Here is a 56,268-nt window from a genome sequence, read left to right as displayed (position 1 = left end):
GAACCTCCCTTACACACGACCGAGGGCGAAGCCCTTGGCCACATGGTTACGAACGAACCAGATCACCAGCATCCCCGGCAGGATGGTCAGCACCCCGGCGGCAGCCAGCACGCCCCAGTCGATCCCCGAGGCGGATACGGTGCGGGTCATCACCGCCGCGATGGGCTTGGCGTCCACCGAGGTCAGGGTGCGCGCCAGCAGCAGTTCGACCCAGGAGAACATGAAGCAGAAGAAGGCGGTGACGCCGATGCCGGAGCGGATAAGCGGGATGAAGATCTTCACGAAGAACTTGGGGAAGCTGTAGCCATCGATGTAGGCCGTCTCGTCGATTTCCTTGGGCACGCTGGACATGAAGCCTTCGAGAATCCACACCGCCAGCGGCACGTTGAACAGACAGTGCGCCAGCGCCACGGCGATGTGGGTGTCGAACAGGCCGATGGACGAGTACAACTGGAAGAACGGCAGCAGGAACACCGCCGGTGGTGCCATGCGGTTGGTCAACAGCCAGAAGAACAGATGCTTGTCGCCGAGAAAGCGGTAGCGCGAGAAGGCATAGGCTGCCGGCAGCGCCACGCTGAGCGAGATCAGCGTGTTGAGGCTGACGTAATACAGCGAGTTGAGGTAACCCTCGTACCAGCTGCGGTCGGTGAAAATCACCCGGTAGTTGTCCAGGGTGAAACTCTGCGGCCACAGGCTGAGGCCACCGAGGATCTCGGTATTGCTCTTGAACGACATGTTCAGCAACCAGTAGATCGGCACCAGCAGAAACAGGAAATAGATCAGCAGTACCAGGCGTTTGCGTAGCGTCATGGTCGGCCTCAGCGGGTTTTGTCGTCGTGGGTCATGGCGGTGTAGAACAGCCAGGACACCAACAGGATGATCAGGAAGTACACCAGCGAGAACGCCGCCGCCGGGCCCAGGTCGAACTGGCCGATGGCCATTTGCGTGAGGGTCTGGCTGAGGAAGGTGGTGGCGTTGCCCGGCCCGCCGCCGGTGAGTACGAAGGGCTCGGTGTAGATCATGAAGCTGTCCATGAAGCGCAGCATCACCGCGATCAGCAGCACGCTTTTCAGCTTGGGCAACTGGATATGGCGGAACACCGCCCAATTCGATGCACGGTCGATGCGCGCGGCCTGGTAATAGACATCGGGAATGGCGCGCAGCCCCGAGTAGCACAGCAGTGCCACCAGCGAGGTCCAGTGCCACACATCCATGATCAGCACCGTCACCCAGGCGTCCATGGTGTTGGCGGCATAGTTGTAGCTGATGCCCAGCTTGTTCAGCGTCCAGCCCATCAGGCCGATGTCGGCGCGGCCGAAGATCTGCCAGATGGTGCCAACCACGTTCCATGGAATCAGCAGCGGAATGGCCATCAGGATCAGGCACAACGATGCCCAGCGCCCGCGTGTCGGCATGCACAGGGCAATGGCGATGCCCAGCGGGATCTGGATCAGCAGCACGCAGGCGGAAAAGATGAACTGGCGCAACAGCGAGTCGTGCAGGCGCGGGTCCTGCAAAACCTGGCGATACCAGTCGACGCCGACGAAGTAGCGCGTGGACGGATCGAAGATGTCCTGCACCGAGTAATTGACCACCGTCATCATCGGCACGATGGCGCTGAACGCCACCAGCAGGAACACCGGCAGCACCAGCCACCAGGCCTTGTTGTTCTGCACCTTCATGGCGCCACCTCCACCAGGTAATCGTCGGCATAAAGCATCAGCCACTGCGCCGGGAAGCTCAGGTAGACCTGCTCACGCGGCACCGGCTGATCCTCCTGCAGGCGCACCTTGAGCACCTGGCCGTCGAGATCGAAGGTGAGAATCTTGTAGGTGCCGAGATCCTCGACGTGCAGCACCCGGCCACACAGCGCATCTTCGTAAGCACCATCCCAGACATGCACGAATTCGGGGCGGATGCCCACCTGCAGACGCCTGCCGTCCAGCTCGGCCAGGCGCCGATTGAGCGCGTCGGAGAGCGGCAGCACGGTCCCCGCGAAGCGCACGCCGCCCTCGCAACGCTGCACGTCGATCAGGTTCATCCCCGGGCTGCCGATGAAATAGCCGACGAAGGTGTGTCCGGGGCGCTCGAACAGCTCGCGCGGGGTGCCGAACTGGACGATCTGCCCGCCATACATCACCGCGATCTTGTCGGCGAAGGTGGAAGCCTCCAACTGATCGTGGGTGACGTAGACCATGGTGATGTTGAACTGCTCGTGAATCTGCTTGAGCTTGCGCCGCAGCTTCCATTTCAGATGCGGGTCGATCACCGTCAGCGGCTCGTCGAAGAGGATCGCCGACACGTCATCACGCACCAGGCCACGGCCCATCGAGACCTTCTGCTTCTCGTCGGCGGTGAGGTTGCGCGCCTTCTTGTGCAGCAGCGGGTGCAGCTCCAGCACCTCGGCAATCTCATGCACCTTGCTCATCACCCGCGCCTCGTCCATGCCCTGGTTGCGCAGCGGAAAGGCCAGGTTGTCGAACACCGTCATGGTGTCGTAGACCACCGGAAACTGGAAAACCTGAGCGATGTTGCGCTCTTGCGGCGACAAGGTGTTGACCGCCTTGCCGTCGAACTGCACCTCGCCCTGCGAAGGGCTGAGCAGGCCGGAGATGATGTTGAGCAACGTCGACTTGCCGCAGCCCGACGGCCCCAGCAGTGCGTAGGCACCACCCTGCTGCCAGACATGGTTCATTTCGCGAATCGCATAGTCGTCAGGCGCCTTGGGTACGCCGCTGTAGCTATGCGCGAGGTTGTGCAAGCGAATCTCGGCCATCAGGCGGCCCTCCCCTGACGGCGGCTGGGCGCCTGCACCAATTGCCCATCGGCAGCGAAGACGAACAGCTTGTGGGTGGGTATGTAGATCAGGATCGGCGTATCCACCGTGTACTCGTGCACGCCCGGCAGGTGCAGCACCAGCACGAACTGCTCGTTGCGTACATGCAGGAAGGTTTCCGAGCCGCTGATCTCGGCCAGCTCCACGGTCACCGCCAGCTCCAGATCATCGTCGTTGGACGGCACCAGGCCGATATGGCTGGGGCGCACGCCAAAGCGGTACTCGCCCTCGGCGATGCCGCGCAGGTCAGGGTTGAGCGGAAAGTGCACGCAATCGGCAAAGCTCACTTCAGAGCCGCTGATGCGGCCGGGCATCAGGTTGATCGCAGGCTCCGAGAACAGCTCGGCGGCCAGTACCTGCTGCGGACGGTGATAGACCTCGGCGGTCTTACCGCTCTGCACCACCCGACCTTCGTGGAGGATGGTGGTGGTGCCGCCCAGGGCCAGCGCCTCGTTGGGCTCGGTGGTAGCGTAGATGGCGATGGTGTGGCGCGCCTGGAACAACTCGCGCATTTCCTGGCGCAGCTCTTCGCGCAGCTTGTAGTCGAGGTTGACCAGCGGTTCGTCGAAGAGGATCAGCGAGGCATCCTTGACCAGCGCCCGGGCCATGGCCGTGCGCTGCTGCTGGCCACCCGACAGCTCCAGCGGATAGCGCGACAGCAGCTTGTCGATACGCAACATGCGCGCAGTGGCCTCGACCTTCTCGACGATCTGCTCCTTGGCCACACCGGCCTGGCGCAGCGGCGAGGCGATGTTTTCGAACACCGTCAGGGTCGGGTAGTTGATGAACTGCTGATAGACCATCGACACGTTGCGCTGGCGCACCGGTACGCCAGTGACATCGGCGCCGTTCATCAGCACACGCCCGCTACTGGGCCGATCCAGACCGGCCATCAGCCGCATCAGACTGGTCTTGCCAGCCAGGGTGCGGCCGAGCAGGACGTTGAAGGAGCCCGGTTCGAAACTCAGGCAGGCATCGTCGATATGCACCTGGCCGTCGACGATACGGGTGACGTGTTCGAGCTTGAGCGACATGGCCTGTCCTTTTTCTTGTCGTGCCATTCGGTTGCGAACATCGATAGCGACAAGCGTGCCAGCGCCCAAAAATTAGACGTATCTCTTTGATATTTATTAATAAATCCGCCAAGACTCATCGGCGCGCCAGTTGTCTACTGAACACTTTTGAACAGTCGAATGTGAACAACTGAACAATTCGTTCGTTGACATTGAACAGTCATGAACGAAACTGGACCGATCGCGGCGCAGATCGCGAACCAACAAGAAGAGATCATGTATGACAGAAGCTGCCCGCGCCCCGGCGCACGACACCCTCATCCAGGAGTCCTGGTCGCGCTGTCGTGACTATGGCCTGACCCATCAGAGCTCGCCGCGCTTCGACCCACCAGCCGTCGGCGAGCTTTCGGCCCTGCTGGAAAGCCGCCAGGCCCTGGTGCAGACCACCCACCAGGAAGTGCTGCCCTACTACGGCACCATCCTCGCCAATTCCAACTGCCTGATCATGCTTGCCGACGACCAGGGTCGGCTGCTGCAGTCCTGGGGCGACCAGCGCTTCATCGAACCGCGTCAGGCCGCCGGTTTCGTCGCCGGCGCTAGCTGGCTGGAGCGTTACACCGGCACCAACGCCATCGGCACCGCGCTCAGTTGCGGCCAGGCGGTGCATATCCAGCACGATGAACACTTCCTCAAGGCCAACCGTTTCATGACCGGCTCGGCCTCGCCGATCTTCGATGAGCAACGGCGCATGATCGCCGTGCTCGACGTGTCCAGCGACAGCTACCTGCCGCCGGCGCACACCCTCGGCATGGTCAAGATGATGAGCCAGTCAGTGGAGAACCGACTGCTCCTCAAACTGTTCGCCGACCAGTACCACCTGCTCAGCTTCAACACCAGCCTGGACAACCTTGACAGCCCCTGGGCCGGCCTGGTGGTGTTCGACGAGCAGGGCCACGTGGTCTCCGCCAACCGCCGCGCCGATAACCTGCTTGGCCATGCCCTGACCTACGGCGCCATCGAGCAGTTATTCGACGTACCGCTGCAGCAGTTGCTCAACCAACCAGACGGTCAGCCCTTCAGCCTGCGCACCAGCGGTCATTTTCGCTTCCATGCACGTGTGCGCCGCCCTGCCCGACCCGCTCCGATCCAGCCTCGCGACTTCCGCCCGCAAGCCACCCCGAGCACGCCGCAAGAGCCACAGCTGCATACCCTGAGCGCTGGCGATGCGCGCATGGACAAGGCCGTGCGCCAGGCCGAACGCCTGTTGGAGAAGGACATTCCGATCCTGATTCAGGGCGAAACCGGCGCCGGCAAGGAGGTTTTCGTCAAGGCGCTGCATCAAGCCAGCTCACGGGCCAACCAGCCCTTCATCGCGGTCAACTGCGCGGCCATTCCGGCGGAGCTGGTGGAGTCGGAACTGTTCGGCTACGAGAAAGGCGCCTTCACCGGCGCCAGCCAGAAAGGCCATGTCGGCCTGATCCGCAAGGCGCACAAGGGCACGCTGTTTCTCGACGAGATCGGCGACATGCCGCTGCGCGTGCAGGCCCGGCTGCTGCGTGTGTTACAGGAGCGCTGCGTACAGCCGCTGGGCAGCAGCGAACTGCATCCGGTGGATGTGCGCCTGGTCTCCGCCACCAACCGCCCGCTGCGCCAGGATGTCGACAGTGGGCAGTTCCGCGCCGACCTCTACTACCGCATTAGCGGGCTGAACCTGGAGTTGCCACCGCTACGCGAACGCAGCGACAAGCAGGCGCTGTTTCAGAGACTGTGGGAGCAGCACCGCGAACCCCACCAGCGCGCGGGCATCAGCCGCGAGGTACTGGAGCTGTTCCAGCACCATCCCTGGCCGGGCAACCTGCGCCAGCTCAGCAGCGTGCTGCGCGTGGCTCTGGCCATGGCCGACGACCAGGCCATCCGCGCCGAACATCTGCCGGACGATTTCTTTCTCGACCTGCCGACGGACACGACCCTGCAAGCGCGACCCGAGCCCGACGACCTGGCCAGCCAGTACCAGGCCTGCGGCGGCAATATTTCCTACCTCGCCCGCCACCTCGGCCTGAGCCGCAACACGCTGTACAAGCGCCTGCGCGAACAGGGGGTCAGACCCTGACGGCACGCCGGCTCCTTATGCCCAACCGCCAGCCCTGCTGCATGCCCGCAGCCGCCAGCAGGATGGCCGCCACGCCGAGCCACTGCAGCGCGCTCAACCAGTGATCGAAGGCCAGCCAGTCGACGAGGATCGCCGCAACCGGATAAATGAAAGACAGCGCGCCGGTCAGCGCCGTCGGCAGCTTCTGGATAGCGCCGTAGAGCAGCATGTACATCAGCCCGGTATGCACCACACCCAGCGTCACCAGGCTGGCCCAGGCCACTTCCCCCTGCGGCAGGTGCTGCCCCTGCCATGGGGCCAGCATCAGCACGCCAGTCAGCAGTTGGATGAGTGCGATCAGGTGTGGCGGCGTGCCGGTGAGGCGTTTGACGATCAATGCCGCCACCGCATAGAGCAGCGCCGCACCCAGCGCCAGCGCGATGCCCAGCAGGTAGTTGCCAGCGGCTACCGCACCATACCCATGGGCACTGACGATGGCCAGCATGCCGACAAAGGCCAGCGCCAGCCAACCGAGCTTGAGCCAGGTGATGCGCTCACCGAGAAACAGCGCCGCCAGCCCCACCAGCATGAACGGCTGGATGTTGTAGACCACGGTACTGACGGCGATGGAGGCCTGCGCATAGGAGGCGAACAACAGCAACCAGTTGCCGACGATGGCCACGCCGCTGAGCACGGCCAGTAGCAATATTCGCCGCCCCAGCAGCTCGGTACGCAGCAGGCCCAACGCAGCGCAGACCAGCAACAACATGCCGCCGCCGATCAGGCAGCGCCAGAACACCACATCCACCACCGCCTGGCCGGACATCAGCACGAACCAGCCGATGGTGCCGGAAATCAGCATGGCGGCGACCATTTCCAGCGAGCCGCGTTTGAGGTTGTTATCCATGATCGGAGCCTCATCGAGAGAGGCAATAATTATCCGAAGGTGCAACTTCCCTCTCCATGGAGAATCTGAGGCAGAATCCAGCCCTCGCCTTTTTTACAACGGCAGATTCCGGCTTTTACCTAACGAGGCCTGCAATGACCGATGACATCGACCAGACCCTGATAGCGGCGCTGATGGCAGATTCGCGACGTTCACTAAAAGCCTTGGCGCAGATCAGTGGCCTGTCCTCTCCCAGCGTGGCCGAACGGCTGCGCCGCCTGGAGGAACGTGGCGTGCTCAAGGGCTATACGGTGGAAATCGATCCGCGCCATTTCGGCTATCAGTTGCAGGCCATCGTTCGCGTAAGACCCCTGCCCGGCAAGCTGCATGAGGTGGAGCGACTGCTTCAGGCCACGCCCGAGTTCACCGAATGCGACAAGGTCACCGGCGAGGACTGCTTCATCGCTCGCCTGCACGTGCGCTCCATGGAGCAACTGGACGACGTGCTCGACCGCATCAACGGCTATGCCGAAACCAACACCGCCATCGTCAAGAAGACCTCGGTTCCCCGCCGACTGCCCCCAATGAACTGACAAGGAACGCTCATGCGCCCATCCCTTCGCCCCCTGCTTGTCGCGCTCGGCCTGTGCCTGGGCAGCCAATCGGCCTCAGCCGAGCTGAACCAGGCCGTCGATGCTGCCGTGAAACCGATGATGCAGACCTATGCCATCCCCGGCATGGCCATCGCCATCAGCCACAAGGGCCAGCAGCATTTCTTCGAATACGGCGTGGCTTCCCGTGAAAGCGGCCAAGCCGTGGATCGCCACACCCTGTTCGAACTGGGCTCGATCAGCAAACTGTTCACCGCCACCCTCGGTGCCTACGCCGAAGCGCGCGGTACGCTGAACCTCAGCGACAACGCCAGCCAGTACCTGCCGGCGTTACAGGGTAGTGCCTTCGACCACATCAGCCTGCTGGATCTGGCCACCTACACCCCAGGTGGCCTGCCGCTGCAGTTTCCAGATGCGGTCAACAACGAACAACAGATGCTCGATTACTACCGTAACTGGCAGGCGGTCTACCCGCCCGGCACGCAACGACTGTATTCCAATCCCAGTATCGGCCTGTTCGGTCACCTGGCCGCCGCCAGTCTGGCCAAGCCGTTTCAGCAGTTGATGGAGAAGGACGTGCTGCCACAACTGGGCATGCAGGATAGCTACTTGCAGATACCGACCGAGCAGATGACGCGTTATGCCTGGGGCTACCGCGACGACAAGGCCGTGCGCGTGAGTCCCGGCGCGCTGGACGCAGAAGCCTACGGCTTGAAATCCACTGCCGCCGACATGCTGCGCTTCATCGACGCCAACCTGCACCCGGACAGGCTGCCTGCGCCGCTGCGTCAGGCCGTCAGTTCCACCCATCGCGGTTACTACCAGGTTGGTGACATGACCCAGGCCCTGGGCTGGGAGCGCTATGCCTACCCCATCAGCCTGGCGAAGCTGCAGGCTGGCAACTCTGCAGAAATGGCGCTGCAACCCCAGCCGGTGGAGCGCTTCAGCGTGCCCCAGCCAGCCGAGGGTGACCTGCTGCTGAACAAGACTGGCTCGACCAACGGTTTCGGCGCCTACATTCTGCTGCTACCGGCGCGCGATACCGGCCTGGTGATACTCGCCAACCGTAACTTTCCCAATGCCGAGCGCGTGCGCCTGGCGCTGCAGTTACTCGAGAGCATCGAACCCTAGTCGGGTTTGCAAGGCATCGGTGCGCAACGGGCGCACCTTGCGCTTACAGACTGCGCGCAATCACCATCCGCTGCACGTCGCTGGTGCCTTCGTAGATCTGACACACGCGCACATCGCGGTAGATGCGCTCGACCGGAAAGTCCTTGAGATAGCCGTAACCACCGAGGGTCTGGATCGCCGCCGAGCACACGCGCTCGGCCATTTCCGAAGCGAACAGCTTGGCCATCGAGGCCTCGGTCAGGCACGGCTGCCCCGCTTCGCGCAGGCTGGCAGCGTGGTGCACCATCTGCCGCGCCACGGCGATCTGCGTGGCCATATCGGCCAGCCGGAATGCCACCGCCTGATGCTCGATGATCGGTTTGCCGAAGGTCACCCGCTCATGGGCGTAATCACGCGCCGCCTCGAACGCGGCGCGGGCCATGCCTACCGATTGCGCTGCGATACCGATGCGTCCGCCCTCCAGGTTGGCCAGGGCGATGCGATAGCCCTCGCCCTCCTCGCCCAGGCGCAGGCTGGCCGGGATGCGCACCTCGTCGAGCTGGATCTGGCAGGTATCGGAGGCATGCTGGCCGAGCTTGTCTTCGACCCGCACCACCGAGAACCCCGGCGTATCGGTCGGCACGATAAAGGCGCTGATGCCCTTCTTGCCCGCTTGCGGATCGGTGACGGCGAACACGATCACCATGCCCGCATGGCTGCCGGAGGTGATGAACTGCTTGGCGCCACTGAGCACGTAATGATCGCCATCGCGCCGGGCACGGCTACGCAGGTCGCTGGCGTCGGAGCCGGCCTGCGGCTCGGTCAGGGCAAAAGCACCGAGCATGCTGCCTTCGGCCAGCGGACGGAGAAAGCGCTGCTTCTGCTCCTCGCTGCCGTATTTGAGGATCGGCATGCAGCCCACCGAGTTGTGCACGCTCATGATGGTGGAGCAGGCGCCATCGCCAGCCGCCACCTCCTCCAGGGCCATGGCGTAGGCCAGGTGACCGGTCTCGGCGCCGCCCCACTGCTGCGGCACCAGCATGCCCATGAAGCCCAGCTGGCCCATCTCGGCGATGGCCTCAGCAGGGAAACGATGCTCGCGATCCCAGTCGGCGGCGAAGGGTTTCAGCCGCTCCTGGGCGAACTGGCGGGCCATGTCACGGATCAGAATTTCTTCTTCGTTGGGCAGCATGGCTGGCTCCGGTAAAACGGGTTAATTACTGCGGGAGGCGCTTCAGCGGCGACAGTCGCGGCTGAAGCCCCTCCCACAGGTCAAGTACGTGGGTAGTCAGTACAACTCGATGGCCACAGCGGTGGCTTCACCGCCGCCAATGCACACGGACGCCACGCCACGCTTGAAACCCCGCTGCTGCAAGGCAGCCAACAGAGTTACCAGGATGCGGGCACCGGAGGCGCCGATGGGATGTCCCAGGGCACAAGCGCCACCGTTCACGTTGAGCTTGCCGTGATCGATGCCCAATTCACGCATGGCCACCATGGGCACCACGGCGAACGCCTCGTTGATCTCGAACAGATCGACCGTCTCCAGCGGCCACTCGATACGCGCCAGCAAGCGCTGGATCGCCGACACTGGAGCCGTGGTGAACAGATTCGGCGCCTGGGCATGGCCGGCATGACCGACGATGCGCGCCAGCGGTTGCAGACCGCGCTCCTGAGCCTCGGACAGGCGCATCAGCAGCAGCGCGGCGGCGCCATCGGAAATGGAACTGGCATTGGCCGCCGTGACCGTACCGCCCTCGCGAAATGCCGGTTTCAGCCCGGGGATCTTGTCTGGGCGGGCCTTGGGCGGCTGCTCGTCGGTGGCGATCAGACGCCGCTCGCGCCCAGCCGGGGCCTCGACCGCAACGATCTCACCAACGAAATGGCCAGCATCCATCGCCTGCTGAGCGCGGCGCAGCGACTCCAGGGCGTAGGCGTCCTGCTCTTCGCGGGTGAAGCCATAGTGCTGCGCGCAGTCCTCGGCGAAGGTACCCATCAACCGGCCGCGCTCGTAGGCGTCCTCCAGGCCATCGAGGAACATGTGGTCGAGCACCTGGCCATGGCCCATGCGGTAGCCACTGCGCGCACGCGCCAGCAGGTAGGGCGCGTTGGACATGCTTTCCATGCCCCCTGCCACCAGCACCTCGCTGCTGCCGGCAAGCAACTGGTCATGGCCAAGCATCAGCGCCTGCATGCCGGAACCACACATCTTGTTCAACGTGGTGCACTGCGCCGCCTGGCTCAGCCCCGCGCCCAATGCGGCCTGACGCGCTGGCGCCTGCCCCTGGCCAGCCTGCAGCACGCAGCCCATCAATACGGTGTCCACCGCCTCGGCGGCGAGGCCGGAGCGCTCCAACGTCGCACGAATGGCCGCAGCACCCAGTTCGGCCGCCGTAAGGCCGGCCAAATCGCCGAGAAAACCGCCCATGGGCGTGCGCACTGCACTGACGATAACGACGGGATCGAGTTGCTGTTTCATGAGTTTCACCTTCGAATCACATGGCCCGGATGCCATCCGGGAAATCTGCGTTGTCTATTCCCGGATTGCATCCGGGCCAAGTCATGGGTTACTTCGCGGCCATACGCAGCGCGCCATCGAGGCGGATCACCTCGCCATTGAGCATGGTGTTCTCGACGATATGCCGCACCAGCGCCGCGTACTCGTCGGGTCGTCCCAGGCGCGGCGGGAACGGCACGTTGGCCGCCAGCGAGTCACGCACCTCTTGCGGCATGCCGGCCATCATCGGCGTCTCGAACACGCCGGGGGCAATGCACATCACACGGATACCCGAGCGCGCCAGATCACGCGCCGCTGGCAGCGTCAGCGCCGCGATGCCGCCCTTGGAGGCGGCATAGGCGGCCTGCCCCACCTGCCCGTCGAACGCTGCCACCGAAGCGGTATTGATGATCACCCCGCGCTCGCCCTCGGCGTTCGGCTGGTTCTGCGCCATGGCCTCGGCAGCCAGGCGCAACAGGTTGAAGCTGCCGATCAGATTGATCTCGACGGTGCGGCGGAAACTGTCCAGGCCATGTGCGCCGTTGCGCCCAAGCACCTTCTCGGCCGGCGCGACGCCGGCGCAATTGACCAGCCCATGCAGTGCGCCGAACGCCCCCAACGCCTGCGCCACAGCAACCTGGCCATCCTCTTCACGGGTGATATCGGCGCGCACGAAGCGCGCGGCATAGCCCAGTTCGGCCATGGCCTGCAGACCGGCCTGCTCGTTGATATCCAGCAGCACAACCTTGCCGCCCTGCCCGACCAGCTCACGGGCCGTGGCCAGCCCCAGGCCGGAGGCGCCGCCGCTGATCAGAAATACGCTGTGCTCGATATGCATGATGAAAATTCCTCGATCAGTGACTGGCAGCCGCCTGGGCCTTGGCGATTTCCTGGTTGCGCAGCAAAAAGCGCTGGATCTTGCCGCTCGGGGTTTTGGGCAGCTCGCTGACGAACTCGATCTCACGCGGATAGGCATGGGCCGACAGACGCTTGCGCACGTACTGCTGCAGCGCCTCGGCCAGGGCATCGTCTGCTACATGGCCGGTGTGCAGTACGACGAAGGCTTTGACCCGTTCGGTGCGCTCCGGGTCTGGTTTGCCGATCACAGCTGCCTCAATCACTGCCGGATGCTCGATCAGCGCGCTTTCCACGTCGAAGGGGCCAACCCGATAGCCGGAGGTGGTGATCACGTCGTCGGCACGACCGACGAAACTGATGCTGCCATCGTCGTTGAGTTCCACCGTATCGCCACTCAGGTAGTAGTCGCCGACGAAGGATTTCGTCGCCATGCCACGGTAGCCGGGGAACCAGAACAGCGGTGAGCGCGCCATATCCAGCGCCAGAATGCCAGGCTGCCCCGCCGGCAGCTCACGCTGCTGCTCGTCCAGCACCACCACACGGTGCCCCGGCATGGCAAAACCCGCCGCGCCCAGGCGTACCGGGTGCTGCAAGGCATGGTGGTTACACAGCACCATGCCCAGTTCGGTCTGCCCGTAATGATCATGGATGGTGCAGCCCAGGCCCTCGGCGAACCAGCGAATCACTTCCGGCGTCAGCGGTTCGCCGGCACTGCTCACCGCGCGCAGGCTCCCCTTGATTGCCGTCTCCACCTCGTCACGCGCGGCCAGCAACAGGCGATAGGCCGTGGGCGAGCCGGCCAGATTGGTGATGCCGTATTCGCGAATAACCCGGCAGGTGCTTTCGACGCTGAAGGCGCCCTCGTAGAAAGTGGTGGCATGCCCCATCGCCAGAGGGCCGGTCACGGCGTAATACAAGCCATAGGCCCAGCCGGGGTCGGCCAGGTTCCAGAAGCGATCTTCGACGCGCAGATCCACTGCCTCGCGCATATAGCCGACGAAGGCGACGATGGCCTTGAGCGGCACCTGCAGCGGCTTGGCCAGGCCGGTGGTGCCCGAGGTGAACATCAACAGGAAGGGATCGTCGGCCCGGCGCATCACCGGCTCGAAACGATCCGCCTGCCGTTCCATCTCGGCCCAGAAATCTTCACCCACCACCAGCGCGGGCGGTGCCTGCTCCACTTCATCGAGCTTGACGCGGTTAAGCACGTCAGTGACCACCAGCTTCGAGCCGGCAGTATGCACCCGATGTTCGATGGCCTTGGGGCCGAAGGCGGTGAACAGTGGTTGGTAGATGGCCCCGGCACGCCAGGTGCCAAGAATGGTGATCAGCAGCTCCGGGGTACGCGGCAGGATGCCCGATACGCAATCGCCAGCACCGATGCCACGGCTGGCCAGCAGATTGGCGAAGCGTGCCGAGGCGTCCTGCAACTGCTCGAAAGTCCAGGTGGCGCGCTCGCCATTGCGCCCCTCCCAGATCAGCGCCGTCTTGCCATCGCCGACATGGCGGTCGCAGCATTCCACGCAGGCGTTGATGGCATCCAGCCGACCGGCCAGCGTATCGGCAACGGCAGCCTCGAAATCGAACTCGCGGGCAGCGGTGAAGTAATCGCGCATCGGGGTGATCTCCCGGATTGTTCTTATTGGATGCTGCGATCTTTACCCCGCCCCCGCTCGCCGGCAATGTCGAAAGGTCTCAATCTGAATGAGCGGAAATGACAAAAGCACTGTTGCTCAAAGGTTCTCTGGGTTACTCAACGCGCGGTACTGCCCCGGGGTCGACCCCGTCCACTTCTTGAAGGCCTTGTAGAAGGCACTGGTATCGGCGAAGCCCAGCTCGCAGGCCAGGTCACTGAAATTGCTCTGGTCATTGTCCAGGCTGGCAATGGCCAGGTCGCGCCGCACCTGATCCTTGAGCCCCTGATAGGACTGCCCCTGCAGCGACAGCTTGCGTCGCAGGGTCGAAGGCGCCATATGGAAATGCCCGGCCAGCGCCTCCACATCCGGCCACTGATATGGCGCCAGGCTGCGCAGATGGGCCTTGATCCGTGCGCCCAGGCTCTGCGGGTCGCGGTAGCGCACCAGAATATTACCCGGCGCCCCGGCGAGAAAGCGCTTGAGCTCATGCGGGCTGCGCCGGATAGGCGTCTGCAGGCTGTCGGCATTGAACAACAGGCGGCTCTGCCCACGCACAAACTGCAGGTTGCGGGTGAACATCACCTCGTAGTCCTCGATGTACTCCGGCTGCGAGCAGCGCAGCTGGATGCCCAGCACGTCGATGCGCCGCCCAGCCAGCCAGCAGCTCAGGCCATGGATGATCAGCCACAGGGTGAAATAGCCGAAGGCGCGGCAACTCTGCTCCGGCGCCTCGTCGACGACGATCGCCGCCAGGCCATCGCGTACTTCCAGCCTTGGGCTGAAGTCATCGAAGACCAGATGCAGAAAGCGCAGCGCACCTTGCAAGGCCGCGCCCAGGGTCGGCTCCTTCACTGCGGCGCGGGCCATGTAGGCGAAACTGCCGACCTTCATGCGGCGCCGATTCATGCCGAAGAACTCGTCGTCCATCTGCCGGGCTATAGCCAACCAGAGCTGGGCATAGGCCTCGGACGACACCCGCCCTTCAGGCTGCACCAGCAGCTCGCCGTCGATCCCGGCCTCGGCCAGCAACGCCGCCTCGTCGACGCCTTGCCGGCGCAGCTCGCACAGCGCTTCGAGCACCAGGCGTACGGAAATCGTGCCTTTTTCAGCGGACGCAACTGCCATGAGTTCCCTTGTTCGTGGCTGCCGACAAGAGCGGCATTCTAGAGGCTTTGCCGTAGCGCTTGTCCAGCCGGTGGACTCGATCCTGAGGACGGCGGCGTTGACAGCCTACAAAAGCCAACTTAACGTTTACGTAAAGGTAAACAACAAGAGCATCGCCATGCCGACCACCTACAGCATCTCCGACCTGGCCCGCGAACTGGATGTCACCCCGCGCGCCATCCGCTTCTACGAGGAACAGGGCATGCTCGCCCCCGAGCGCCGCGGCCAGGAGCGCATCTATCAGCCCAAGGATCTGGTGATCCTGAAACTCATTCTGCGCGGCAAGCGCATCGGCTTCTCCCTGGCCGAATGCAAGGAACTGATCGACCTCTACGACCCCAGCAGCGGCAACCACAAGCAGCTCAATACTTTCCTAGCCAAGATCGCCGAGCGCCGCTTGCAACTGCAGCAGCAACTGCTGGACATCGAGCAGATGCAGCTGGAACTGGATACTGCCGAGGAGCGCTGTCTCGCTGCCCTGGCCGAAACGACCGCGTAATCGCCCCCACGACAAGAACAACAGCAGGTGACCCCATGAGCTACCCCACCCTCAACTTCGGCCTCGGCGAAACTCTCGACATGCTGCGCGACTCGGTGCACCAGTTCGCCCAGGCCGAGCTGGCGCCACGCGCCGCACAGATCGACCGCGACAACGAATTCCCCATGGACATGTGGCGCAAGTTCGGCGACATGGGCCTGCTCGGCATGACGGTCAAGGAAGAGTACGGCGGCACCGACATGGGCTATCTGGCGCATGTGCTGGCCATGGAAGAGATCAGCCGCGCCTCGGCCTCGGTGGGCCTGTCCTACGGCGCGCACTCCAACCTGTGTCTCAACCAGATCCACAAGAACGGCAGCGAGGCGCAGAAGCACAAATACCTGCCCAAGCTGTGTTCCGGCGAGCACATCGGTGCCCTGGCCATGAGCGAGCCCAATGCCGGCTCCGACGTGGTGTCGATGAAGCTGCGCGCGGAAAAACGCGGTGACCGCTACATCCTCAACGGCAACAAGATGTGGATCACCAACGGCCCGGACGCCCACACCTACGTGATCTATGCCAAGACCGACATCAACGCCGGCTCCAAGGGCATGACCGCCTTTATCGTCGAGCGCGATTTCAAGGGTTTCTCCCGCCACCAGAAGCTGGACAAGCTGGGCATGCGCGGCTCGAACACCTGTGAGCTGGTGTTCGAGGATTGCGAAGTGCCTGAGGAGAATATCCTCGGCGTCGAGGGCGGTGGCGTGCGCGTGCTGATGAGCGGCCTGGACTACGAACGCACCGTGCTTTCCGGCGGCCCGACCGGGATCATGAGCGCCTGCATGGACGTGGTGCTGCCCTACGTGCACCAGCGCCAGCAGTTCAAGCAGTCCATCGGCGAATTCCAGCTGGTGCAGGGCAAGCTGGCCGACATGTATGCCGGCATGAACGCCTCCAAGTCCTACCTGTACAACGTGGCCAAGGCCTGTGATCGCGGCGAGGAGTCGCGCAAGGACGCCGCTGCGGTGATCCTCTACACCGCCGAGATGGCCACCAAGATGGCCCTGGATACCATCCAGCTGCTCGGCGGCAACGGCTACACCAACGAGTACCCAGCCGGCCGCCTGCTGCGCGACGCCAAGCTCTATGAGATCGGCGCCGGCACCAGCGAGATCCGCCGCATGCTGATCGGCCGCGAGCTGTTCAACGAGACCAAATGACACCGTAGGGTGCGCCATGCGCACCAAAACAACGGCACGGTGCGCACGAGGCACCCTACAGGAAGCGACCATGGCCATCCTGCATACCCAGATCAATACCCGTTCCCCTGAGTTCGCCGCCAACCAGGCGGCGATGCTCACCCAGGTCAATGACCTGCGCGCCCTGCTCGCCCGCGTCCACGAAGGCGGCGGTGAGAAGGCGCAGGCGCGCCACATCGCGCGCGGCAAGCTGCTGCCACGCGAACGCATCAATCGCCTGCTCGATGCCGGCTCGCCTTTCCTCGAGATCGGCCAGCTCGCCGCCCATGAGGTGTACGGCGAAGACGTGCCCGCCGCCGGGGTGATCGCCGGCATCGGCCGCGTCGAAGGCGTCGAGTGCATGATCATCGCCAACGATGCCACGGTAAAAGGCGGCAGCTACTACCCGCTGACCGTGAAGAAACACCTGCGCGCCCAGGCCATCGCCCGCGAGAATCGCCTGCCGTGCATCTACCTGGTGGACTCCGGCGGCGCCAACCTGCCGCGCCAGGAAGAGGTGTTTCCGGACCGCGAGCACTTCGGTCGGATCTTCTTCAACCAGGCCAATATGAGCGCAATGGGGATTCCGCAAATTGCAGTCGTGATGGGTTCGTGCACCGCCGGCGGCGCCTACGTGCCGGCGATGAGCGACGAGACCATCATGGTGCGCGAGCAGGCGACCATCTTTCTCGCCGGCCCGCCGCTGGTGAAGGCCGCCACCGGCGAGGTGGTGAGCGCCGAGGAGCTGGGTGGCGCCGACGTGCACTGCAAGACCAGCGGCGTGGCCGACCATTACGCCGAGGACGACGAGCACGCCCTCGCCCTGGCCCGGCGCTGCATCAGCAATCTCAACTGGCGCAAGCTCGGCCAGCTCGATAGCTGCGCGCCCATCGCCCCGCGCTACGCCGCAGAAGAGCTGTACGGGGTGATCCCGGCCGACGCCAAGCAGCCCTTCGATGTGCGTGAGGTGATCGCACGTATCGTCGATGACTCACAGCTCGATGAATTCAAGGCGCTGTTCGGCACCACCCTGGTGTGCGGCTTCGCCCGTATCAATGGCTACCCGGTGGCGATCCTGGCCAATAACGGCATCCTCTTCGCCGAGTCGGCGCAGAAAGGCGCGCACTTCGTTGAGCTGGCCTGCCAGCGCGGTATCCCGCTGCTGTTCCTGCAGAACATCACCGGCTTCATGGTGGGCAAGAAGTACGAGGAAGCTGGCATTGCCAAGCACGGCGCCAAGCTGGTCACCGCGGTGGCCTGCGCCCAGGTGCCGAAATTCACCGTGATCATCGGCGGCAGTTTCGGCGCCGGCAACTACGGCATGTGCGGCCGCGCTTACGATCCACGCTTTCTGTGGATGTGGCCCAACGCGCGGATCGGCGTGATGGGCGCACAGCAGGCCGCGGGCGTGCTGGTACAGGTCAAGCGCGAGCAGGCCGAGCGCGCCGGTCAGCACTACTCGGACGAGGACGAACAACGCCTCAAGCAACCCATCGTCGAGCAGTACGAGAAGCAGGCGCATGCCTACTACTCCAGCGCACGGCTGTGGGACGACGGTGTGATCGACCCGGCACAGACCCGCGAAGTGCTGGCGCTGGCCCTCTCGGCCAGCCTCAACGCGCCCATCGAGCCGACCCGTTTCGGTGTGTTCCGGATGTAACACCAGTCTGTAGGAGCCCGCTTGCGGGCGATCAAAAGCATCGCCGGCAAGCCGGCTCCTACACCAGAGTTCTGAGAGCGACAGACATGACCGACTTCACCACCGTACAGCTTGAAAAAGACCCACGCGGCTTCGCCACCCTGTGGCTGAACCGCCCTGAAAAGAACAACGCCTTCAACGCCGAAATGATCCGCGAGCTGATCCTCGCCCTCGACGCCGTGGGCGAAGACAAAAGCCTGCGCTTTCTGCTGTTGCGCGGCCGTGGCAAGCATTTTTCCGCCGGTGCTGACTTGGCCTGGATGCAGCAGGCTGCAGGGCTCGACTACAACGCCAACCTGGGCGATGCCCGCGAGCTGGCCGAGCTGATGTACAACCTGCACGGCCTGAAGATCCCGACCCTGGCCGTGGTCCAGGGTGCGGCCTTCGGCGGCGCGGTGGGCCTGGCCAGTTGCTGCGACATCGCCATTGGCGCCGAGGACGCACTGTTTTCGCTGTCCGAAGTCCGCATCGGCCTGGCTCCGGCGGTGATCAGCCCCTTCGTCGTGCAGGCTATCGGCGAACGCGCGGCCAAGCGCTACGCGCTGACCGCCGAACGCTTCGACGGCCACCGCGCCCGCGAACTCGGCTTGCTCGCCGAAACCTGCCCGGCAGCCGAACTCGACGCCCAGGCCGAGGCCTGGATCGCCAATCTGCTGCAAAACAGCCCGCAAGCCATGCGCGCCAGCAAGGACCTGCTGCGCGAAGTCGGCAGCGGCGAGCTGACCCCGGCCCTGCGCCGCTACACCGAGAACGCCATCGCCCGCCTGCGCGTCAGCGCCGAGGGCCAGGAAGGCCTGCGGGCATTTCTGGAAAAACGCCAACCTTCCTGGCAGGAGCAATGACATGATCGACACCCTGCTGGTCGCCAACCGTGGCGAAATCGCCTGCCGTGTGATGCGCACGGCCAAGGCCATGGGCATCCGCAGCGTGGCGGTGCACAGTGCCATCGACGCCAGCGCGCGCCATGTGCGCGAGGCCGACGTGGCGGTGAACCTCGGCGGCGCCAAGCCCGCCGAAAGCTACCTGCTGATCGACAGGATCATCACCGCCGCCAAGGCCAGCGGCGCGCAGGCCATCCACCCTGGCTACGGTTTTCTCTCGGAGAACGCCGGTTTCGCCCGCGCCATCGAGCAGGCGGGGCTGATCTTCCTCGGCCCGCCCGCCTCGGCCATCGAGGCCATGGGAAGCAAGTCGGCAGCCAAATCGCTGATGGAGGCCGCCGGCGTGCCGCTGGTGCCCGGGTATCACGGTGAGAAGCAGGATCTCGAGACCTTCCGCGAGGCCGCCGCACGCATCGGTTATCCGGTGCTGCTCAAGGCCGCTGCAGGCGGCGGTGGCAAGGGCATGAAGGTCGCCGAATCGGAAGCCCAGTTGGCCGAGACCCTCGAATCCGCCCAGCGCGAAGCGCAGTCGGCCTTCGGCGACTCGCGCATGCTGGTGGAAAAATACGTGCTCAAGCCTCGCCATGTGGAAATCCAGGTGTTCGCCGACCAGCACGGCAATTGCCTGTACCTCAACGAGCGCGACTGCTCGATCCAGCGCCGTCACCAGAAAGTGGTGGAGGAAGCCCCCGCCCCCGGCCTGAGTCCTGAACTGCGCCGCGCCATGGGCGAGGCGGCGGTCAAGGCCGCGCAGGCCATCGGCTATGTCGGCGCCGGCACCGTGGAGTTTCTGCTCGACGAGCGTGGCGACTTCTTCTTCATGGAGATGAACACCCGCCTGCAGGTGGAGCACCCGGTCACCGAGGCCATAACCGGCCTCGACCTGGTGGCCTGGCAGATTCGCGTCGCCCGTGGCGAACCGCTGCCGATCACTCAGCAGCAGGTGCCGCTCAACGGTCACGCCATCGAGGTGCGGCTGTACGCCGAAGACCCGGACCACGACTTCCTGCCCGCCACCGGCACCCTGGGCCTGTACCGCGAAGCCTCTGCCGGCCAAGGCCGACGTACCGACAGCGGCGTGGCCGAGGACGACAGCGTATCGCCCTTCTACGACCCCATGCTCGGCAAGCTGATCGCCTGGGGCGAAAACCGCGAGGAAGCGCGCCTGCGCCTGCTGGCCATGCTCGACGAAACGCTGGTGGGCGGGGTCAAGACCAATCTGGCATTCCTGCGCCGCATCCTCGCTCACCCGGCGTTCGCCGCGGGCGAACTGGACACTGGTTTCATCCCCCGCCATCAGCAGCAGTTGCTGCCTGCGCCCAGTGAGCTGCCGGAAGCCTTCTGGCAAGTGGCGGCTGACGCCTGGGTGCAGAGCGAAACACCCTGGCAACGCACAGACGACACCCATTCACCCTGGGCCGCCCGCAGTGGCTGGCGCGCGGGCGGTGCGGCGGAAATCGAATTGCACCTGAATTGCCAAGGCGAAAGCCGCAAGGTACGCGCCAGCAACCAGGCCCACCTGCAGGGCGAACACCTGCTGGCGGACATCGACGGCTCGCGGCAGCGTTTGCACGCCATTCGCCGAGGTGAAACCCTCTACCTGCACTGGCACGGCGAACTGCACGCCATCACCCGCTTCAACCCCATCGCCGCCGCAGAGGCCAGCCATGCCCAGCAGGGTGGTTTGAGCGCGCCCATGAACGGCAGCATCGTCCGGGTACTGGTCGAGCCTGGTCAGGCGGTCGAAGCCGGCACGGCCTTGGTGGTACTGGAGGCGATGAAGATGGAGCACAGCATCCGCGCGCCCGAAGCCGGGACGGTCAAGGCGCTGTATTGCCGCGAAGGCGAGATGGTCAGCGAAGGCGCCGTGCTGGTGGAGCTGGAGCCGTAGGGTGGATCACACTTCACCGATCCACCGCATTCGCCTTGGACAAGGTGGGCTGAAGCCCACCCTACGCAGCAGATCTTCGTAGGGTGGGCCGGGCGGCGATCCATTTCACCTTGTAGGGTGGGCTTCAGCCCACCGTTTTAGCTCAGTCTTGCCGCAGACGGTGCGCGCGGCGCACCCTACGACATCAGCAACACCTATGAGGACAGCCGATGAACTTGCCCCACTCCGTACGCCTGGTCGAAGTCGGCCCGCGCGACGGTCTGCAGAACGAGAAGCAGCCGATCAGCGTGGCCGACAAGGTGCGCCTGGTGGACGATCTGACTGGCGCCGGCCTGAGCTATATCGAGGTGGGTAGCTTCGTCTCGCCCAAGTGGGTACCGCAGATGGCCGGCAGCGCCGAAGTATTCGCCGCCATCCAGCGCCAGCCGGGCGTCACCTACGCCGCGCTGACGCCCAACCTGAAAGGCTTCGAGGCCGCACTCGAAGCCAAGGTGGAGGAAGTGGCGGTGTTCGCCGCCGCCAGCGAGGCCTTCTCGCAGAAGAACATCAACTGTTCCATCGCCGAAAGCCTGGCGCGCTTCGAGCCGTTGATGGCAGCTGCCAAGGCCCACAAGGTTCGCGTGCGCGGCTATGTGTCCTGCGTGCTCGGCTGCCCCTACGACGGCGAGGTCAACCCGGCCCAGGTCGCCAGCGTCGCCCGTGAGCTCTACGCCATGGGCTGCTACGAGGTATCGCTGGGCGACACCATCGGCACCGGTACCGCCGGCGATACGCGCAGGATGATCGAGGTGGTTGGCCGCGACATCCCGCGCGAGCGGCTGGCCGGACACTTTCATGATACCTACGGCCAGGCCCTGGCCAACATCTACGCCAGCCTGCTCGAAGGCATCAATGTGTTCGACAGCTCGGTCGCAGGTTTAGGCGGCTGCCCCTACGCCAAGGGCGCCACCGGTAACGTCGCCACCGAGGACGTGCTCTACCTGCTGCAAGGCCTAGGTATCGACACCGGCATCGACATGGACAAGCTGATCGCCGCCGGCCAGCGCATCTGCGAGGTGCTGGGCAAGGCCAATGGTTCGCGGGTGGCCCGTGCTCGGATAGCAAATCGCTGAGCGCCAACCTGTCATCTGTAGGAGCGGCTTTAGCCGCGAAAATCGCGGATGAATCCGCTCCTACAAGTATGTGCGGCTTTATCGCTCCACCGTTCTACGCATCGAGAGACGCCACATCCGCACCGATGAGAGAGTCGGTGCGATAGCAGCAAAGGTCGTCTGAGTTAAAGGTCAAATGCCCCGAACGCACTAAGCTGAAGCCCAGGGACAAGAACGACGAGGACTGACCATGCAGCAACCTCTGTGGACGCCTTCCGCCGAGCGCATCGCCCGCACCCGCCTGGATGCCTTCCGCCGTTTCGTCAACGACCGCCATGCCCTGCGCCTGGCCGACTACCCTGCCCTGCATGCCTGGAGCGTCGAGCAGCGCGAAGCCTTCTGGCAGGCCATCGTCGACTTCTTCGACATTCGCTTCCACAACCCCGCCGAATGCGTCCTGCGTGAAGGCCCGGCGATGCCAGATGCGCAGTGGTTTCCTGGCGCCACCCTGAATTTTGCCGAGCATCTGCTGCGCCGCCGCGACGGTCACCCGGCGCTGGTGGCCATCGCCGAGGATGGCAGCCGCGAACAGCTCAGCTACGCACAACTGGCCGCCCATGTCGCCGGCCTGCAACGCGCCCTGCAAAACGCGGGCGTGGGCATCGGTGACCGCGTCGCGGCGTTCATGCCCAATACCTGGCAGACCGTGGTGGGCATGCTCGCCACCGCCAGCCTGGGCGCCACCTGGTCGAGCTGCTCACCGGACTTCGGCACCCAGGGGGTGATCGACCGCTTCGGCCAGATCGAACCCAAGGTGCTGATCGCCGCCGCCGGTTATCGCTATGCAGGGAAGAATCTGGACCTGACCGGCAAACTCAACGAAATCCTCGAGCAGTTGCCTTCCCTGCAACATCTGCTGATCGTGCCCTATGCGCGCCTCGAGGCCAGCCCCACTGATTACAAGTCAGTTGCTCTAACGACCCTCTGGCAGGATTTCTACCAGCCCGGCGGCGCGCCACAGTTCACCCCCGTGGCCTTCGACCAACCGCTGTACATCCTCTATTCCAGCGGCACCACCGGTGTACCCAAGTGTATCGTTCACGGCACCGGCGGCACCCTGCTGCAACACCTCAAGGAGTTGGGGCTGCATACAGACCTGGGGGCCGACGACACCCTGTTCTACTACACCACCTGCGGCTGGATGATGTGGAACTGGCAGGTTTCGGGCCTGGCCACAGGCGCCACCCTGGTGCTCTACGACGGCTCGCCCTTCCACCCCGAACCGACCCGCCTGATCGATCTGATCGACACCGAGGACATCTCCATCTTCGGCACCAGCGCCAAGTTCATCGCCGCACTGGAGAAAGCCGGCGTAAAACCACGGCAAAGCCACAAGCTGAGCAGCCTCAAGGCCATGCTCTCCACCGGCTCGCCGCTGGCCCACGAGAGCTTCGAGTACGTCTACCGCGAGGTGAAGCCGGATCTGTGCCTGTCGTCGATCTCCGGCGGCACCGATATCGTCTCCTGCTTCGCCCTGGGCAACCCGACTCTGCCGGTATGGCCTGGCGAACTGCAGTGCAAGGGCCTGGGCATGGATGTGCAGGTGTGCAACGAAAGTGGCCAAGCGGTGATGGGAGAAAAAGGCGAACTGGTCTGCGCCAGACACTTCCCTTCGATGCCGGTAGGCTTCTGGAATGACGCCGGCGGCGAGAAATTCCGCGCGGCCTATTTCGATACCTTCCCCGGCGTCTGGGCCCATGGCGACTATGCCGAGGAAACCGAGCACGGCGGCCTGCTCATCCATGGTCGCTCCGACGCCGTACTCAACCCCGGGGGCGTGCGCATCGGCACCGCAGAAATCTACCGTCAGGTGGAAAAGGTGCCGCAGGTGCTGGAATCCATTGCCATCGGCCAGGACTGGCAGGGCGACGTGCGCGTGGTGCTGTTCGTACGCCTGCGTGACGGCGTGATGCTGGACGATGCCTTGCGCGACGAGATACGCCGGGTGATCCGCACCCACACCACGCCGCGCCATGTGCCGGCAAAGATCGTTCAGGTCGCCGACATCCCGCGCACCCTCAGCGGCAAGCTCGTCGAACTGGCAGTACGCAACGTCGTCCACGGCCGTCCGGTGAAAAACACCGATGCCCTGGCAAATCCGCAGGCATTGGAGCTGTATCGCAACATGCCAGAGCTGACTGAGGAGCTGTAGCCAAAAGCCAGCCGCCAGAAAAATCACTATACTGGCGCCATTTTTCCGTCTTCACAGCAGCCGCGTCTTGACCAAGGCAGGCTCGGAACGTGGCGAGGTGGCGGCATGAACATCATCCAGCGCAACAACGTTCAACGCTTGAAAGCGCAAACGGCCGATGCCCCAACGCTCATCTACGGCCACGGCTTCGGTTGCAATCAGGACATGTGGAGCAAGGTCACGCCGGCCTTCACCGAGCATTGGCACCAGGTGCTGTTCGACTATGTCGGCAGCGGGCGCTCCGATGCCAACGCCTTCCACCCTGCCCGCTATGCCCAGTTGGAGGGATACGTAGAGGACCTTCTGGAAGTGTGCGACGCCCTCGAACTGTCGGGTGATCTGACCTTCGTTGGCCACTCGATCAGTTGCAGCATCGGTATTCTTGCCACCATCAGACGCCCGGAGCTGTTCTCCCGCCTGATTCTGCTCGGCCCTTCCCCCTGCTTTCTCAACGACCCGCCCGACTATCGCGGTGGGTTCGAACGCAGTGATCTGGAGGGGCTGCTGGAGCTGATGGCCCATAACTATCTGGGCTGGGCCGAGCAGTTCGCCCCACTGGTGTCCGCCGACGAAGCTCCCGCTGTCACCCGGCAGCTCTCTGACAGCTTCTGCTCGACCGATCCGGTCATGGCTCATGCCTTCGCTCAGGCCACCTTCTTCTCTGATATCCGCCCGGCGCTGCCACTGTGCCCGTTGCCCAGCCTGATCCTGCACCACCAGCGTGATGCACTGGTTCCCACGCCAGTTGCCGCCTACCTGCAAACCGCACTCACGGGCAGCACCCTGGAAACGCTGGACGTCAGCGGCCATTGCGCGCACATGAGCCATCCTCAACTGGTGAGCGCCGCCATGCATCGCTATCTGCAGGGAGCACACGCACGTGTTGTATCTTGATCGCCTGCCCGGCCCGGTACTGGTCACTGACTGCAACGGCCGGATCAAGCATTGCAATTGCGATTTCAAGCGCCTGGCAGGGGTGGGCACGGCCGAAGGCATGGATCAGTTCTTTCCGCCGGCCAGCCGCATTTTCCTGCAAACCCATGCCTGGCCGCTGTTGCTGCGCAACGGTGAGTTCAGTGAGCTTTACCTGCAACTGCAATCAGAAGGTGGCCAGGCAATACCCGTCATGACCAACGCACGCATCAGCGAAGTCGATGGCACGCCGGAGGTCATCTGGCTGTTCTTCGTCGCCAAGGACCGCCAACGTTTCGAGGCAGAGCTGCTGAAGGCTCGGGAACAGGCGCAGGAAAGCGCCGCCCAACTGGCCAAGGCCAACCTGGCGCTGCAGAGCGCCTACGCCCAGCTGGCCAACTACGCTGTGGAAATTCAGAGCGAAGCCGAGCAACTCGCGCAACTGAGCCATACCGACCCACTGACAGCACTGAGCAATCGCAGGGCGCTGTCAGTGCACGTCGAGCAGTGGCTCGGCAGCGTCAGCGACCTTGCCTGCGGCAGCCTCCTGCTGATCGATATCGACCACTTCAAACAGATCAACGATCGCTTCGGCCACGCCGAGGGAGATCGCGTTCTGGTGGACATGGCGCAACGTCTTCTGGCCAGCGTGCGCAGCGGCGACAGCGTGGTGCGCTACGGCGGCGAAGAGTTCGCGATATGGCTGCCCAACGCCGATCTCGATGAAGCCAGCGATATTGCCGAGCGCGTGCATGATCAGATCAAGGCGCTTGAGGTCGCCAACGAATCGATCACGGTAAGCATCGGCATCGCCAGCCTCAAACCATGCGCAGAGTATCTGGAACACCTGCTGGCGGCAGCCGACAAGGCCCTCTACACCGCGAAAGCCCAGGGAAGGAATCGCAGCATTCGACACGAGTAGGTGAGGTGCAGGCTGGGTCGGAACACCCTGCCAGAATGCCTTCTATACTTCTGCCACAGTGACAACAGGATGTTCGTAGTGCCCAACCACATCTGCCTGCTGGTTGCCTTGCTGATGGCCGGAGCTGCATCAGCCGATGAGCCTATCAAGCTCTACATGCCCGAGGCGCCACCGCTGACTCTGCATCACTACGAGGGCGGCCATGGCATGGTGGGTGACGTGGTACTGACCGCGCTGGCGCGAATCGGCAAGCTTACTCATATCGTTGTCGAGCCCTGGCCACGAGCCCAGGTCAACGTGGCCAGGGGCAAGAACATGCTGATCATCCCTCTGTCGCGGACACCCGAGCGAGAGGAGCTATACACCTGGATTGCCTCGGTCATGGAGCTGGAGCGCGCCTTCTTCAGCCTCGATGAGCCCGTCGAGAGCTTCGCGCAGGCTCGCCAGCGCTACCGCCGCGTAGGTGTCGGCCTGGGCACGGCGCAGGTGGGCATCCTGCAGCGCGAAGGGTTCAGCGACGAGCAGATCGTGCAACTCACGCTCGGCGAGAACCCGGTTCATCTGCTCACTCTTGGACGAATCGACGCCTGGTTCACCGGCGTGCCGGAAGCGCTGTATATCTGGGATGGCTCGGCCTATCGCGAGCAGAACCTGCGCAGAAGCCCGACACTGGCCAGTACCGGCCTGTATCTGGGCTGCTCGAAGGAGTGCGATGGGCAACTGGTCGAACAGCTGCGCGCCGCCATCAACGAACTGGAACAGGACGGCGTCAGCCAGCGTTTGCGTCAGGCATACCTTCCCCTGCAACCCGATCCCTAAATCCCCTGCCGCCCCGGGTCCTCAGGTGGCTGCTCCTGCTCGATATCCTCCAGTTTCAGCTCCAGCCCCCAGTCACCTGCAGCAGCGGCTTTCGGCGCAGGTGTCGGCGTTGCCACCGGCGCAGCGGCGGCGGGTGCAGGCTTGGCATTGGCCGGATTGTCACGATGGAGCTTGAGCTTCAGGCGCACGTTGTTCGCCGAGTCGGCGTTCTTCACCGCCTCTTCCTCGTCGATCGCCCCCTCATGCACCAGGTCGATCAAGGCCTGGTCGAAGGTCTGCATACCGAGGTTCTTGGATTTCTCCATGATTTCCTTGAGCTCGGAAAACTCGTTGCGCTTGATCAGGTCGCGCACCGTCGGCGTGCCCAGCATCACCTCCACCGCGGCGCGGCGCTTGCCATCGACGGTCTTGACCAGACGCTGCGAGACGAATGCCTTGAGGTTATTGCCCAGGTCGTTGAGCAGTTGCGGGCGACGATCCTCGGGGAAGAAGTTGATGATGCGATCCAGCGCCTGGTTGGCGTTGTTGGCGTGCAACGTGGAAATCGCCAGGTGCCCGGTATCGGCGAACGCCAGCGCATGCTCCATGGTTTCACGGTCGCGGATCTCGCCGATCAGAATCACGTCCGGCGCCTGGCGCAGGGTGTTCTTCAGCGCCGCATGGAAGCTGCGGGTATCCACGCCCACCTCACGCTGGTTGATGATCGACTTCTTGTGCCGGTGCACGTACTCCACCGGGTCTTCGATGGTGATGATATGGCCGCCGCTGTTGCGGTTGCGGTAGTCGATCAGCGCCGCCAGTGAGGTCGACTTGCCTGAGCCAGTACCACCGACGAACAGCACCAGGCCACGTTTTTCCATCACCGTGCCGAGCAGCACCTCGGGCAGCTTGAGATCTTCGAAGCGCGGAATATCCAGCTTGATGTTGCGCGCGACGATGGACACCTCGTTGCGCTGCTTGAAGATGTTGATACGAAAACGCCCGACGCCAGCCAGCGAGATGGCCAGGTTCATCTCCAGCTCACGCTCGAATTCCTCGCGCTGGGCACTGTCCATGATCGAGTCGGCAATGGCCGCCACATCGCCCGCCTTCATCGGCTCCTGGCTCAGCGCCTTGAGCACGCCATTGAACTTCGCGCAGGGCGGTGCGCCGGTAGACAGATACAGATCGGAACCATCCTGACTGGACAGGATTTTCAGCATTGCTTGGAGATCCATGGCGGCGTTTCCGTGAGCGCGATTGAAATACCATAGGCCATGATTCATCCGCGCCGCGGACAACGCACAACCCATAAAATTGACGCCATTCTGCTGGCGCAATGAATGCTGGCACAATAGCGCCCTGACAGAATTGAGGACCCCATCAATGGCAAAGGCAATGGCCCGCCACATCCTGGTCAAGACCGAAGCGGAAGCCGCCGCGCTGAAGAAGCGCATTGCCGCCGGCGAGGCGTTCGATGTGCTGGCGCGCAAGCATTCCACCTGCCCCTCCGGCAAGAAAGGCGGCGATCTCGGCGAAGTGCGTCCCGGGCAGATGGTGCGCGCGGTGGACCAGGTGATTTTCAAGAAGCCGTTGCGTGAAGTGCACGGGCCGGTGAAGACCCAGTTCGGCTATCACCTGATCCAGGTGTTCTATCGCGATTGAGCCCTGCTCAGGCGCACCGGACTGCAGCCAAAGGCAGCCGCAAAGCTCGCGCTACAGCGCGGATCAGCGCACCAACACCGGCGCATGCTCGGCCATCAGCGCCACCACCCAGTCGATGAACACCCGCAGCTTGGCGCTGACATGACGGTTTGGCGGGAAGGCCAGGTACATCGGCATCGGTTTCATCTGCCAGTCCTCGAACAGGCGCACCAGTTCACCGCTGGCCAGGTGTGGCGTGGCCATGTAATGCGGCAGCCAGAGCATGCCCAGGCCCGCCAGGCCGGCAGCCAAATAGGCATTGCCATCGTCGACCGTCAGCCGCGGGCGGCCGTGGGCCTCGATGCGCTCTTCACCCCGCTGCATCGCATAGGGCAAGGCCTTGCCGGTGCGCGACCAGAGAAAACCCACCGTGTGATGGGCAGCCTCCTCCAGCTCGCGTGGATGCATCGGCGTGCCGGCGCGCTGCAGATAACCCGGCGTGGCGTAGATGCCGAGTTGCAGATCGCCCACATGCCGCGCGATCAGCGACTGATCGGTGATCTCGCCGCCGCGCACCACGCAATCGACGTTCTCGCCAATGATGTCGATGAGGCGGTCACTGACGCCCAAGGTCAGCTGGATTTCCGGATAACGTGCATAGAACGCCGGCAAAGCCGGGATCAGCAGCATGCGCGCAAAGGGGCTGGGTACGTCCACCCGCAGGCGACCGCGCGGCGCCATCGCTGCGCTGGACAGACTGGTCTCGGCATCGTCGACATCCGCCAGCAGACGCACCACACGCTCATAGTAAGCGGCCCCGTCGGCGGTGACGTTGACCTTGCGCGTGGTGCGGTTGAGCAGGCGCACACGCAGCCGTGCCTCCAGCTGCTGGATCAGCTGGGTCACGCTGGTCTTGCTCATGTGCAGGGTGGCTGCCGCCTTGGTGAAACTGCCGGTTTCCACCACGCGGGCGAAGGCCTGCATCGCATCGAAACGATCCATTTCACGACTCTCTCAGCTCTTGATTGTTTGGATTCTACAAACAGTCATGACCAGAGTTGCTCGTTTATCCAGGCCGAGCCTCTTTTTAAAGTCACTCCATCGTTAACAGTGGGCCGTAGCGGCCCAGATGGAGGCAACAATGACCAGCAAACGTGATGTGGTTTTCCCGGCCGACCGCCATGACCTGTATGAACTTCATCGCTATTCACCGGCGATTCGTTCCAACGGTTTTCTGTTCGTATCCGGCCAGGTCGGCAGCCGCAAGGACGGCTCGCCCGAGCCAGACCTGAAAGAGCAGGTACGCCTTGCCTTCGCCAACCTCAATGCGATCCTCGCCGCAGCGGGCAGCAGCTTCGATGACGTGGTCGACACCACCGTGTTCATGGTCGATCCGCAGGCGAGGTTCGAGACCATCTGGGAAGTGGTAGCCGACTATTGGGGCGAGAAGCCCTACCCGAACGTGACCGCGGTCGGCGTGACCTGGCTGGCCGGCTTCGACTTCGAGATCAAGGTGATCGCCAAGCTGCCGGAATGAGCAGCTGCTGCGCCCCTGCAAACGAGGGGCGCAGCCGAAAGGCTCAGAGGTGAGTGAAGACGCGCTCGGCCGGCAGACGCGACTTCGGCAGCGCGGCATTGAAATCGCCGTCGCTGTGATACCCCAGCGCCACCGCGACCATGCTGCTCAGCCCCTGAGCGGTCAGTCCCAGCTCCTCATCCAGCGCCTCGCGGTCGATACCCTCCATCGGCGTGGCATCCACGCCTTTGGCGGCTGCGCCCAGAAGCAAGGTGCCCAGCGCCAGATACGCCTGCTTCTCCGCCCAGTGCGGGATGTCGCCAAGGCCACGGTGCAGTTCGACGTAGCTGCTGCGGGTGTTGTGCTGGGTGGTGCGCGCCGCATCGTCGCGGAAGCGGCCATCGTCGGCCTCCTGCTGCAGCACATCAGCCAGGTAAGCATCATCGAGCTCACGGCGGGCGCAGATCAGAATCACGTGCGAGGCATTGAGGATCTTCGACTGGTTATAGGCGAAGCCGCCCTGAGCGCCCTTGGCCAGGCGCGCCTTGCCTTCGGCAGTGCTCGCCACGACGAAGTGCCAGGGCTGCGAATTGACCGAAGACGGCGACAGGCGCAGCAACTCCAGCAGCTCGTCGATGATCGCCTGATCCACCTGGCGGCTGGCATCGTAAGCCTTGGTGGTGTAACGCTGACGCGCAAAGGAAACGGGGCTCATGAACACTCTCCTGATCGGTAGATGACGCGAAATGGACGCCAGTCTGCAGCATGCACCTGCGCAAAAAAAGCAGGCAAAGCCGCTAGGAGTTTCAAAGGAAAGATGAAAATGCAGGCAGATGTGAGCTCTTTATCGAGCCACACCAGCGCTCTGCAGGCATTCGATAAAACCCGCCACGGCCGCCGAGCGACTGATCTTGGGATACAGCGCGCCGATCTCGCGATGAATGGGCGCCGGGCCGAGCGCGATGGCACGAACGCTGGCCGGCAGCGGCAGGATGGTTTCCGTCAACGGCACCACGGCCACGCCAAGGCCGCTCTCGACCATCGACAGCATTGCCGGGATATCGTCGACCTCGATCCACTCCGGCAGCGCCAGCGAGTGATCACGCAGAAAACGCTCCACCTGGCGGCCACCGAAGGAGGAGCGGCTATAGCGGATAAAGGGCTGCTCGCGGATTACCGACAGCCAGTCATCACCGACCACGTTGCTGGCCGCAAGCAGCACGTAGTTCTCGCACGCCAGCGGCGCCCACTCCAGCTCCCGCGGCGGCTCGAACGCCGGACGAATGAGGATGGCCAGATCGAGCTCTCCCGCTTCGACCCGATCCATCAACTGCAGGGAAACGCCTGGCGACAGATTCACCCGACAGTTGGCAAAACGCTGGCGAAACGGCACCAGCGCGCGCGTGAGGATGGTCGCGTGCACCGAGGCGATCGCACCGATCTCCAGAGGCCTGGCCCACTCCTCGTCCTGAGTCGGCTCGCCCAGGGCATCGAAACCGGCGACCAGCACCTCGGCACGCGCCAACGTCCGCAGCCCTGCAGCATTCAGTGTGGCCGAGCGACCGGTGCGATCGAACAGGGCGAAGCCCAGGCTTTCTTCCAGGCGACGCATATGACCACTGACTGCGGCCTGGGTCAGGCCGATGCGCTCACCAGCGGCGCTGAAGGTGCCATAGCGGGCCACAGCGATCAGGGTGCGCAGTTCGATGATCATGGCGATTGATAAGATTCTGTTTTGCTCATGATCAGAACATATAGTTTTTTATGAAGCTTGTCGCCGAATAGGATGATTCCACTCACCAACGAGGGAACTCCGATGACCGCACTATGCCCCTTCCACCTGGCCTTTCCGGTTGACGACCTGGCCGCCGCCCGCGACTTCTACGGCAACCTGCTCGGTTGCAGCGAAGGTCGCAGCTCATCAGAGTGGATCGACTTCAATTTCTACGGCCACCAGATCGTCGCCCACCTGGCGCCTGACGAAGCAGGCGCGGTACCGGCCAACGCGGTCGACGGCCACGGCGTGCCGGTGCGCCACTTCGGCGTCGTCCTGCCGATGCAGGACTGGCAGGTCGCTGCCGATAAACTCACCGCCGCCGGTGTCGAGTTCATCATCAAGCCCTATATCCGCTTCAAGGGCGAGCCGGGCGAACAGGCGACGATGTTCTTCAAGGATCCGAGCGGCAACGCAGTCGAAATGAAGGCCTTCGCCGACATCAACAACCTGTTCGCCCGCTGACAGCGAAAGGATCGACCCCATGCAAACGCTCAAGGTTGCAATCGCCGGTTTCGGCGGTGTCGGCCGCGCCACGGCCAACCTGCTGCTGCAACGTCGCGACCACTATCGCCAGGTCTATGGCGTGGACGTGCGACTGGTTGCCGTATGCGGCTCACGCGCAGGCCTGGTCGACGCCAATGGCCTGCAGGCCAAGCAGCTGGACGACCTGCAGCCCGGCTTGTCCGGCCCGGATTTCGTGGCGGCGAGCGGTGCTGAAGTGCTGATCGAGGCCGGCCCCAGCGATTTTCGCAGCGGCGGGCCGGGCCTGGACTACCTCTGTGCGGCGCTGTCAGCCGGGCGGGACTGCATCGTCATTTCCAAAGGCGCGCTGGTACACAGCGGGCCACGCCTGCGCGAACTGGCGCGCGCCTCCGGAGCACTGCTGAAACTCAGCGGTGCAGCCGCGGCCGCCCTGCCCACGCTAGACCTGCTCGAACACAGCCTGGCCGGCTGCAAGGTACTCAGCGTCGAGGGCATCCTCAACGCCACCACCAACTACCTGCTCGATGCCATGCGCACCCAAGGGCTTGGTTTCGATGCGGCACTGCGTGAAGCGCAGGCCGGTGGCTTCGCCGAGGCGGATACGCGCAACGACACCGAAGGCTGGGATACCGCCTGCAAACTCCTGCTGCTGGCCAACTTCGGCCTTGGCGCCAGGCTGACGATGGCGGATCTGGAAGTCGAAGGCATCCACTCGGTCACCGAACAGCGTATCGACGCTTGGAAGTCGCAGGGCCTGGTGCCACGGCTGGTCGGCAACCTCAGCTACGTGGACGGCGCGATCCGCGCCAGCGTCGGTATCAAGACCTACGCACTGTCCGACCCCTTTGCCCTGGTAAGTGGCAAGAACAAGGCGATCCGCATCAACAGCGACGCCATGGGTGAGACGCTCGCCATCGGCGGCGGTGCTGAACCACTCGCCACCGCCGCCGCTGCACTGAAGGACCTTGAACACATTCTCCAGGCCAGGGGGCGCTCCCCCCTCCTTTATTGACGGACATTGCGCATGACCCAACGCACCCTGCAAGCCATCCGCCACGTCGGCTTCGAGGATCTCGGCAGCTTCGAGGCGCCGCTGCGCGCTGCCGGCTACCAGATCGAGTACATCGACGCGGCGGAACATGAGCTCAGCCAACTCGACCCGCTCGCTGCCGACCTGCTGGTGGTGCTCGGCGGCCCTATCGGCGTTTATGACCACGACCGCTACCCGCTCGTATCCGATGAACTGGAACTGCTGCGCGTACGGCTGGCGGCCGACAGGCCGACGCTGGGCATCTGTCTCGGTGCGCAGCTGATGGCCGCAGCACTGGGCTCCATCGTCTACCCAGGGCCCGCCAAGGAAATCGGTTGGTCGACGCTAGAACTGGCAGCTGCAGCCGGGTATCAGCCACTTGCCGCCCTGCGCAACGTCGCCGTGCTGCATTGGCATGGCGACACCTTCGACCTGCCGGAAGGTTGCACCCTGCTCGCCTCGACCCCGCTGTGCCGCCAGCAGGCCTTCGCCCGCGGGCAGAACGTGCTGGGCCTGCAATTTCACCCGGAAGTGCGTGGTGAGCGCTTCGAGCATTGGCTGCTGGGCCATGCCAGCGAACTGGCCAGCTCAGGCATCGATCCCGTCACCCTGCGTCACGACGCCAAGCGTCATGCCAGCGCCCTTGAGCAAGCGGGCGCCATCATGCTCGGCCATTGGCTGGCCAAGCTGAAGCACTGAGCCCAGCAGCAGGCCCGAGCCTCATGACAAGGCTCGGGCACCACCGGCTCATTCAGCACCGGCACCCTGTAAACACTTCGTAAATGCGATGGATTTTCATTAACCCACCTAGTAAAAGATAGCTTGCTTTCGATCCTGCCTGGAGCAGCGCTTGCCGCTGCTCCTCTCGACCCGGAGTCCAGCATGTCTATCCGCTCTCACCTGCAACGTACAGCGATGGCGATTACCACGTCGCTGCTGCTCGCCCTGCCCCTGCACGCCAGCGAACGCACGCTGGACAGTGCCTACGGCCCGCTGAAACTCAGTGGCACGCCACAGCGCGTGGTGGCACTGGGCGACAGCGCCCTGGATGCGGCGCTGTCACTCGGCATACAACCGGTCGGCACCCTGGCCAGTCGCGGCGGTGACGACGTGCCGGACTACCTCAAGACCAAGGCGGACAAGATCACCCTGGTGGGCAGCGTACGCGAGCCCAACCTGGAGGCCATCCTGCGCCTGCAGCCGGACCTGGTGTTGGCCTCCAGCGACCTGTCACGCGACCTGTACGCCAAACTGAGCCTGATGGCGCCCACCGTGGTGCCCGCCGGCAATTCCTTCCAGGACTGGCGCGAGACCTACATGACCTACGCCCAGGCCCTCGGCAAACAGGAAGAAGGCCAGCAACGCATCGCCGAAATCGACAAGCGCAGTGCCGAACTGCGCCAGCGCCTGCCGCAAGGCCAGGCAGTCAGCGTGGTGCGCTGGAACCCGCAGGGGCCGGTGATCATGTCCAGCCACCTGTTCGTTGGCCAGTTGCTGAGCGATCTCGGCCTGCGCGCCAACGAGCTGGCCACAGCCCAGGCGCAGAAGCCGCATAGCGACGTACTGAGCCTGGAGAACCTGTCACGCATCAATGCCGACTGGATCTTCCTCGCCACCCTCAATCCGGATGGTCGCAAGGCCCTGGAAGACGCGCGCAAGCAGCCTGCCTTCACCCGCCTGTCAGCCGTCGCCGACGGTCATGTGGTGACCGTCGACGGCCAGATCTGGAGCAGCAGCTCCGGCTACCTGGCGGCTCAGCAGGTACTCGATGACGTGGAGAAGGCCCTGCTCGACTGATGCCCGCATCACGCGTCCCCGCTCCCCTGGCACTGGGCTACGCAGCCCTGTGCCTGTTGCTTTTGTGCGTCGCCAGTTTGCTGCTGGGTGCAGGTGACATCGGCATCCTGCCGAGTCTGCAAGCCCTGCTGGGCGGCAGCGATGACGATGCCCGCTTCATCGTCTTCGAATTGCGCTGGGTGCGTACCGAACTGGCCCTGTTGGTCGGCATCGCCCTGGGCGCGGCGGGTGTGCTGCTGCAAGCGGTGACGCGCAACCCGCTGGCCGAACCTGGGTTGCTAGGGGTCAGCGCCGGTGCCTCGTTCGCCGTGGTGCTGGCGATCAACCTGGGCGCCTCGGCCGCCAACCTGCACCTGGGCGTCGCCATGCTGGGGGCGCTGGTGGGTTGCGTGCTGGTGCTGCTGGTCACGCGCATGCGTGGCGTCGGTGACGACCCCGTGCGCCTGGTGCTGGCCGGCACCGCGTTCTCCGGCATGCTTGGCGCGTTGAGCAGCCTGCTGCTGTTATGGGATCAGCGCACCGCCGATGAAATGCGCTTCTGGGTCATCGGCGCCCTGGCGGGTCGCCCGCTGGACACGCTCGACTGGAGCCTGCCGGGGTTGCTCGGCGGACTGTTGATGGCGCTGCTGGTGGTGCGTCCGCTGGCCGCCCTGGCGCTGGGCGAGCGCGTCGCCAGCGGCCTTGGCCACCATCCGCAACTGACGCGCCTGGGCACCCTGCTGGCCGTGGCGATCCTGGTCGGCACCGCCACGGCTGCAGCCGGCCCCATCGCCTTTATCGGCCTGATCGTGCCCTATATCGCCCGTCGCCTGGTCGGCTCCGACATCCGCCGCACCCTGGGCCTGAGCATGCTGCTCGGACCCTGCGTCCTGCTGCTGGCCGACGTCATCTCGCGCCTGCTGGTACGCCCCTACGAACTGCCGGTGGGCGTGGTGACTGCCTTCGTCGGCGCGCCGATCCTGATTGCCGTGGTGCGCAACCACCGCCTGCCGACCTTGTGACATGAACACGCCTTCTTCACGCCCCCTGCTCGCTCCGGCCGGCCATCACCTGTTACGCCTGGGTGACTACAGCCTGCTGCTGCATCGACGCAGCATGGTCGTCGCATTGCTCCTCAGTCTGCTGCTGGTCGCTGTCGCCACCTGGATACTGGCAGCCGGCGATGACGCCCTCACGCCCTGGAAAGCCCTGCAGGCTGCCTTCGGCCAGGGCGATGCGCTGCAGGTGTTCCTGATTCAGGAGCTGCGCCTGCCCCGGCTGATCGCCGGCCTGCTCAGCGGCGCCGCCCTCGGCGCTGCCGGTTGCCTGCTGCAGACGCTGGCGCGCAACCGCCTGGCCACGCCGGGGGTGATCGGCATCGACAACGGTGCCACCGCCTTCGCCGTCGCCTCCATCGTCGCCGTGCCCACCAGCCTGGCGCCGTCGGTCCTGGCGCTGAGCGGCGCCGCCACCGCAGCGGTGCTGACCTTCGCCCTGGCTGCCGGCGGTGGCGCACGCGGCTATCGTTTCATCGTCGTTGGCATCGCCATCGGCGCGTTGTTCGGGGCGTTGACCAACCTGATGCTGGCACGCAGCGACATGGACGCCGCCAACGCCGCCTACCCCTGGACGGTCGGCAGCCTCAATGCGCGTCCGGCCGACTCGGTGCTGCTGCTCGGTATCGGCCTGGCCGTGGGCCTGCCGCTGGCCAAGCTGCTGGTCAATGCGCTGAGCCTGATGCGCTTTTCCGACAACGTCGCCATCGGCCTCGGCGTACGCCTGCAACGCATACGCCTGCTCACCCTGGCCCTGTGCGTCTGGCTCACGGCGCTGGCCGTTGCCGTGGTCGGCCCGGTCGGCCTGATCGCCCTGGCGGCCCCAGAAATGGCCCGCCATCTGTGCAACCGACACGGTGTGCCGGTGCTCAACGCGGCGCTGTCCGGCGCACTGATGATGATTCTCGCCGACTGGCTCGGCCGTACCCTGCTGGCGCCTATCGAAATCCCGGTCGGCATCATCGCCGCCGTGGTCGGCGGCCCCTACCTGCTGTGGATTCTGCTGCGCCAGGCCCCACGGAGTTCGACATGACCCTGCCTTCCTCACTGCTTGGCGACGCCCGCCAGTCCGACGTGCGCCTCGAAGCCCGCGACCTGAGCATGGGCTACGCCCAGACCCGCATCATCGAAGACCTCGACCTGGTGATTCCCAGTGGCCAGGTCAGCGCCATCGTCGGCCCCAACGGCTGCGGCAAATCCACCCTGCTCGCCGGTCTCGCCCGTTTGCACAAGCCCATCTCCGGCAGCGTACTGCTGGACGGCAAGGCCATCGGCAGCCTGCCATCGCGTGAAGTGGCGCGCCGACTCGCCCTGCTGCCCCAGGACGCCTCAGCGCCCGATGGACTGACGGTCAGCGAACTGATCCGCTTCGGCCGCCAACCGCACCAGAGCCTGCTGCGCCAGTGGAGCGAAGAAGACCAGGCCATCGTCGACGCCGCTCTGGCGGCGGCCGATCTGGTCGCGTTGGCTGACCGACCACTGGAATCGATGTCCGGTGGCCAGCGCCAGCGCGCCTGGATTGCCATGGCCATCGCCCAGGCAACGCCTCTGCTGCTGCTCGACGAACCCACCTCGGCGCTGGACCTGGGCCATCAGATCGAAGTGTTCGAACTGATCCGCCAACTCGCCGCCGCCGGCAAGACCATCGTCATGGTGGTGCACGACCTCTCCAGCGCCTGCCGCTACGCCGACCACCTGATCGCCATGCACCAGGGCCAGATAATCGCCAGCGGTCGCCCCGACCAGGTCGTCACCTCGGAGCTGGTCGAACGCCTGTACGGCATACGCTGCACGCTGCTGCGCGACCCGCTGAGCGGCACGCCGGTGATTGCGGGAATCAGCAGGCTCTGAACACCAGCAAAGTCATCTCGCCATCATCATCTGAAAACCATGTAGGCGATCGGCTAACGGAATATGTCGCTATCTCTTACGCGAGCGGAATTTTCTCGACCAATCAGTCAGTTATACGTCCCGACCGAGTTGCGGATGCTCTCGCCGAGAGCGCCTCCTTTTTGAGCACGGAGGAAGTCTGAACTATGGTCCAAATAACTCCATTCGAACGGACTCGACCCATGAAGCCCGTCACAAGAACCGCAGCGCTGGCACTCTCGCTCTTCGCAGCACCGGCTTTCTCGGCTGGCGAGTTGCAGGGCCAACTCAACGTTCAAATCACCATCGGTACCGGTTGTACGGTCACCAACGGTACTGCTGGCGGCTCCAGCAACACCTTCGGCTCACTGTCCTTCGGTGACTACAACGACCTCGCCAATCTGATCGACGGCCGTTCCTTCGGCAGCGCCGGGGGCAGCTCGTTTGGCTTGCAATGCAGCCTGGGAACCGACTACAGCGTGGCCCTGAGCGCCGGGCAGAACGCTTCCGGCAGTCAAAGGCGCATGATCAATGCCGGTGAGTTCGTCGCCTATAACCTCTATCAGGACAGCAGCCGTACCGAACCCTGGGGAGACGGCGGCGCCACAGGCACAGTGCTTTCCGGCACTGGCACCGGCGTCAACGAAGACATGATCGTCTACGGCCGCGTGCCCTCACAGGCCACCCCGAGCCCAGGCACCTACACGGACACCGTGCAAGTCACCATCGCCTGGTAAGTACCACACCCCCAAAGCAAGAGGATCTCGAACTTTTCCGGGAAGAATCGCCATGCGCTGCCTGATCGCCTCCCTGCTTTTGATGGCCCCGGCAGTCCTGCCGGCGGCCGACAAGACCGCCACCATCGGCCTGAATGTCGAGGTGCTGCCGGCCTGTCAGGCAGGTAGCAGCAGTGGTTCGGGCGTCAGCTTCGGGACCCTGGATTTCGGCACCCACCTCAGACTCGACAACCTGATAACCCAGGTCGGTCAACCGGACGCAGGCGCCCTGCGCGTCAATTGCCAGCAGAACATCCCCTATCGCGTGCTGATCAATGCCGGGCACAGCGGCACCACCAGCAATCGGCAGATGGTCGGTCCCGGCTCCGCCGTACTCAATTACAACCTGTACACAGGCGCGGACTACGCCACCGTCTGGGACAACAGCACGGGGGTCAGCGCCATCGGCAATGGCCAGGATCAGTGGCTTGCGATCTACGCCCGCGTGCCGGCACAGAATGTCCCGCCTCCCGGAAGCTATAGCGATACCCTGACCGTCACGGTGAGTTGGTGATGCCGTGCCGGGCCCATTCACTCGTGGTCACTCGCCTGCTCTGCCTGACCGTACTGGCCGTGCACGCCTGGTCTGCTCATGGCGACACGGGCATCAACGATCAGATCGTCAGCCAGAGCTTCCAGCTACGCGCGGAAATCGTACCGGGTTGCCTGCTAGGCGCCGGGGGCAGCGACGCCACCTCGTTCGGCAGCATTTCATTCGGCCAGATCAGCACCCTGCCCAGCAACCTGGATGCGGCCAGCACACCGGACAACGGCTCCATCGTACTGCAGTGCTCACCCGGCACCGCTGTCACGCTGTCGCTCAATGCCGGTCTCAATACCGGCAGCGTGGGTGGCGGGCGCTACCTGGCACGCGGTGCGGATCGCCTGCGCTACCAGCTCTACCAGGACGCCGCGCGCAGCATCATCTGGGGCGATGGCAGCAACGGCGGCACGCGCATGAGCATCAACTTTCCCGTTGGCGGCGCCACCCAGACCTACACGGTCTATGCCCGCCTGTTCAGTGTCAGCCCGTTACCTTCGGCCGGCATCTACACCGACACCATCACCGTGACCGTGAGTTATTGAGCCATGAGGACACACACCCTCTTCGCCTGCTGCCTGACGCTGAGCACAGCGCTGGCGAGTCTGGCCGTACAGGCCGCCAGTTCCATTCTGATCTGGCCGATCAACCCGCTGATCGAAGCCGATCGACAGAAATCAGCCGCGCTGTGGCTGGAAAATCGCGGGCAGGAACCGGTGGACTTGCAGGTGCGCGTGCTGGCCTGGGAGCAGGACGAATTCGAAGATCGTCTGACGCCGCAGAAGCAGGTCGTGGGCAGCCCGCCGATGGCAACGCTGCAACCGGGCAAGCGGCAACTGGTCAGGCTGGTCACCCTGGAGCCGCCGAGCGCCGGCACGCTGCGCACCTACCGCGTGCTGGTCGACGAGGTTCTGCCGCCACAACCGCGGCCGTCACAGTTGGGCGTGCAATTCCAGATGCGTTACTCGGTACCCCTGTTCGTGGTCGGGCCTGGAGCCTATCTGGATGACGGTGCGCGAGAAGCGCCAGGCCAGGGCCAGCCACTGGCTCCCGAGCTGCGCTACCGCGTCATCGAAGGTAGCGACGGCGCCTTCCTTTACCTGCGCAACCTCGGCCCCGCCCCGGCCCGGCTGTCCCAGGTCGCGCTATCGCGAGACAGCGGCAAACAGCCACTGGCCGAAGGCCTTCTCGGTTATGTGCTACCTGGCGCGCAGATGCGCTGGCCTCTGCCGGCAGGCGTGCGTAGCGGCCGAGTGCAGGCACGCATCAACGAAAGCCGGCAGGCGCAGACGCTGGCCGCTGAGTAGATCGCTGGCGCTGCTGTTCCTGACCGCGCTGCTGTCAGGCCGCTGCGCCCATGGCGATGATGCGCAGCAGTTCGCCCAGGCTCAGTTGCTTTACCTGGAGTTGATCGTCAATGAGCTGTCCAGCGGCAAGGTGGTGGAAGTGAGAGAGCATCAGGGCCGGTTATTCGCCCAACGCGACGATCTGCTCGCGGCGGGCGTGCGCCTGCCCCCGGAGACCACAGCCTGGATCGCCCTGGATCGGATCGACGCCCTGCACAGCGAGTATCAGCAGGACAGCCAGCGCCTGCTGCTCACCCTGCCCAGCGAATGGCTGCCGCATCAGCGTTTCGGCCCCAGCAGCCTGAGCGAGCCGATGGAAGCGCAGAGCGCGTTCGGCATGCTGTTCAACTATGACCTCTACTACAACCACACCGAGAATGCCGGCCACTACGCCAACACCTGGCTGGAACAGCGAGTGTTCGACGGTTTCGGCATGATTTCCAACACGGGCGTCCATCGCCACAGTTTCTCCGGGCCGGGTTATCGCGATGGTTATACCCGCTACGACACCACATGGCGCTTCAACGATCAGCAACGCATGCTCAGCTTCAGCGGTGGCGACCTGATCACCGGTGCGCTGACCTGGAACAGCGCGGTTCGCCTTGGCGGGCTGCAGATTTCGCGCAACTTCTCGCTTCGCCCGGACCAGATCACCTACCCACTACCGCGTTTCGATGGCGATGCTGCAGTGCCCAGCACCCTGGATCTGTTCATCGACGACGCCCGCCTCGGCCAACAGGAACTGCGCCCAGGCCCCTTCACCCTCAACACCGTGCCTTACATCAGCGGCGCCGGCACGGCGACGCTGGTGACCACCGACGTGCTGGGGCGCCAGGTCTCTACCACCGTACCCTTTTATGTGACCGATACCCTGCTGCGTCAGGGGCTTTCGGACTTCTCCCTGTCGCTGGGCAAGCTGCGCCGCAACTATGGCGTGGACGACTTTTCCTACGGCAGCCTGGTGAGCAGCGGCAGCCTGCGCTATGGCCTGACCGACAGCCTCACCCTGGAAAGCCATGCCGAAGCCGGCGCTGGCCTGCGCCAGGCCGGCTTCGGCGCTACGGTCGGGCTCGGCCTGCTGGGCACCCTGACCAGCTCCGTAAGCCAGAGCAGCGGCATCGGCGACGGCCAACAGTACAGCCTTGGCTACAGCTACTACGCGCGTCGCTTCGGTATCACCGCCCAACGCATCCAGCGCACCTCGGGCTATGCCGACCTCAGCGTCGCGAACGCCCTGGATAACGATCTGGCCGGCGGCCCGCTGAGCAAGATCCTCGATCAACTGACCTTCAGTTTCAGCCCGGAGGGGCTCGGCTCATTCGGCGTCGGCTACTTCGCCAGTGAGGAGCACAGCGGGCGACGCACACGCCTGCTCAACCTGTCCTGGTCACGCAGCCTGTGGGGCAGCGCCAGCTTCTTTCTCTCCCTCAACCGCCAACTGGACGACGCCTCGCACGCCATCCAGGCTCAGTTGGTCATCCCCTTCGACCTGTACTCCACCCTGACCACAGGCATGGAGCGAGCCAGCAACGGCAACCAGCGCGCACGCGCCAATTACAGCCGCAACCCACCCAGTGACGGCGGCCTGGGCTGGAACCTTGGTTATGCCGGCGGTGACAATGAATACCGCCAGGCCGACCTGACCTGGCGCACCCAGCATGCCCAGGTGCAGGCAGGCGTCTACCAGAACGACGGCACCACCACCCACTGGGGCGGCGTCAGCGGCTCGCTGGTGGCCATGCAGAGCCAGGTATTCGCCGCCAACCGGATCGACGACGCCTTCGTGCTGGTCAGCACCGAGGGTTACTCAGATGTGCCGGTGCGCTACGAACATCAGTTGCTGGGCCGCACCGACTCGGCAGGTTACCTGCTGGTGCCCTGGGTGCCGTCTTATTACCCCGGCCAGTACGAAGTCGACCTGCTGAATCTGCCGAGCAACCTGCAACTGTCGGAAACCCAGAAACGCATCGCCGTGCATCAGGGCAGCGGCGCATTGCTCGCCTTCCCCATGGAGATGAGCCTGTCAGCCAGCATCCAGTTGGTAGATGGCCAGGGACAACCGCTGCCCCGCGGCACCCAGGTGCTGCATCGTCCCAGCGGTCAGCGCACCTACATTGGCTGGGACGGCCAGCTGTATTTCGAAGGGCTGGCGAAGGACAACCAGTTGCAAGTAGAGCTGGCCGATGGCAGCAGTTGCAGCAGCCGGTTCTCGCTGGACGACAGTGCCATGGAAATAGCCGTGATCGGCCCCCTCACCTGCCTGCAGCAGGACGCTCAGCCATGATCCGCAGGCTGATTTCCGCACTCCTGCTGTGCGGCGCACTGGTAAGCGTACCGACCTACGCCTGCAACACTTATGCGGGGGGCTCGGTCAATCTGGGCAATACCAACTCTCTGAACCTGCGCACCACCCAGCAACAAGCTGCGGCCGGCGCGGGCCTGGCCTGTCCGGGATTACTTCAGGTACTGGCGGGTGCATACGTCCGGGTCACGCTGCAGAACCCCGGCACCCTGGCCCTGCAGGATGGCCAGGGCAATCAGATCCCTTTTCAGGTGTTTCAGGACGCTGGCTACAACCAGGCGCTGGTAGCCGGCCAACCGCAACAGCTCGGTGCAATCAACCTGCTCGCCCTCGGTGGCAACTCCACCGCCATCGGCCTGTACTTTCGCACCAACCCCGGCCCCAACGTGCCAGCCGGTACCTACACCGCCACCATCACCCTGCGCTGGGACTGGGCGATCTGCACCGTCGGCGCGCTCAATATCTGCGCCTGGAACCGCAGCCCCGGACTGACGCAAACCTGTGTATTGATCTGCGGTGCCCCTACCAACTGGGGTACGGGCTCACTCGCCACTCTGACCATCACCCTGGTGGTCAGCAAAGCCTGCCGCGTCGATACCTTGCCCAACGTGGACTTTGGCGCCAATGCCCTGATCAGCCAGTTCAGCGCGCAGCAGCGTACCTTCGCCGTCACCTGCACCAATACGGAGGGCTACACGCTGAGTTTCGACAATGGGCAGAACTACCAGGCGCCCTGGCGACGTCTGACAAATGGTAGCCAGTTCATTCGCTACAACCTCTACTACAGCGGCAGCAGCCTGATCTGGAACGCCGCCTCGCCACTGACGGCCAGCGGCACGGGCAACTCACAGAGCTTCAACTACCAGGCGATTCTCGACCCCGGACAAACCAACGCGCCGGTGGGCGTCTATACCGACAACGTGCTGCTGATCATCAACTACTGAAGCCTTACCAGTAGATCACCAGCGTCGAGCCGCCATCACCGCTGGCAGGCAGCGCCAGCGAAGTCGCCTGTGCATTCAGGGTCGATGGCAAGGCGCGCCCGTTGGCGTCCTGCACCTGATAGGCGGCATGCTCACAATCACGCGCGGACAGGTGCACGGCAGCGGCATCGCCTCGAACAGCGACCTCGCAACGCTTGAGAATGGTCAGGCTGATCTGCAATTGCCCGCTGATCTGCTCAGCAAGAGAAAGGTTGGCAGTGGCGCACAGCGCGGTGGCCACGAACAAGGCAAGAAATCGATGAAACGGCATGATGACGGTCTACGGTAAGGATGGCCTGCTGGGATAAAGGTCAAAATCCATCCGTAGAACTGGTCGCAACATCACGATGTGGACCATGGGCAGGAGAATAAGGTGATATCACATTGAAATCACCCTGATTCCGACGAACGTGGTTCAGGCCAGGGGTTGCGCGACGAAGCGCTTGGCCGGCGCCACGATCTGCTCCTGCGCGGCGACCAGTGGCAGGTCGCGCGCGCCGTCTGCGGTCTGCTCGACCAACGCGTAGAGCGTTGCGGTGGCCAGCTCCAGAGCCTGCGGCAACGCCTGCCCGGCCAGCAAGCGACCCAGCAACGTGGCCGAGAACACATCGCCCATGCCGTTGGGTAGCGGATGCAGTGCCAGGCGTGGGGTGGTCACCAGCCAGGCGCCCTCGCCGTTCACTGCCAGCGTGCCCAATTCGCTGTCGGGGATATCCGGCGTCGCCAGGCTGGTGACGATGACCACGTCCGGGCCACGACCGCGCAACTGCCGGGCAACCTTCACCGCCTCCTGCAGATTGGCCGGCTTCGAGCCGGTGAGCAGTTCGAACTCGAACTGATTGGGCGTGATGATATTGGCGAACGGAATCGCCTGATCACGGAGGAAATCGGGAATCGCCGGGTTGACGAACACGCCACGCCCGACGTCGCCCATCACCGGGTCACACAGGTAACGCACTGACGGGTTGTGCTGACGAATTTCGCCCACCGCCTCGAGAATCACCCGCCCCGTATCGGCATCGCCCAGATACCCGGACAGCACCGCCGACAGCCTCGGCAGCACACCGCGCTCACGCAACCCCAGCAGCACCTCGCCGACATGCTCGGCACCGAACACCTGCCCGCGAAACTGGCCGTAACCGGTGTGGTTGGAGAACTGCACGGTGTGAATCGGCAGCACCTCGAAGCCCAACCGTTGCAGCGGAAACACCGCAGCAGCATTGCCGACATGGCCCCAGGCGACATGCGACTGAATGGACAGAACGAGGGGCGGTAGCGTGGCGCTCATGACAATCTCTGCTGGTTGCATACGACGAGGTGCAGATTATTCGCCAAGCTGCCTGGGCGTACCACTACCTGGTCATCCCAAATACCAGGATCGACCATGACTTGAGCGAGCTGTGACTGGCAGGCTCATGCATAGGCTTGGACGAACAGCTCTACAGCCGCAGCCAGACGAGGCCCGCTCACTGCCATCAGGTTGCTGCAATCGATGCTGCCAACCGCCAGCAAGAGAAACTGGGTGGCAGCTTGCCCGTGGTCCGAGCATCGGGCCGACTGGGAAAGGGCCTTCTCCAGGTAGTTCTGATAGGGAAGGTAGCGCTGCCGCCAGCGCTTTTGCGGTATCCGATTGGAGCGCAGCGCTATGTGGGTGAGTGCATGCGAAGCTGGCTGTTCACTCTGTTGCAACAGTTCACGTGCGACCCGTTCCAGACAAGCGCGCAGCCCACCCCTCGCCTGGCACGGCAGCTTCGGCTCCGGCAGTTCCTCCAGCCAGTAGTCGATCACAGCTCGGTAGAGTTGCTCCTTGTCATCGAAGTGCGCATAGAGGGTGGCCTTGGTCACGCCCGCGGAATCGGCGATGGCCTGCATGTTTGCTTGGTTGAAGTCCAATGCCGTGAACACATCGCTCGCCGCCCACAGCATCTCGCGTCGGCGCTTGTCACGGCGCCTGTCCTTCTGCGCGGGCCAGCTCATGCTAGGCCCTCCAGCGCCGGAACAGCAGGCTGGCATTGACGCCGCCGAAACCAAAGCCATTCGACAGTGCGTAGTGCAGTGGCATGTGTCGGGAATGCTGAGCGACCAGGTCGAGACCATCAGCGGCCTCATCGGGGTTGATGAGGTTCAAGGTGGGCGGAACGACCTGATCACGCAGAGCCAGCACGGTGAAGATCGCTTCGACTCCGCCTGCAGCGCCGAGCAGGTGCCCCGTACTGGACTTGGTCGAGGTGATCGCCACCCCCGATCCACTGCCGAACACCGCGTGGATGGCGGCCAGCTCGCCCCGGTCACCCACCGGCGTGGAGGTCGCATGGGCGTTGATATGCTGCACCTCGCTCGCCTCGATACCGGCCTGGCGCAACGCCTGCTGCATGGCACGGCGTGCACCATCGCCATTCTCCGGGCCGGCGGTGAGGTGATAGGCATCGGCGCTGGTGCCGTAGCCGACCAGCTCCGCCAGCGGCTGAGCGCCGCGCGCCAACGCATGCTCCAGCGATTCGATCACCAACAGGCCTGCACCCTCGGCCATGACGAAACCGTCTCGGTCACGGTCGAACGGGCGCGACGCTTCACCAGGGCGGTCATTGAACCCACTGGACAGCGCACGCGCGGCGGCGAAGCTGCCGAGCGTGACCCGATGGATCGCAGCTTCGGTGCCGCCGCACAGGGCGATGTCCGCCTCGCCACTGCGGATCAGTCGAGCAGCATCGCCAATGGCTTGCGCACCGGCCGCACAGGCGGTCACCGGCGCCCCGAGCGGCCCTCCGAAACCGTGGCGGATGGACACCTGCCCAGCCGCCATGTTGGCCAGGAACGACGGCGCGGTGAAGGGCGAAAGGCGTCGCGGGCCCCGTTCATCCGTGGTGCGAACCGCCTCGGCAATGGCGCCGAAGCCGCCGACACCAGAGGCGATGATGGTCGCGGTGCGCTGCCGCTGAGCTTCATCCGTCGGCTGCCAGCGCGCCTGTGCCAGGGCCTCCTCGGCGGCGACCAGCGCGAACTCGATGAAGCGATCCATCTTCTTGCGCTCTTTGGCGGCGATGATGCGCTCCGGGTCGAAACCGGCATGCGGGTCGTCCTCCACATCGGGGACTCGCCCTCCGACCGCACAGCCGGTGCCTTCGGCCAGCTCGGCGGGCAACGCCCTGATGCCCGATTGCCCGGCCAGCAGGCGCGCCCAGACCGTCTCGCTGCCGCAGCCCAGCGGGCTGACCACTCCTACGCCAGTGATCACGATCCTTACAGGGTGTTCTTTAGGGGTTGCCATATCTCGATCCTGCAACGCTGATAAGGGGATAACCAAGGCGCTTCAGCCGATACCGAAGGTCTTGCGCAGGCCTGAATCGACCGGGCCCGCCGGCATGAAGCGACGCAGCTTGCTCAACAGCGAGGCCTCCCCCTTGGGCGTATGGCGCATTCTCCAGGCACCCAGGGCGGCCTCGACGATGGTCGCGGCGACACCCTCGGGCGCCGGCGCCTTGCGCACGTTCATCTGTATGGCCTGGGACACGGTCGCCCGCTCGCTGTCGTAAGCCGCAATCCTCAGGGCCGCCTGAGGCGCATTGAGGTCCAGGTTGGTCTTGGTGAAGGAAGGCTCGACCAGCGCAACGCGAACGCCGAACTTGCGCACCTCGTGATCCAGGGTCTCGGACAGCCCTTCCAGCGCATGCTTGGATGCCGAATACAGCCCCATGTACGGCGCCGGGAGGAAACCCAGCACCGAGCTGACGTTGACGATGCGCCCGGCACCCTGCCTGCGCATGTGCGGTAGCGCCGCCTGGGTGACGCGCAAGGTGCCGAAGACATTGGTGTCGAACAGCGCCTGAGCCTCGGCGATGGAGGTTTCCTCTGTCGCCCCCAGCAGGGTCATGCCGGCACTGTTGACCAGTACATCGATACGGCCGGCCTCGGCGATGACGTGCTCGACACCCTGGTGGATCGAGGCTTCGTCGCAGATATCCATGCGAATCAGCTCCACACCATTGATGGGGCGCGAGGTAGCCGATGTGCGCACGCTGCCGAACACCCGGCAGCCGCGTTTGACGAATAGCTCTGCAGCAGCGCGACCGATGCCCGATGACACGCCCGTGATGAGGACAACAGTGGGGTTCGACATAGCAGTTCCTCTGGAGAAATGAGATGTGTGGCTCATGCAGGCTGCGCCTCCATGACCCGGCTAGCGTTGACGGGTTTGATGCCAAACCAGATGGCGTACATGGCCGGCAGGAACACCAGGGTCAGCACGGTTCCCGCCAGGGTGCCGCCGATCAGGGTGTAGGCGAGCGTTCCCCAGAACACCGAATGGGTCAGCGGGATGAACGCCAGGATCGCTGCCAATGCGGTGAGGATCACCGGCCGGGCGCGCTGCACCGTGGCCTCGACCACGGCGCGAAATGGATCGAGACCGGCCTGTTCGTTGTGGTGGATTTGCCCGATCAGGATCAGCGTGTTGCGCATGAGGATGCCGGACAGTGCGATCAGCCCGACCAGCGCATTGATGCCGAACGGCTGCTGGAACAGGATCAGCGTCGGCACCACACCGATCAGCCCCAGCGGGCTGGTCAGGAAGACCATGATCATTGCCGAGATCGAACGCACCTGCAGGATGATGATGATCAGCGTGACGGCCAGCATGATCGGGAACAGCGGCAACATGGCGACCATGGCCTTGCCCGACTCCTCGATGGAGCCCGCCTGCTCGATGCGATAACCGCTCGGTAGCTTCTCCATGACCGCTTGCAACTGCTGGGTGATGGCCGTCGACACGTCCGGCGGTTGCAGACCTTCGGCGATATCGCCACGCACGGTGATAGTCGGCATCCGGTCGCGCCAACGCATGATCGGCTCTTCCATGCGCACCTCCACGGTGCCGACCTGCGACAACGGTATGCGCTGGCCATCGGCACCGGCCAGGGTGAAGTCCATGACGCGGGTCGGATCGAAGCGAATATCGCCGGCCGCCCGCGCCATCACCTGCACCGTGCGGATGTCTTCGCGCACGGCGGTGATCGGTACGCCGCTGAGCAGGAACTGCAACTGCTGGGCAACGGCGCTGGAAGTGAGCCCCACTGCCTGCAGACGATCCTGCTGCAGGTTGAAGTGCAGTGCCGGCACGCGGGTGCCCCAGTCGCTGTTGACCGTGCGCATCAGCGGGCTGGCATCCAGCACCTGCTGAACCTCGGCGGCGATTTCACGCAGCGTGTCCGGGTTCGGTCCGGTGACGCGATAAGCAACCGGGTACGGCGAATACGGACCGAACACCAGCTGGCTGACGCGCACCTGCGCCTCGCTGGCCAGCCCCTCGGCAATCACCTGGCGCAGCCGGTGCTTCAGTGCCTCGCGCTCTTCCTGGTTGTCGGTCCGCACGACGATCTTGGCAAACGAAGGATCGGGCAGCTCCGGCCCCATGGCCATGAAGAAGCGCGGCGCGCCCTGGCCGATGTAGGCGGTAACGATCTTCGCTTCTTCCTGCTGAGCCAGCCAGGCCTCGACTTTTTCAGCGGCGGCGCTGGTCTGGGTAATGGAGGTGCCGTAGGGCATCTGCACCTCGACCAGCACCTCGGGGCGGTCGGAGATGGGGAAGAACTGCTTCTTGACCAGGCCCATGCCGAGCACCGCCATGACGAACAGCCCGACCACCGAGCCGGCGACCAGCCACTTGTGGGCAATGACCCGGCCCAGTAGCTGGCGAAAACGGTTGTAGCGCGGGGTGTCGTAGATGGCGTCATGGCCGCCCTCGACCTTTTTGATTGCGGGCAGCAGCTTGACGCCGAAGTAAGGCGTGAAGACTACCGCGACCAGCCAGGAAGCGATCAACGCGATGCCGACGATCCAGAACATGTTGCTGGTGTATTCGCCGGCGGTGGAGCGGGCAAAACCGTTGGGCATGAAACCGACGGCGGTGACCAGGGTACCGGAGAGCATCGGCGCCGCCGTATGGCTCCAGGCATAGGCGGAGGCCTGCAGGCGGTCATAGCCCTCCTCCATCTTCACCACCATCATCTCGATGGCGATGATGGCGTCGTCCACCAGCAGGCCCAATGCCAGAATCAGCGAGCCCAGGGTGATGCGATCGAAGTTCTTGCCGGTCGCGGCCATCACCACGAAGACCATCGCCAGCGTCAGCGGCACCGCTACGGCGACCACGACACCGACGCGCCAGCCCATGCTGACGAAGCACACCAGCATGACCACCAGCAGCGCGACGAAAAACTTGACCATGAACTCGTCAACCGACGAGGCGATGTTGACGGCCTGGTCCGTGACCTTGCTCAGGCTCATGCCCAGCGGCAGCTCGGCGTTGATCGCACTCACTTCGCCGTTCAGCGCCTTGCCCAGGTCGAGCCCGTTCCAACCCTCGCGCATGACGATGCCGAGCAGCAGGGCCGGCTCGCCACCGTTGCGGATCAGGAAGGTGGCCGGGTCCTCATAACCGCGCTTGACCGTGGCGACATCCGACAGCTTCAGGGTTCGGCCCTGGGCGATCACCGGCGTGTCGCGAATCTTCTGCAGTTCATCGAAGGCGCCGTCCAGGCGCAGGAACACGTCCGGGCCACGGGTTTCCACTGAGCCGGCCGGGGTCAGCGCGTTCTGCCCGTTGAGTGCGGCGAACACCTCCTGCGGGCCGATGCCCAGGGTCGCCAGGCGCTCATGGGAGAACTCGACGAAGATGCGCTCGGCCTGCTCGCCAATGATGTTGACCTTCTTCACCCCCGGCACGTGCAGCAGCCGTTGGCGCAACGTCTCGGCGTCGCGCACCAGGTGGCGCTGCGGCTCGCCCTTGGCCTTGAGTGCGAACAGAGCGAAGGTGACGTCGGAATACTCGTCATTGACCAGCGGGCCGATTACCCCGGCGGGCAGCGTTTTCGCCTCGTCGCTGATCTTCTTGCGAGCCTGGTAGAACTCCTCCGGCACCTCAGAAGGCGGCGTGCTGTCGCGCAGCGACAAGGTGGTGAAGGCCAGGCCCGGTCGGGTGTAGGTCTCGCTACGGTCGTACCAGCGCAACTCCTGCAGGCGCTTCTCGATCTTCTCGGCGACCTGGTCCTGCATCTCCTGCGCGGTGGCGCCCGGCCAGGCGCTGACGATGGTCATGACCTTGACGGTAAAGGCCGGGTCTTCGGCCCGCCCCAGCTTGAAGAAGGCAATGAGCCCCGCCAGCGAGATCAGGCAGACCAGAAACAGAGTGACAGAGCGCTCGCGTACAGCAAGTGCTGACAGGTTGAAACGCCCTTCGCTCATGGCCGGTCTCCCTCGGCCGCCGCGACGGCGGCTTGGCCGGCCACCCGCACCTGCTGACCTTCGCGCAACAGATGCGCGCCGAGCGCGACGATCTGCTCGCCCTGTTCGAGCGGGCCGGTGATGCGTGCCTGCTCATCATCCAGATGCTGCACAGCAACCGGCTGCCAGGACACCTGGGCCGGCTCCCCACGAATGACCCACACCCCCGGCCCCTTGCCCGCATCGTGCAACGCAGCGAGCGGTACCTGCAGGGCGTTTGCCGCAAGAGCCTGCCCATTGGCGATCTGCAGCGTGATGGTGGTTCCCAGTGGCGCATTGGCCAGTTCACCTTCGAGCACATAGCGCGCCTCGAAGGTGCGCGTCAGGCGATCGGCAACGTCCGAGAGCTGCCGCAGACGAGTCGCAACGCTGATGTGGTCCTTGCCGAAGAGCGTGGCCTGGGCGGCGGATCCGACTGCGGGACGCAGAGTTTCCGGCAACTGCACGACGGCCTCCCTTGGCCCGGCATGCGCCAAACGCACCACGGGCTGGCCGGCACTGACGACCTGACCGGGCTCGACCAGCGTCTCCATGACGATGCCATCGGCATCGGCCAACAGCTCGGCATAGCGCGTCGCATTGCGAGCGACCTCGGCCTGGGCTTCGGCCGCGCTGAGCTGCGCTCGGGCCGTATCCGCCGCCGCCTTGTATTGATCGTAAGCGGATACCGAAACCGCGCCAGTGCCGCGCAAGGCGCGGTAGCGGGCCTCATCATCGATGGCTTGCTGCGCTCGCGCTCGCGCAGCAGTGACGGCTTCGCGCTGCGCATGGGCAGCGAGCTTTAGGTCGACGGGATCGAGGCGCAGCAGCACCTGACCACGCTTGACCGACTGACCGGTATCCACCAACCGCTCCAGCACCTTGCCCGAGACCCGAAAGCCCAGGTCACTCTGAACACGAGCCGCGACGATACCGGTGAAGGAGCGCGACCCAGTGACCGCCACCTGGACGGTGGCAACACGCACCAGCGGCGCTTCAGTGCGTGGATCGGAGGGTGCTTGATCGCCGCAGGCGACCAGCGCAAACGGCATCACGCCGATGAGGGTGGACAAAAGGAGGTTGCGCCGGCGCATGAGGAACCCGTTGCGAAGTCGTAGGGAGCCTCACTTTGATTCCAGTGACTAAATTAGTCAATAGTCACAAATCAGGGAGACAGGCTGCGCAGGATCAGACTGGACAACAGCGCCGGCGCTTCATCGGTGGTATCGAGCCCATGCTGCAGCAGTAACGGGTTGAAACAGGGGCGCATGATCAGTTGAATCGCACGAGTGGTTTCATCCAGCGGCGTCTTGCGCTCGAAGTCGCCGCTCTGCCGCCCCTGCTGCAGGATGTCGCTGATGGTTTGCTCGATGAAAGCCTCATAGACGAGGGTCGCCGGCCAACGCCCGGAGGCGGCGGAGGCAGCGATGTCATAGAGCTTGCGATCAAGGAAGAACAGCCGCAGGCATGACTCCACCAGGGCTTTGAGCATGCGCCGGAGCTTCTCCGGGGGGCTGTCGACCTCATCGACGGCGGCCCTCACATCGGCCTGTATCTGCTGCAGGCAGTTCGAGCAGATCATCTCGCCAATGGCCTGCTTGGACTCGAAGAACTTGTAGATATAGGCCTTGGAAAAGCCGATGGCCTTGGCCAGATCGGAAACCGTGGTCTTCTCGTAGCCATAGAGACGGAAGTGCTCGGTCGCCGCCGTCACGATCTGATCACGCACCTCGTGATCCACCGGACCACGCGCTGCAACTTTGGGAGAGGGAGTCTTGTTCATGGGGGCATAGCCTACAGAGCGCTTGGGTGATGGACAACAAGTGACCGAAATGTATTATGGTCACAAATCCACAGATTCTCTTTTGCCCTGGAAGAACACCCATGCCGTCAAAGCGCACCCTCGTTGTCATGATCAGCGCCGGCCTGATGGCAGGCTGCGCGGTCGGCCCTGACTACCAACGTCCCGAGCTTTCGCTGTCCGATCGCTTTCTGGGCCAAACCGCCGTCGATGGCCGCCCTGCCCTCGCCAACGCCGAGCTGATCCATTGGTGGACAGGCTTCGGCGACCCGCAACTGACTCGCTTCGTGACCCTGGCGCTGGAACAGAACCTGGATCTGGCCCAGGCCAGTGCGCGCATCGCCCAGGCCCGCGCCGGCCTGGGCACAGCCAACGCAGCGTTACTACCTTCCGGCTCCGCCAGCGGCCAGGCGGGCCGCGCCTATCAGTCGGTGGAGACACCGCTGGGACAGGTGCTGAACGCCACACCGGACTTCGATCGCTACGGCAACAGCTACGAAGCCAATCTCGCTGCCAGCTGGGAGCTGGATGTGTTTGGCGGCTTGCGCCATGGCCGCGAAGCGGCACTGGCCGAGTACCAGGCCTCGCAGGCTGGCGCCAGCGCCACCCGGCTCGCCGTCGCGGCGCAGGCCGCCGATATCTACATCACCATTCGCGGGCTGCAAACTCGCATCGCCGTGGCCCACCAGCAAGTGCGAACGCAAGAAGAGCTGCTGACAACCATCGAACGACTGCACGGCCAGGGGCTCGCCGCCGAGCTGCAGGTCCACCAGGCCAGCGGCGCACTCGCCCAGGTGCCGGTGCTGGAAACGGGGCTGGATGCAGCGATGAATGCCCTCGACGTGCTACTCGGCTCACAACCTGGCACGCATCGCACCGAGCTGAGCAAAACCGAGGCCATCCCGGCAGCTCCGCAGATTGCCGTGAGCGGCACGCCTGGCGACCTGCTGCGGCGCCGGCCCGATCTGATCGTCGCCGAGCGACGTCTGGCCGCCGCGAACGCCCGCATTGGCGCAGCCATCGCCGAGTACTACCCGAAATTCTCGCTGAGCGGGTTGATCGGCAGCGCCACATCGGTGTCCGACGGCAACCTGTTCAGCAGCGGCGCCAGCCAGATGAGCGGCGTGCTGGGCCTGCGCTGGCGCCTGTTCGACTTCGCCCGCATCGACGCCCAGATCGAACTTGCCAAGGGCCAGGAGGCCGAGCAACTGGCGGCCTATCGGCTCGCCGCGCTACGCGCTACCGAGGATGTGGAAAATGCCTTCTCGGCCTTGGTCAAGCGCGAGGAACAGGCCCATCTTCTGGGGTTGGGAGTGAACTCGCTCAGCCGCGCGCGGCAGGCTTCCTTCGCCTCTTATCAGCAAGGTGTTGTCAGCCTGATCGAAGTGCTGCAAGCCGACGAGAACCTGTTGCGCGCCTCCGACGCCAGGGCCCAGGCGCAGAGCGAATCGGCCCGTGCCGCCGTAGCAGCGTTCAAAGCACTGGGCGGCGGCTGGAGTACCCCTCAACCGCTTGCCAGTAAGTGGTAGGCATTATTCGACAGGAGGGCTGTATGCGGCTCTCAAGCAGCACCAGGTCTGGAGTCACTTGAGAAAGGATTCTGGAGGCAGTGTCAGGACTGCAAGCAAACCCGACTGCCTATGTAATGAGCTTAATCCGGCCAACCTGGCTCGCTCTGGGCAAGGCTGGGGTTGGCGTGGCATCGGGCCAGTGAGCGCGAACGCCCCTTGGCCCGATGTGTCCCTGCGTGGTGGACGCCTCAGAAAGCAGGATCGCCCGTAGCGAACGCCGCTCCCTTGATGTGGTAGACCGTCGGCTCTTCCGAGAAAAATTCCTCTAAACCTGCCATGAACGTCTGATGGTCATCACTCGCCTCGAAGCCCGGCGTGTGGTCCTCGAGTGACGCCCAGCGCACGATCAGGTTGAAGCGCTCGGGGCTTTCGATACCGGGCGCGAGCATGTGGCCGCCATACCCCTTGGCGCGCTGGAGCAAGTGAACCACTTCGGCAAATGCCTGTTTGAACTGTTCAGTTTGTTCTTTGTGGACGGGTAGCAGTGCGATTTCATAAATCATTGCGGTATTCCTCTAGAGCAAGTTCGGCAGTTGCATGCCCTTACGGGGCGAGCGAGGGCTCGACGGCAATTGCGACTTTTCCGCGAAGACCATTGTTGGGCGTCTCCAGCAGCGCATGGGCGAGCCCGATGTCAGCGAGTGAGTAGACCGCGCCAATGTGGGGACGCAGCTGGCCACGCTCGACCAATGCCTTCAGCTCATCGAGCTTGCCGCGGTTCTGGCGGGTGAAGACGAAGTGGTAACTGGCATTCTTGCCCCAGGCCTGAATGAGGTTCTGCGGCTTGCCGATGTCCACGATCGAAACCACACGGCCGAGCTGGGCGAGCGCATCGGGGCTACGGGTCAGGGTATCGCCGCCGATGGTGTCGAAGATCACATCGACGCCGTGGCCATCGGTTTCCCGCAGGACGGCGTCCACGTAATCCTCTTGTTCGTAGTCGATGACCACGTCAGCACCCAGACCCCGGGCGAACTCGAAGTTCGCTTCACGCACGGTGGTGAACACCCGGGCGCCAATGGCTTTTGCCACCTGGATCGCGACATGGCCCACGCCCCCCGCACCGCCGTGGATCAGAATGCTTTCCCCGACCCTGAGCGATACACGCCCGATCAGCGCTTCCCAGACCGTCCCGCCTACCAGCGTCAGGCTTGCCGCCTCGAGATGGCTCAGCGATGCCGGCTTCTTGCCGATGATGCTTTCGGAAGCAACGTGATACTCGGCATAGCTGCCATCGCCTTCGAAGATCTGCGTGGTGTACCAGACTTCGTCACCTGGCACGAAGCTCGTCACCCCCGGGCCGACGGCTTCGACGACGCCGGACACGTCATGCCCGGTAATGGCGGGGAGAGGCACGTAGTCGACGTAGTCGCCACGACGTACCTGGTAATCCAACGGGTTGATGGAGGTAGCGTGAACCCGCACCAACACTTGCCCTGCCTGCGGTACGGGTTTGGCCACTTCGCTCAGTTCGAACGCGTTCGGGCCGCCAAAGGATTTGAGTACTTGCGCTTTCATTGTAGAACCTCACTTCTAGAAAAAGGGATATAGGGAATTTTCGATATATTGGTGCATGAATTAACTATTTCGCGTTAGGCGTTAACAAGCCCTGTGCGCTCGCTTTCGGTTACCGCCAGTCGTTGACCCATTGGCGTGCGGTCGAAACCATCTGCAGCAAT

General features: G+C 64.1%; 53 protein-coding genes. 29 read left to right on the top strand and 24 right to left on the bottom strand.

The features are described 5' to 3' along the window. Positions 1-9 precede the first annotated feature (9 nt). Genes BLR77_RS12075 through BLR77_RS12060 form a run of 4 tightly spaced genes read right to left on the bottom strand, consistent with a single transcriptional unit; the run spans position 10 to position 3,870 of the window. Positions 10-810 carry a carbohydrate ABC transporter permease gene (locus BLR77_RS12075; protein ID WP_017676715.1) on the bottom strand — a complete coding sequence of 267 codons (801 nt, stop codon included), beginning with the start codon at positions 808-810 and terminating at the stop codon, positions 10-12. A gap of 8 nt (positions 811-818) precedes the next feature. Continuing rightward, positions 819-1,682, bottom strand: a complete 864-nt coding sequence (locus BLR77_RS12070) for a carbohydrate ABC transporter permease (protein WP_074678084.1) — start codon at positions 1,680-1,682, stop codon at positions 819-821. Then, the gene (locus BLR77_RS12065) at positions 1,679-2,776 is read right to left on the bottom strand and encodes an ABC transporter ATP-binding protein (RefSeq protein WP_074678082.1); all 1,098 of its coding nucleotides are present in this window, start codon (positions 2,774-2,776) and stop codon (positions 1,679-1,681) included. The genes BLR77_RS12070 and BLR77_RS12065 overlap by 4 nt, the downstream gene beginning before the upstream one ends. Then, complete coding sequence (locus BLR77_RS12060; protein WP_074678080.1) at positions 2,776-3,870, bottom strand: ABC transporter ATP-binding protein; 1,095 nt, start codon at positions 3,868-3,870, stop codon at positions 2,776-2,778. The genes BLR77_RS12065 and BLR77_RS12060 overlap by 1 nt, the downstream gene beginning before the upstream one ends. Positions 3,871-4,129: 259 nt before the next feature. Between BLR77_RS12060 and BLR77_RS12055 the strand changes: the two genes are divergently transcribed. Beyond that, positions 4,130-5,959, top strand: a complete 1,830-nt coding sequence (locus BLR77_RS12055) for a sigma-54-dependent Fis family transcriptional regulator (protein WP_074678078.1) — start codon at positions 4,130-4,132, stop codon at positions 5,957-5,959. Here the strand turns inward: BLR77_RS12055 and BLR77_RS12050 are convergent. Next, positions 5,949-6,845 (bottom strand): DMT family transporter, encoded by an 897-nt coding sequence (locus BLR77_RS12050; protein ID WP_074678076.1) that lies wholly within the window; start codon positions 6,843-6,845, stop codon positions 5,949-5,951. The genes BLR77_RS12055 and BLR77_RS12050 overlap by 11 nt on opposite strands. Before the next feature lie 134 nt (positions 6,846-6,979). Between BLR77_RS12050 and BLR77_RS12045 the strand changes: the two genes are divergently transcribed. Together BLR77_RS12045 and ampC are read left to right on the top strand one after the other, a co-directional pair. After that, positions 6,980-7,417, top strand: a complete 438-nt coding sequence (locus BLR77_RS12045) for an Lrp/AsnC family transcriptional regulator (protein ID WP_074678074.1) — start codon at positions 6,980-6,982, stop codon at positions 7,415-7,417. Between the two features lie 12 nt (positions 7,418-7,429). Further along, entirely contained in the window at positions 7,430-8,566 is a 1,137-nt protein-coding gene (gene ampC, locus BLR77_RS12040; protein WP_074678072.1) for a class C beta-lactamase, read from the top strand. Positions 8,567-8,609: 43 nt separating this feature from the next. Here the strand turns inward: ampC and BLR77_RS12035 are convergent, their stop codons facing one another. From BLR77_RS12035 to BLR77_RS12015, 5 genes are all read right to left on the bottom strand, one after another. Continuing rightward, positions 8,610-9,737 (bottom strand): acyl-CoA dehydrogenase family protein, encoded by a 1,128-nt coding sequence (locus BLR77_RS12035; RefSeq protein WP_074678070.1) that lies wholly within the window; start codon positions 9,735-9,737, stop codon positions 8,610-8,612. A gap of 96 nt (positions 9,738-9,833) precedes the next feature. Further along, positions 9,834-11,024, bottom strand: coding sequence for an acetyl-CoA C-acyltransferase (locus tag BLR77_RS12030; RefSeq protein WP_074678068.1), 1,191 nt, complete (start codon positions 11,022-11,024; stop codon positions 9,834-9,836). A gap of 88 nt (positions 11,025-11,112) precedes the next feature. Then, complete coding sequence (locus BLR77_RS12025) at positions 11,113-11,880, bottom strand: 3-hydroxyacyl-CoA dehydrogenase (RefSeq protein ID WP_074678066.1); 768 nt, start codon at positions 11,878-11,880, stop codon at positions 11,113-11,115. Between the two features lie 16 nt (positions 11,881-11,896). After that, entirely contained in the window at positions 11,897-13,516 is a 1,620-nt protein-coding gene (locus BLR77_RS12020; protein WP_074678064.1) for an acyl-CoA synthetase, read from the bottom strand. A 117-nt stretch (positions 13,517-13,633) separates the two neighbouring features. Next, positions 13,634-14,662, bottom strand: coding sequence for an AraC family transcriptional regulator (locus tag BLR77_RS12015; protein WP_074678062.1), 1,029 nt, complete (start codon positions 14,660-14,662; stop codon positions 13,634-13,636). Between the two features lie 157 nt (positions 14,663-14,819). On the opposite strand from BLR77_RS12015, the gene BLR77_RS12010 reads away from it, so the two are divergent. From BLR77_RS12010 to BLR77_RS11965, 10 genes are all read left to right on the top strand, one after another. Beyond that, the gene (locus BLR77_RS12010; RefSeq protein ID WP_074678060.1) at positions 14,820-15,200 is read left to right on the top strand and encodes a MerR family transcriptional regulator; all 381 of its coding nucleotides are present in this window, start codon (positions 14,820-14,822) and stop codon (positions 15,198-15,200) included. Positions 15,201-15,235: 35 nt separating this feature from the next. Further along, complete coding sequence (locus BLR77_RS12005) at positions 15,236-16,399, top strand: isovaleryl-CoA dehydrogenase (protein WP_074678058.1); 1,164 nt, start codon at positions 15,236-15,238, stop codon at positions 16,397-16,399. A gap of 70 nt (positions 16,400-16,469) precedes the next feature. After that, complete coding sequence (locus tag BLR77_RS12000; protein WP_074678056.1) at positions 16,470-18,077, top strand: carboxyl transferase domain-containing protein; 1,608 nt, start codon at positions 16,470-16,472, stop codon at positions 18,075-18,077. A gap of 86 nt (positions 18,078-18,163) precedes the next feature. Further along, positions 18,164-18,958, top strand: a complete 795-nt coding sequence (locus BLR77_RS11995; RefSeq protein ID WP_074678054.1) for a gamma-carboxygeranoyl-CoA hydratase — start codon at positions 18,164-18,166, stop codon at positions 18,956-18,958. Position 18,959: 1 nt separating this feature from the next. Next, entirely contained in the window at positions 18,960-20,888 is a 1,929-nt protein-coding gene (locus BLR77_RS11990) for an acetyl-CoA carboxylase biotin carboxylase subunit (protein ID WP_074678052.1), read from the top strand. Positions 20,889-21,097: 209 nt separating this feature from the next. Continuing rightward, a complete protein-coding gene (locus tag BLR77_RS11985; RefSeq protein WP_074678050.1) occupies positions 21,098-22,000 on the top strand; it encodes a hydroxymethylglutaryl-CoA lyase in 903 nt (300 codons plus the stop codon). A 229-nt stretch (positions 22,001-22,229) separates the two neighbouring features. After that, entirely contained in the window at positions 22,230-24,191 is a 1,962-nt protein-coding gene (locus tag BLR77_RS11980) for an acetoacetate--CoA ligase (RefSeq protein ID WP_074678048.1), read from the top strand. A gap of 105 nt (positions 24,192-24,296) precedes the next feature. Beyond that, entirely contained in the window at positions 24,297-25,124 is an 828-nt protein-coding gene (locus tag BLR77_RS11975; protein ID WP_074678046.1) for an alpha/beta fold hydrolase, read from the top strand. After that, positions 25,111-26,064, top strand: a complete 954-nt coding sequence (locus BLR77_RS11970; protein ID WP_074678044.1) for a diguanylate cyclase — start codon at positions 25,111-25,113, stop codon at positions 26,062-26,064. The genes BLR77_RS11975 and BLR77_RS11970 overlap by 14 nt, the downstream gene beginning before the upstream one ends. A gap of 69 nt (positions 26,065-26,133) precedes the next feature. After that, positions 26,134-26,883: a substrate-binding periplasmic protein gene (locus BLR77_RS11965; RefSeq protein ID WP_074678042.1), complete on the top strand. Its 750-nt coding sequence runs from the start codon at positions 26,134-26,136 to the stop codon at positions 26,881-26,883. Here the strand turns inward: BLR77_RS11965 and BLR77_RS11960 are convergent. Continuing rightward, positions 26,880-28,100: a PilT/PilU family type 4a pilus ATPase gene (locus tag BLR77_RS11960; protein ID WP_174578064.1), complete on the bottom strand. Its 1,221-nt coding sequence runs from the start codon at positions 28,098-28,100 to the stop codon at positions 26,880-26,882. The two genes, BLR77_RS11965 and BLR77_RS11960, sit on opposite strands and share 4 nt — an antisense overlap. Positions 28,101-28,248: 148 nt before the next feature. On the opposite strand from BLR77_RS11960, the gene BLR77_RS11955 reads away from it, so the two are divergent. Further along, positions 28,249-28,527: a peptidylprolyl isomerase gene (locus tag BLR77_RS11955; RefSeq protein WP_013715799.1), complete on the top strand. Its 279-nt coding sequence runs from the start codon at positions 28,249-28,251 to the stop codon at positions 28,525-28,527. Between the two features lie 63 nt (positions 28,528-28,590). Here the strand turns inward: BLR77_RS11955 and BLR77_RS11950 are convergent, their stop codons facing one another. Further along, positions 28,591-29,508, bottom strand: coding sequence for a LysR family transcriptional regulator (locus BLR77_RS11950; protein WP_074678038.1), 918 nt, complete (start codon positions 29,506-29,508; stop codon positions 28,591-28,593). Positions 29,509-29,647: 139 nt separating this feature from the next. Here BLR77_RS11950 and BLR77_RS11945 point away from each other — a divergent pair, with 139 nt between their 5' ends. Next, complete coding sequence (locus BLR77_RS11945) at positions 29,648-30,043, top strand: RidA family protein (RefSeq protein WP_074678037.1); 396 nt, start codon at positions 29,648-29,650, stop codon at positions 30,041-30,043. A gap of 43 nt (positions 30,044-30,086) precedes the next feature. Here the strand turns inward: BLR77_RS11945 and nfsB are convergent, their stop codons facing one another. Together nfsB and BLR77_RS11935 are read right to left on the bottom strand one after the other, a co-directional pair. Further along, positions 30,087-30,737 carry an oxygen-insensitive NAD(P)H nitroreductase gene (nfsB, locus tag BLR77_RS11940; RefSeq protein WP_074678035.1) on the bottom strand — a complete coding sequence of 217 codons (651 nt, stop codon included), beginning with the start codon at positions 30,735-30,737 and terminating at the stop codon, positions 30,087-30,089. Positions 30,738-30,866: 129 nt separating this feature from the next. After that, entirely contained in the window at positions 30,867-31,736 is an 870-nt protein-coding gene (locus tag BLR77_RS11935) for a LysR family transcriptional regulator (RefSeq protein WP_074678033.1), read from the bottom strand. A 102-nt stretch (positions 31,737-31,838) separates the two neighbouring features. Here BLR77_RS11935 and BLR77_RS11930 point away from each other — a divergent pair, with 102 nt between their 5' ends. The 13 genes from BLR77_RS11930 (at position 31,839) to BLR77_RS11870 (ending at position 43,921) form a co-directional block, all read left to right on the top strand. After that, the gene (locus tag BLR77_RS11930; RefSeq protein ID WP_074678031.1) at positions 31,839-32,261 is read left to right on the top strand and encodes a VOC family protein; all 423 of its coding nucleotides are present in this window, start codon (positions 31,839-31,841) and stop codon (positions 32,259-32,261) included. Positions 32,262-32,280: 19 nt separating this feature from the next. Continuing rightward, on the top strand, positions 32,281-33,294 hold the full coding sequence (locus BLR77_RS11925; protein WP_074678029.1) for a homoserine dehydrogenase: 1,014 nt from the start codon (positions 32,281-32,283) through the stop codon (positions 33,292-33,294). Between the two features lie 12 nt (positions 33,295-33,306). Beyond that, complete coding sequence (locus BLR77_RS11920) at positions 33,307-34,011, top strand: glutamine amidotransferase (RefSeq protein WP_074678027.1); 705 nt, start codon at positions 33,307-33,309, stop codon at positions 34,009-34,011. A gap of 183 nt (positions 34,012-34,194) precedes the next feature. After that, the gene (locus tag BLR77_RS11915; RefSeq protein ID WP_074678025.1) at positions 34,195-35,109 is read left to right on the top strand and encodes an ABC transporter substrate-binding protein; all 915 of its coding nucleotides are present in this window, start codon (positions 34,195-34,197) and stop codon (positions 35,107-35,109) included. Next, positions 35,109-36,110 (top strand): FecCD family ABC transporter permease, encoded by a 1,002-nt coding sequence (locus BLR77_RS11910; protein ID WP_074678023.1) that lies wholly within the window; start codon positions 35,109-35,111, stop codon positions 36,108-36,110. Before BLR77_RS11915 ends, BLR77_RS11910 begins: the two co-directional genes overlap by 1 nt. Position 36,111: 1 nt before the next feature. Then, positions 36,112-37,176: a FecCD family ABC transporter permease gene (locus BLR77_RS11905; RefSeq protein WP_074678021.1), complete on the top strand. Its 1,065-nt coding sequence runs from the start codon at positions 36,112-36,114 to the stop codon at positions 37,174-37,176. Beyond that, a complete protein-coding gene (locus BLR77_RS11900) occupies positions 37,173-37,994 on the top strand; it encodes an ABC transporter ATP-binding protein (RefSeq protein WP_074678019.1) in 822 nt (273 codons plus the stop codon). The genes BLR77_RS11905 and BLR77_RS11900 overlap by 4 nt, the downstream gene beginning before the upstream one ends. 221 nt (positions 37,995-38,215) lie before the next feature. Further along, complete coding sequence (locus BLR77_RS11895; RefSeq protein WP_074678017.1) at positions 38,216-38,749, top strand: Csu type fimbrial protein; 534 nt, start codon at positions 38,216-38,218, stop codon at positions 38,747-38,749. A gap of 52 nt (positions 38,750-38,801) precedes the next feature. Beyond that, entirely contained in the window at positions 38,802-39,302 is a 501-nt protein-coding gene (locus BLR77_RS11890) for a Csu type fimbrial protein (protein ID WP_074678015.1), read from the top strand. A 23-nt stretch (positions 39,303-39,325) separates the two neighbouring features. Next, positions 39,326-39,874 (top strand): Csu type fimbrial protein, encoded by a 549-nt coding sequence (locus BLR77_RS11885; RefSeq protein WP_238380567.1) that lies wholly within the window; start codon positions 39,326-39,328, stop codon positions 39,872-39,874. Positions 39,875-39,877: 3 nt separating this feature from the next. Then, entirely contained in the window at positions 39,878-40,636 is a 759-nt protein-coding gene (locus BLR77_RS11880; RefSeq protein ID WP_074678013.1) for a fimbrial biogenesis chaperone, read from the top strand. A gap of 28 nt (positions 40,637-40,664) precedes the next feature. Beyond that, complete coding sequence (locus BLR77_RS11875; protein ID WP_074678895.1) at positions 40,665-42,959, top strand: fimbria/pilus outer membrane usher protein; 2,295 nt, start codon at positions 40,665-40,667, stop codon at positions 42,957-42,959. Beyond that, entirely contained in the window at positions 42,956-43,921 is a 966-nt protein-coding gene (locus tag BLR77_RS11870; RefSeq protein ID WP_074678012.1) for a Csu type fimbrial protein, read from the top strand. Before BLR77_RS11875 ends, BLR77_RS11870 begins: the two co-directional genes overlap by 4 nt. A gap of 4 nt (positions 43,922-43,925) precedes the next feature. On the opposite strand, the gene BLR77_RS11865 is transcribed toward BLR77_RS11870, so the two are convergent. The 8 genes from BLR77_RS11865 to BLR77_RS11830 all read right to left on the bottom strand — a co-directional run bounded on the left by BLR77_RS11865 (position 43,926) and on the right by BLR77_RS11830 (position 53,000). After that, positions 43,926-44,231 carry a hypothetical protein gene (locus BLR77_RS11865; protein ID WP_074678011.1) on the bottom strand — a complete coding sequence of 102 codons (306 nt, stop codon included), beginning with the start codon at positions 44,229-44,231 and terminating at the stop codon, positions 43,926-43,928. Between the two features lie 144 nt (positions 44,232-44,375). Next, positions 44,376-45,248 (bottom strand): pyridoxal kinase PdxY, encoded by an 873-nt coding sequence (pdxY, locus tag BLR77_RS11860; RefSeq protein ID WP_074678010.1) that lies wholly within the window; start codon positions 45,246-45,248, stop codon positions 44,376-44,378. Positions 45,249-45,373: 125 nt separating this feature from the next. Beyond that, positions 45,374-45,937 (bottom strand): TetR/AcrR family transcriptional regulator, encoded by a 564-nt coding sequence (locus BLR77_RS11855; RefSeq protein WP_074678009.1) that lies wholly within the window; start codon positions 45,935-45,937, stop codon positions 45,374-45,376. 1 nt (position 45,938) lies between these two features. Beyond that, entirely contained in the window at positions 45,939-47,228 is a 1,290-nt protein-coding gene (fabF, locus tag BLR77_RS11850) for a beta-ketoacyl-ACP synthase II (RefSeq protein WP_074678008.1), read from the bottom strand. Positions 47,229-47,270: 42 nt separating this feature from the next. Continuing rightward, a complete protein-coding gene (locus tag BLR77_RS11845) occupies positions 47,271-48,077 on the bottom strand; it encodes an oxidoreductase (RefSeq protein ID WP_074678007.1) in 807 nt (268 codons plus the stop codon). 32 nt (positions 48,078-48,109) lie between these two features. Further along, positions 48,110-51,199 (bottom strand): efflux RND transporter permease subunit, encoded by a 3,090-nt coding sequence (locus tag BLR77_RS11840; RefSeq protein ID WP_074678006.1) that lies wholly within the window; start codon positions 51,197-51,199, stop codon positions 48,110-48,112. Next, positions 51,196-52,311, bottom strand: coding sequence for an efflux RND transporter periplasmic adaptor subunit (locus BLR77_RS11835; RefSeq protein WP_074678004.1), 1,116 nt, complete (start codon positions 52,309-52,311; stop codon positions 51,196-51,198). The genes BLR77_RS11840 and BLR77_RS11835 overlap by 4 nt, the downstream gene beginning before the upstream one ends. A gap of 71 nt (positions 52,312-52,382) precedes the next feature. Next, entirely contained in the window at positions 52,383-53,000 is a 618-nt protein-coding gene (locus tag BLR77_RS11830; protein WP_074678002.1) for a TetR/AcrR family transcriptional regulator, read from the bottom strand. Positions 53,001-53,101: 101 nt separating this feature from the next. Between BLR77_RS11830 and BLR77_RS11825 the strand changes: the two genes are divergently transcribed. Then, positions 53,102-54,547: an efflux transporter outer membrane subunit gene (locus BLR77_RS11825; RefSeq protein ID WP_074678000.1), complete on the top strand. Its 1,446-nt coding sequence runs from the start codon at positions 53,102-53,104 to the stop codon at positions 54,545-54,547. Between the two features lie 230 nt (positions 54,548-54,777). Here BLR77_RS11825 and BLR77_RS11820 read toward each other — a convergent pair whose 3' ends face one another. Together BLR77_RS11820 and BLR77_RS11815 are read right to left on the bottom strand one after the other, a co-directional pair. Beyond that, entirely contained in the window at positions 54,778-55,092 is a 315-nt protein-coding gene (locus BLR77_RS11820) for an antibiotic biosynthesis monooxygenase family protein (protein ID WP_074677998.1), read from the bottom strand. A 40-nt stretch (positions 55,093-55,132) separates the two neighbouring features. Continuing rightward, positions 55,133-56,107: a zinc-dependent alcohol dehydrogenase family protein gene (locus BLR77_RS11815; RefSeq protein ID WP_074677996.1), complete on the bottom strand. Its 975-nt coding sequence runs from the start codon at positions 56,105-56,107 to the stop codon at positions 55,133-55,135. Positions 56,108-56,268: the final 161 nt, after the last annotated feature.

Source organism: Ectopseudomonas alcaliphila, from assembly GCF_900101755.1.
GTDB classification, from domain to species: domain Bacteria; phylum Pseudomonadota; class Gammaproteobacteria; order Pseudomonadales; family Pseudomonadaceae; genus Aquipseudomonas; species Aquipseudomonas alcaliphila.
Note: the sequence above shows the minus strand (reverse complement) of the source record. Positions and strands in the feature narration are given on the sequence as shown.

What these genes read in the sequence shown, in the direction of transcription:
- BLR77_RS11955 (WP_013715799.1), top strand. Translation starts at nt 28,249, where the DNA reads ATGGCAAAGGCAATGGCCCGCCACATCCTGGTCAAGACCGAAGCGGAA.
- BLR77_RS12055 (WP_074678078.1), top strand. Translation starts at nt 4,130, where the DNA reads ATGACAGAAGCTGCCCGCGCCCCGGCGCACGACACCCTCATCCAGGAG.
- pdxY (WP_074678010.1), bottom strand. Translation starts at nt 45,248, where the DNA reads ATGAGCGCCACGCTACCGCCCCTCGTTCTGTCCATTCAGTCGCATGTC.
- BLR77_RS11830 (WP_074678002.1), bottom strand. Translation starts at nt 53,000, where the DNA reads ATGAACAAGACTCCCTCTCCCAAAGTTGCAGCGCGTGGTCCGGTGGAT.
- BLR77_RS11845 (WP_074678007.1), bottom strand. Translation starts at nt 48,077, where the DNA reads ATGTCGAACCCCACTGTTGTCCTCATCACGGGCGTGTCATCGGGCATC.
- BLR77_RS12045 (WP_074678074.1), top strand. Translation starts at nt 6,980, where the DNA reads ATGACCGATGACATCGACCAGACCCTGATAGCGGCGCTGATGGCAGAT.
- BLR77_RS11880 (WP_074678013.1), top strand. Translation starts at nt 39,878, where the DNA reads ATGAGGACACACACCCTCTTCGCCTGCTGCCTGACGCTGAGCACAGCG.
- BLR77_RS11815 (WP_074677996.1), bottom strand. Translation starts at nt 56,107, where the DNA reads ATGAAAGCGCAAGTACTCAAATCCTTTGGCGGCCCGAACGCGTTCGAA.
- BLR77_RS11950 (WP_074678038.1), bottom strand. Translation starts at nt 29,508, where the DNA reads ATGGATCGTTTCGATGCGATGCAGGCCTTCGCCCGCGTGGTGGAAACC.
- BLR77_RS12060 (WP_074678080.1), bottom strand. Translation starts at nt 3,870, where the DNA reads ATGTCGCTCAAGCTCGAACACGTCACCCGTATCGTCGACGGCCAGGTG.
- fabF (WP_074678008.1), bottom strand. Translation starts at nt 47,228, where the DNA reads ATGGCAACCCCTAAAGAACACCCTGTAAGGATCGTGATCACTGGCGTA.
- BLR77_RS12070 (WP_074678084.1), bottom strand. Translation starts at nt 1,682, where the DNA reads ATGAAGGTGCAGAACAACAAGGCCTGGTGGCTGGTGCTGCCGGTGTTC.
- nfsB (WP_074678035.1), bottom strand. Translation starts at nt 30,737, where the DNA reads ATGAGCCCCGTTTCCTTTGCGCGTCAGCGTTACACCACCAAGGCTTAC.
- BLR77_RS11975 (WP_074678046.1), top strand. Translation starts at nt 24,297, where the DNA reads ATGAACATCATCCAGCGCAACAACGTTCAACGCTTGAAAGCGCAAACG.
- BLR77_RS11870 (WP_074678012.1), top strand. Translation starts at nt 42,956, where the DNA reads ATGATCCGCAGGCTGATTTCCGCACTCCTGCTGTGCGGCGCACTGGTA.
- BLR77_RS11895 (WP_074678017.1), top strand. Translation starts at nt 38,216, where the DNA reads ATGAAGCCCGTCACAAGAACCGCAGCGCTGGCACTCTCGCTCTTCGCA.
- BLR77_RS11985 (WP_074678050.1), top strand. Translation starts at nt 21,098, where the DNA reads ATGAACTTGCCCCACTCCGTACGCCTGGTCGAAGTCGGCCCGCGCGAC.
- BLR77_RS11920 (WP_074678027.1), top strand. Translation starts at nt 33,307, where the DNA reads ATGACCCAACGCACCCTGCAAGCCATCCGCCACGTCGGCTTCGAGGAT.
- BLR77_RS11995 (WP_074678054.1), top strand. Translation starts at nt 18,164, where the DNA reads ATGACCGACTTCACCACCGTACAGCTTGAAAAAGACCCACGCGGCTTC.
- BLR77_RS11960 (WP_174578064.1), bottom strand. Translation starts at nt 28,100, where the DNA reads ATGGATCTCCAAGCAATGCTGAAAATCCTGTCCAGTCAGGATGGTTCC.
- BLR77_RS11840 (WP_074678006.1), bottom strand. Translation starts at nt 51,199, where the DNA reads ATGAGCGAAGGGCGTTTCAACCTGTCAGCACTTGCTGTACGCGAGCGC.
- BLR77_RS11915 (WP_074678025.1), top strand. Translation starts at nt 34,195, where the DNA reads ATGTCTATCCGCTCTCACCTGCAACGTACAGCGATGGCGATTACCACG.
- BLR77_RS12005 (WP_074678058.1), top strand. Translation starts at nt 15,236, where the DNA reads ATGAGCTACCCCACCCTCAACTTCGGCCTCGGCGAAACTCTCGACATG.
- BLR77_RS12025 (WP_074678066.1), bottom strand. Translation starts at nt 11,880, where the DNA reads ATGCATATCGAGCACAGCGTATTTCTGATCAGCGGCGGCGCCTCCGGC.
- BLR77_RS11910 (WP_074678023.1), top strand. Translation starts at nt 35,109, where the DNA reads ATGCCCGCATCACGCGTCCCCGCTCCCCTGGCACTGGGCTACGCAGCC.
- BLR77_RS11855 (WP_074678009.1), bottom strand. Translation starts at nt 45,937, where the DNA reads ATGAGCTGGCCCGCGCAGAAGGACAGGCGCCGTGACAAGCGCCGACGC.
- BLR77_RS11820 (WP_074677998.1), bottom strand. Translation starts at nt 55,092, where the DNA reads ATGATTTATGAAATCGCACTGCTACCCGTCCACAAAGAACAAACTGAA.
- BLR77_RS11865 (WP_074678011.1), bottom strand. Translation starts at nt 44,231, where the DNA reads ATGCCGTTTCATCGATTTCTTGCCTTGTTCGTGGCCACCGCGCTGTGC.
- BLR77_RS12020 (WP_074678064.1), bottom strand. Translation starts at nt 13,516, where the DNA reads ATGCGCGATTACTTCACCGCTGCCCGCGAGTTCGATTTCGAGGCTGCC.
- BLR77_RS11945 (WP_074678037.1), top strand. Translation starts at nt 29,648, where the DNA reads ATGACCAGCAAACGTGATGTGGTTTTCCCGGCCGACCGCCATGACCTG.
- BLR77_RS12010 (WP_074678060.1), top strand. Translation starts at nt 14,820, where the DNA reads ATGCCGACCACCTACAGCATCTCCGACCTGGCCCGCGAACTGGATGTC.
- BLR77_RS12030 (WP_074678068.1), bottom strand. Translation starts at nt 11,024, where the DNA reads ATGAAACAGCAACTCGATCCCGTCGTTATCGTCAGTGCAGTGCGCACG.
- BLR77_RS11890 (WP_074678015.1), top strand. Translation starts at nt 38,802, where the DNA reads ATGCGCTGCCTGATCGCCTCCCTGCTTTTGATGGCCCCGGCAGTCCTG.
- BLR77_RS12035 (WP_074678070.1), bottom strand. Translation starts at nt 9,737, where the DNA reads ATGCTGCCCAACGAAGAAGAAATTCTGATCCGTGACATGGCCCGCCAG.
- BLR77_RS11990 (WP_074678052.1), top strand. Translation starts at nt 18,960, where the DNA reads ATGATCGACACCCTGCTGGTCGCCAACCGTGGCGAAATCGCCTGCCGT.
- BLR77_RS12075 (WP_017676715.1), bottom strand. Translation starts at nt 810, where the DNA reads ATGACGCTACGCAAACGCCTGGTACTGCTGATCTATTTCCTGTTTCTG.
- BLR77_RS11900 (WP_074678019.1), top strand. Translation starts at nt 37,173, where the DNA reads ATGACCCTGCCTTCCTCACTGCTTGGCGACGCCCGCCAGTCCGACGTG.
- BLR77_RS11905 (WP_074678021.1), top strand. Translation starts at nt 36,112, where the DNA reads ATGAACACGCCTTCTTCACGCCCCCTGCTCGCTCCGGCCGGCCATCAC.
- BLR77_RS11965 (WP_074678042.1), top strand. Translation starts at nt 26,134, where the DNA reads ATGTTCGTAGTGCCCAACCACATCTGCCTGCTGGTTGCCTTGCTGATG.
- BLR77_RS11930 (WP_074678031.1), top strand. Translation starts at nt 31,839, where the DNA reads ATGACCGCACTATGCCCCTTCCACCTGGCCTTTCCGGTTGACGACCTG.
- BLR77_RS11935 (WP_074678033.1), bottom strand. Translation starts at nt 31,736, where the DNA reads ATGATCATCGAACTGCGCACCCTGATCGCTGTGGCCCGCTATGGCACC.
- BLR77_RS12065 (WP_074678082.1), bottom strand. Translation starts at nt 2,776, where the DNA reads ATGGCCGAGATTCGCTTGCACAACCTCGCGCATAGCTACAGCGGCGTA.
- BLR77_RS11825 (WP_074678000.1), top strand. Translation starts at nt 53,102, where the DNA reads ATGCCGTCAAAGCGCACCCTCGTTGTCATGATCAGCGCCGGCCTGATG.
- BLR77_RS12000 (WP_074678056.1), top strand. Translation starts at nt 16,470, where the DNA reads ATGGCCATCCTGCATACCCAGATCAATACCCGTTCCCCTGAGTTCGCC.
- BLR77_RS12050 (WP_074678076.1), bottom strand. Translation starts at nt 6,845, where the DNA reads ATGGATAACAACCTCAAACGCGGCTCGCTGGAAATGGTCGCCGCCATG.
- BLR77_RS11925 (WP_074678029.1), top strand. Translation starts at nt 32,281, where the DNA reads ATGCAAACGCTCAAGGTTGCAATCGCCGGTTTCGGCGGTGTCGGCCGC.
- ampC (WP_074678072.1), top strand. Translation starts at nt 7,430, where the DNA reads ATGCGCCCATCCCTTCGCCCCCTGCTTGTCGCGCTCGGCCTGTGCCTG.
- BLR77_RS11835 (WP_074678004.1), bottom strand. Translation starts at nt 52,311, where the DNA reads ATGCGCCGGCGCAACCTCCTTTTGTCCACCCTCATCGGCGTGATGCCG.
- BLR77_RS12015 (WP_074678062.1), bottom strand. Translation starts at nt 14,662, where the DNA reads ATGGCAGTTGCGTCCGCTGAAAAAGGCACGATTTCCGTACGCCTGGTG.
- BLR77_RS11980 (WP_074678048.1), top strand. Translation starts at nt 22,230, where the DNA reads ATGCAGCAACCTCTGTGGACGCCTTCCGCCGAGCGCATCGCCCGCACC.